Here is a 54,769-nt window from a genome sequence, read left to right as displayed (position 1 = left end):
GAAGCTGTTCTGTGCGTGTGGTGGGATGGGAGCCCCAGTAGTACCCGCTGGTCACGTCCATCGCCCTGAAAGGGCCTCAGGAGAGCACCCACTGGGGTGGGTGTCCGGGGTCGGCTGGGCAGGTGAAGACGTGCAGGTCCCGGTCCCGGCCGAAGCGGAGACGGGTGGGCTGGGTAACGGACCGGCCGCCCCGGATCGAGGCCTTGCCCCGGAGGGACGGGTCGCGGTCCTCCAGCGGCATCCAGCTGTGCGAGTCGGCGTCCATCTCGTCGCCGCCGGCGGTCAGCAGCAGCCGCATCGGGGTCGCGCAGGACGTGCAGCCGACGGTCAACGGGCCCGTCGACGCCCAACTGGGATAGCCGCCGACCCTCCAGCCGGGTGGGATCGACAGGTCGCTCTGGTAGCTGGTGGCGTCGCGGCCGTGCTCCGCCGCCTGGGCGTCGTCCCAGGCGTCGATGAGGGCGATCAGCGGGGCCGGCAGCGTGTCGTCCTCCGCCCAGGGATAGGTGTCCACCTGTTCCGGGTGCAGCACGCACGGCTCGGGGAGTTCGTCCTCCCACCGGAGCAGGGGCACTTCGGGCGGCGCGGCGAGGAAGCGTTCCGCGCGTTCGGTCTCCGCCGCCCGCCGCCACCGCAGGAGGTAGCGGCGCTCCAGGTACGGGCCGTGGGTGGACGGGCAGCGGAAGAGCTGTACCAGGTCCGCGCCGTTGGGCCCGGCCGCCAGGCCCGGGATGTCCCGGCGGAAGAACTGGGCCAGCCCCACGAACGGCACCGATCCGTTCTTACCGGGTGCGTCGGCACCGGGCCACGGGTGGCTCCGCGGCCGGACGCCCGCCGCACGGGCGCTGCGGATCTCGTCCGGCACGTACCCCTCGGTCTCGTGTGGGTGAGGCTCGTGGCAGACCGGCCACGGCTCGCTGTCCGGCCACAACATCGGCCCGCCGACATGGCTGTCGCGCACGCCGGGCTGTCCCGGCCGGGGGTGCAGGCGGGTCGTCCGGCCCCGGTAGGAGGCCAGTTCCGGGAACACGGCCTCCACCGATATCGGTCTGGGCGGCGTGGTCCTGGTCATGCGCAGACCGTATGCGGCCGGGAAGTCGTCGCGCGAACGGATTGCCGCATGCCGTCCGGCTTTGGCGGAGGGCGCCTAGCCGTCGTTGTTCTCGTTCTGTCGGGTGGCGGGTGGCGGGTGGCGGCTGGCGGCGAGGGCCTTGGCGGCGGTCCGCCGGATGCGTTTCGTCCGGCCCGACTCGGTCAGGAGATTGGGGGTTGCAGGGTCCTGTCACTGGTCAGAGTGGGTGACAGGGGGTGTGGCACGAAGCGTGTGACAGAGGGGTTGAGGGCCCGGCAGTACTCCGCACAGAGCGCTCGGGTGCCGGTCCGCCTCGCCCGCGCACGCCACTATCGGCGCGAGTTGTGAGCGACCCTAGCGACCCGCATCCGGACCCGCACCGCCGGTGCCGGTCCGGGGCCGGGTGAGGCAGGTGAGCGCGGAGGGCCGGCCCGTTGGGGGCAGGATGGCGGTCCAGTCGTACGCGGGTCGGCAGGGAGTTCGTCTTCGTTCACGGCCCTTCCGCCAACCCTTGGGGCGTCCTCCAGCGCGGGGCGTCGTCGTCAGGGACGTCCGGGGACGCGAAGTGGAAGGGCACGCGAAGGTGGTCGGCGAGCGCCCGGCCGGCCTCGGCGGCGGCAACACCAGGAGGACGGCCGTCGGATCGGTGGTAGACAGTCGCCAGGTGGGCCTCTGTATCTGGGGCGTCCAGAACCGCGACCAGGAGCACGAACCAGTCGTGCACGGTATCGCCGTCCCAGAGCGCCTCCACCGCCACCACACGGCCGGGGAGAGCCGCGGCGCGGGCTGCGAGCGAGGGGAGGTCCAGCGGATCAGGCGGCGTGCGCTGCACGCGGTCGCCCAGAGCCTCGTATCGCGCGTGGACCACCCGCTCGGCTTCGTGCAGGCCGACCCCCAGTGGGCGCAGCGCCTCCCAGACGGACCTGACCGCCGACAGCCGGCGGTCGCGCAGCACGTCGGCATCGACCTCTCGGCAGGTCCGCTCCTCCAGGTAGGCCCACCAGCCGCTCACTGGGTCACCAGCCGGGATCTCAGGGTGCGCGTCATAGGTTCGAACGTACGCCAGGGCTCGGTGCCTGCCCCGGCCGCCCTCCTCGTGTGCTGTTGAGAGTGGGGTTCTGACTCGACTTCCGTGTTCTGCAGTAGTCACGGAGTGTCTTGCGACTGCCCAGTGACGTCCCTTCGGCTGTACGCCTGAGCCTCCCTGGTAGAGCTTGTCCAGCACCGCTGTTGGTCCTTCTCCGGTTGCTCCACCGGTAGCGCGTTCCGTACGCCATAGTGGGAGCGACGGAGCCGGACGGGGGATCTTTCATGATCGAGCAGGCCTACCTTCTGCCAGCGGACGTGACCATCCCGGCGGTCGCGTCGTTGCGGACCCGGATCGGGGCCGCGATCGACAACAATCCCGCGCCAGGCGTGGGAAGCGTCCTCGACCGCGTCACGTTCTGGTTGCAGCTGCCGACCGCCACGACGTTCACCGGCATGCTGGACAAGCTCTGCGAGGCCCGCGGCAAGCGCGTAGGGACGGCCCTCAGCTCCCCCGGAGCAGGGGGGTTGTACGACCCTGCGGATCTGTCAGCGGCCGGGGACATCACGGCCAAGTGGACCGCGATCAGCGAGCGCCTGCACGCCGACCGCGCCGTGACCGTCAAGGGCCCGACCGACCACGTCGGCGGATCCAAGAGCCTGTTCATCCAATCGAACGGGGCCGGATTCCACGTGATCGTGCTCCTCGCCACGGGCAACGACGGCGGCCCCGGCGGGCGCCCCTTCTTCCTGGCCTTCGACCCCGACGTCAGTGCCGCGACAGAGGCCCGGCAGACGTGGACGACCAAGAGGACCGTTGGCGACACCGTCGCGAAGGTGTCCGCGCTCACGCACGCGGACGCCATCGCGCACATCAAGCTCATGCTCCTCGGCAACGACCCGAACGGCTTCGGCCCGCTGATCCGCAAGTACTACGTCGACACGGCCGCGGGCTTCCCCGCGATCTCCCGGGCCGGGACCGGTCAGTAGCCGTTGCGGCGGGTGGCCTCCCGGGCCCGGGGCATCCCTCGCGAGCGCGGTGGCGACGGCAGCGTCTGCGCGAGCCTGGGCGATCGTGGCGGTCTCCGGCGCATCCGCTCTGCCGTGGCAATCGTCCACTGACGCGCTGTCACCGTTGCCGCTGCCGCTGCCGCTGCCGTTGCCGTTGCCGTTGCCGGCTCTCCAGCCCACCCGGCGCCGTTCGTAGGAACCATCGAGGCTGTCGGTGGTGGGTCCCCAGCGCAGAACCCCGAACCGGCCGCGCAGGTGGTAGTCCGCCACGGGCTCGTCGTCGTACCCCGCGCGCTGCATGAGACCCCGGTGCGTGGCCTCGGCGGACACACCGGCGAACGGCAGGGGAGAACCCTCACCGGACCGCAGCCGCGGGGGCGGCGGACCGCCGGCGCCGGACGTTCGACGAGCCTTCGGGAGTACCCGCCGTGCTTGCCTACGCGGGTGAGGCGACAGGCCAGGTGTACTCGAGCTCGGGCAACTCGAATCCTTCCTCGAACCGGCAGACGCGTTCGTCAGTGCGCAGAGCGCCATGCCGCTCGTAGAAGGCGATGGCGCGTGTATTGGCGCGCAGCACTTCCAGGTAGACCGAGCTGTCCGGGTGTTCGTCGGCCGCCCATGCCAGGGCGTGCGCCAACAGTCGGCCGCCGATCCCGGACCCGGTGCGGCCCGGCCTGGCGTGCAGGTTGTCCAGCAAGAGCCGACCGCCGGATTGAGGGATCACGTACGCGAAACCCGCCACTTCGGCCGCCTCCTCAGCCACGAACAGCGCCGCCCCTGGGTGCGGCTCGTCAAGTCGGCGGGTCCAGAGCTCCAGACGATTCTCGAGGAGTGGGCCAGCCAGGAAGCTGCTGGGCATGATTTCCGCATACGCCTTGCGCCAGCTCTCGGCATGCAGCGCCGCAACGTCGGCCGCATCGCTCCTGCGGCCCGTTCTGATCTCCATGGGCTCCAGAGTCGCCCATGAGCAGGAGCGAAGCCACATCAGGGCAGGTGAAACGGCTAACAGTGCCTGGCGGTCATGGTGGTGGTGTCCATCGGCGGTCGCACAAGCTCCGCCGCCTTCAAGGCGAGAAGCAGGGGAGGCCGACGTGACCGTGACGGTAGGAGGTCGGCGAGCTGCCCGAACCGCCTTCACGCCGAGCGGCCCGCACCGGGCGGTGCGGGCCGCTCATCCGCCCAAGGACCCACCGGAAGGGTGGAGATGGGTCAGGCGTCGTCGTGGGGTCCGGCGCGGACGATGAGGGCGACCAGGACGAGCAGGACGGTGGCGAGCTTGATGACGTCGGCGGCGGGCCAGCCGTCGTTGAGGGCCAGGACAAGGATGACGACCACGGCGTAGGGCCAGCTTTTGCGGGTGGGCCCGGGCGGGGCGGGTGCAGGCATGGAGCAACCTCCTGACAACTCGGTCGGATGGGTGACTCCAAGGTGACGTGGCGTGAGATTGTTCGGTCGGGGCCGGAACCGTTGCCGCAGGTGACGGGCGAAGTCTGCGAACAAGGCCCGGAGGTTGTTCACAGGTTTCCAGCGCGGTGGGGGGCAAGGTGCCGGAGCAGCGACGTGCGGCAGGCCGAAGGCTGACGGAACTGAGGGGGCTGACCGAACAGGCCAACGAGCTGGCCAAGTGGGTGCGGGCGATCACCTTGAACATGACGGTGGCCGATCTTTCGAAGAGGTTCTCCTACGGCAAGTCGTCCTGGACGCCGTGGCGCAACGGCTCCCGGAACATCCCGGCCGATCTCATCGACGCTCTGCTCGGTGAACTGATCCCCGACCAGGACATGCGCGAGAGGCTGAGCCAGGAAGGGCACCAGCTCCTGCAGGATGCCGTGGAGGCAGAGAAGCTGCGCGTGGCCGGCGCGCCCCTGCCGGCGGTACGCCCCAGGAAGACCTCGTCCGAACTGGTCACCCGTCTGGACGATGCGCGCCTGCAGCAGCTCGAGGCATCGCAGAAGCTGTCCGCCTCCCAGGAGCACCGTGCCCGGCTGGAGGGGATGGTCTCCGCTCTGCAGGACAGCAGTGTGCAGTTGAAGGCGGAGTACACCCGGGCCCTGCGAGAAGCACGGTCCGAGACCGAGGAGATCCAGCAGGCTCTCGAACGGTCGCAGAAGCTCCTCGAGCGGGCCGAGGAGCAGCGGGAGCGTGCCTTCCGCTCGGCCAAGAACGCCTACAAACTGCTCCGCGCGTCCGAGGAGAAGGTGTCGCAGCTGCTGGCGGCCGCCCGCCATGTCGCGGAAGGCGGGCCACCAACGGTCCTGCCCGCACAGCGGGACGGCGTGGATCCGCTCCTGCTGTCCTTCGACCTGATGGACGACGCACTGGACCAGTCGGCCGACGAACTCGTCGAACGTGACCAGGGAATCGAGAACCTGGGAGACGACCTCGGCGTGACCTCTCTCGAACCCGATCCGGAACGGGGCAAGATCTTCATCCCGCCGGATGGTCACGGGACCATCCCCTCGCGGGAGGGCGGTGACAACCCCTCGCCGGCCTCACACGAGAACGCTGCCGTCCAGCAAGGCAGCAGTCCCTCGGGCCAGGGCGCCATCGGCCGTATCCTGCCGGTCCCGTTCCGGGACGCGGCCGCTGGGTCGGACACCCACCGGGACGGATACGAGCATCCCGCGGGCGAGTCGGAGGGCGAAGAAGACATCCTCGTTCCGACCGGACTGGGCGCATGGACCGCGCCCCCGCCCGCCAGGCCGCCCGCCCGGCCACCTGCCCGGCCATCGGCCTCCGATCCCGTGGACATCACCGACGCCGAGATCGTGGACGATGACGAGACCGGGGTCGTGGACGAGATCGTGGACGATGACGAGACCGAGATCGTGGACGAGATCGTGGACGATGACGAGACCGAGATCGTGGACGAGATCGTGGACGATGACGAGACCGGGGTCGTGGACGACCCCGAGGTCGTGGACGATGTCGCAGGCGTACCGGTAGGCAGTGACGTCGGCCGCGGGCGGGACACGGACAACGCGAACAATGCGAACAGCTCCGTGACCAGGCAGGACAGCGAAGCGAAAGCACCTCCCGGCGAACTGGTGCAGGCGTTGTCCCGTGTGTCGCGCGGCCATCAGCTGGGAGAAGGGATCCAGGCACTCAGGCTCCGGTCCGGCCGGAAGCGGTGGAGTTCTCCGGCGATGGCCCAGGCGGCGACCGGACAGGCCTCACACAGAAACGCCGCGCTCGTACGGGCCTGGATCGCCGGCCTCGCGATACCGGAGTGGGGAGACCTGGAGCGCCTGGTGACAGCCATGGGAGCCACTCCGGAGGAAGTCGAGGCCTTCCGCGCGGCCCACACCATCGTCAGCGACCCGCGGACCGCCCCACCACGCCGTACCCCCCGCCGCTCTCGTATCAGCGGCAACACTCTGCCACCCACGCCGTACCCCACACTGGCTTCCCTGGTCCCCCTGCTCGTCCTCGGGTTCGCCGCCTGGACCGGCATCACCGTCAGCGCCACCTTCGAGAGCAACCCCGTCCAGAGCATCTGGGTGCTCCTGTTGGGCATCCTCGCCAACCTCTGCCTCGCCGGCCTCGCGATACCCCTCGCCACCTATCTGGCCCGCTCCACCAAATGGACCGGGATTCTCCTCGCCGCCTGGTTGCCGGTCCTGTTCCTCGGCTTCTACCTGCCCGACCTCACCGGCCACGATCTCGGCGGGCACACCATCGCCCTCCGGCTCGGATTCATCTGACACCCGAAAGCAACCCCGGCCGCCTAAGCAGCACGGAACGTTGCCCACCACGCCCCCGGGGCGGCGGGGGGGGCGGCCCCGACCCGGACATGTCGGGGCGCGCCGTTGGCGCGCGCCGTCGTCCTGAGGGTCTGCGCGGTCCTGTGGCACGCCCGCCCCCGGCTCCGTGGATGCTCGGAGCTGCGCCCAGAGCATCCACCGGATGTCTGTGGCAGCCGTGCCGCTCCCGCAAACTCCGGGGTCATCCCCCACGGGGCGCCCTCATTCGGCGAGGTCCGGCCGGCTCGGCTGGGCCCCATCCGGGCGTCGTCGGTTCTAGTCCGCGCCGTCCCCTGCGCCGGCCCGCTTGCGGTAGCGCCGGACGGCCCGGACCGCGAGGGTGACCGCCACCGAGTCAGGCTGGAATCCTGACGGCATCGTAAGGGAAGGGGGCGGGGACGGGTCGGGCGGTGGCGGTCCTGGCTGATCGCGCAGATGGTGTCCAGCCCGGCAGGTGCTTCCGTCGGCTGGCTACCTGACCCGGCGACGTGGTGAGCCCATCCGTTCAGAGCCCCGAAGGATGGCTGGAAAGCCAGTCAGGATGCCGATCGCGCGCCCGATCCCGCTCCTCGGGCGTGGCGAGGAAGACATCGGCGCCACCGTCGTAGGGGTGATAGATGCGTCCCATCTCGGTGTCGGTGATGAGGACTCCCGCCACCTTGTCGTCCGCGATGTCACGGAGCAGCTCGTCGAGGCAGCCGTATTGCCAAGGTCGCCGGGCGGCGAAGAGGTGGCAGTAGGTACGGAACTCCGGGTCGGGATCGTCCACCACCGGCAGGGTCTGCCAGTAGCCAGCATCTGGCTGGAATGGCGGAACCTCGGCTTCGGTCGCCCAGACCGGGGTGATCACGTAGACGTGCCCACCGGCGAACAACTCATCGAGGACAGTGTTGTACCGCTCCAGGACGACGGCGTACTCGCTCTCGTCCTCTGGGTATCGCTTCGACTCCGGCAGGCTGTGGAAGCGCACCCAGCGATCCCGGTACGGATCGCGCAGCTTGTACCCGACCGGAGGGCATGTGGGCCAATGCTGCTGCCACAGCTCGGTCAAGGCCCTTTGTCCGCCTCCCGACACCGCACCCGTCCTCTCGCCATCGGCTCCGCGGACGACCATGATGCCCGGCACCCCGCCACCAACAGAAACGACTTCCTGGTCGGTATGAGTGCCCGCTCGTCATCGGATCGACAGCGACATCCCGAAGGCGCGGACCGTGGAGAGTTCGTCGCGGTCGCCGAGGTGGTGCAGCGGCACGTCCGGTACGCAGCCGCGGCTGATGCCGGCGGGGGCGTGTGGAGATGCTTCGGCCCGCCCCACGCCCACTACGGCCCACTCTGAGGCTGTCTGGGCCCAGGGGACTTGGGCGATCGAGGTTCCCCGTATCGGCGTCGGGGCGAGCGGGCCACGCTTTCACGAGTGGCTCCGCGCGGGGCGTTATGGCCGGTCGGCCTATGTCAATCCTCCTGATGTGGGAGTGCATGACCCGACTTAAGCATGAGGATTCGGAGCCACCGAGTGGCGACGATGTGTCATGGAGCGGAATCGCTCTGTCACCTCATGTCGAATGGGGGCCACAGTGCCAGATGAAGGACTCAAGCCCAAGACGTTGTCCGGATGGGTTGTCGGCTACTTCGGAATCATCGCCACGACTGTCGTCGCGACTCCCTTCGCGCTCGCTGCCGCCGGGGCGGCAGTCGTGACGGGCCGGGACCACGGTAAGGCGTACGACGCGGTCATGGAGCCCGCGTTCAAAGCTCTGGCCAAGGGCGTGGAGGTAGCCGACAAGCACAATGAGGCAATCATCAGGGCGGGGATCAACAGCGCCATCGCGAACATCGGTCATCGTTCCGGCTCCCAGAACTGACGGTCATTCACCACGGTCGGTAGTGGTGTAGACCGGCTTCCGTCGCTCCATGGAAGGGCGGCGCCTCCTGGGGGTGCCTCTCTTCCATGGAGCTCGTGGCCCGATCGCCCTCGGGCCCTTTCTCAGGCTCCTCCGGACGATGCGGTACGTGCGCGCATCATCGACGTGTGGCGCCGGGGGCGCCGAGTGGATAATGCGCCCATGCCTGCCCCCTGCGCCTTCTGTGGGTCCATGGAGCCACTGACCCGTGAGCACGTCTTCGGCCAGTGGGTCAGCAAGGTCGGCCTGGACCTCAGTCCGGTGCAGCATTGGGCTGGGCCCCTGAACGGTCTGCCCCGGAACATGGGACGGCAGCCTCCCTATCGGCAGACGGTGAAGAACTTCTGCGCCTCGTGCAACAACGGGTGGATGAGCCGACTCGAGGTGGTCGCCCAGCGCGTCCTGACTCCCCTGATCCTCGGCTCACGGGGGACGATCGCACCGGAGGATCAGGCCCTGATCGCCATGTGGGCCGAGAAGACGGCGCTCACGGCGATGCTCCTGTCGAGCGAGGAACAGCGGAAGTCGGGGTACGGCCTTCCTCCCTCTGTCTACAAGGCCTTTCACGAATGCCGAGACCAGATGCGGCCGCTCGACACGAGCCGTTTCTGGGTGGGTCGGTACGAAGGAGCGGAGAGGCAAGCGGCCTGCCAGGTCACGCCGCTCACGGTCCGGATTCCGGGCATTCCCGAGGCGCCGGTGCCACAGGGGTACGCGATCACCCTTGTCCTCGGCGCACTCCTCCTGCACGGGCTGTTCTTCACCATGTCCGCGTGGGAGGTCGACACGACGATGGAGCTGGAGATGCCGCGGCTGTGGCCGTCGGATGTGCCGATTCCATGGCCGGGGGGACAACCGTGCACGGAATCCTCCTATCCCCGCCTCGCGTCCGGGAAGATGCTGCGCTCCACGGTCGAACCTGTGGAGATCCGGGCTTGGGCTCGTGCGACCTCCGTGCCACAGAGCAGGTTCGTGGCGGGGAAGGTCAGAGTGCCCGCGCTATGCGGTAGGCATTTCTTCTCCTACCCGACCGCACTCCTGGAGGAGGCCCATCGAGGGAGGTTCTACGCGTTCGTCTCGGGGTGCGATTGCCCGCAGGCGTACTTCCTCCACACCGAATCCGAGAGCGTGCGCTTCAAAGCGGCGGGCGCGGCGGACGGGATCTCCCAGATGTACGAGGACCTGGCCGGGGAGGAGCTCTTCATCCCTGACCAGGCAGGGGCATTCCCTTGCAAGAGGTTGCCTTCGGGGTCCTGAATCGCATCAGGGCTCTCTGGTGTAGTTGTAGACGGTCGCGCGGGAGACGCCGAGCTGGTCGGCGATGAGTTGTGCGGAGCTGCGGGTCTCGAAGAAGCCCTCGCGGTGCAGCTGCCGTACCAGCTCGCGTTTCCGGTCGCGGTTGAGGGCTCGCGGAGTGGTGGAGTGCTGCGCCGCGAAGGAGTCGATGGCCGAGCGGAGTTCGCGTCCGGGGCGGTCGTGCCGGGTCTCCAGGGTCTCGCCCTGGTGTTCGGCATCGGTGGCGACGAGGCCGGCGAGGGCCATGGCCAGCGGGGACAGCGTGCTGACGTCCAGGTTCAGGCACAGGGCCGCGATGTAGCGTCCCTCGGCGTTCCTGATGCCGATCGAGGTGCTCTTGGCCGGGCGTCCGTCGGGGAACCGGTTGCTGTAGTTCTGGATGACGCCGGGGTAGTCGGGGTCCGCTATGCGGCGCAGGCCCAGTTCGGTGGCGGAGTCGCCGACCTGACGTCCGGACAGGTTGTTCTCGATAGCGCGGATGGCGCTGTCGGGTCGGCGCAGATCGTGCGCGACGACCTCGCACAGACCGGGGAACATGCGCCCGACGGCGACAGCGATGCGCTCCACCTCCCGTACGAGGTGCTCGTCATCCGGTAGGTGGCGCCCGGCCTCAGGTGCGGCGGGCTGGTCTGTGGGGCGGTCGTCCTGTCGGCCGGTGGGGTGTGTCATCGCGTCCTGCTCGATTCCTGAGTGCTGTCACCGGGCCCGGCGAACACCGCGGCCATCTTCTCGGCGGACTTCAGCCCCGCGCCGGTGAGCACGACCACGGTCGTCTCGTTCGGGGCGATCTCTCCGGTCGCGATGAAGTGGTCGAGGGTCGCCGCGGCGACGCTGCTGGTCGGTTCGGCGTACAGGCCCCGGGCGCTCAGTGCGCGGACCGCGGTGTGGATCTCCGCCTCGGGGACGGCGTAGGCGGCGCCGTCGGAGCGGCGGATGGCCTCCACCGCCTCGGGCAGCCGGACCGGGTGGGCGATGGACGCGCCCTCGGCGATCGTCGGCGTCCGCTCGCCGCGGCCGGCCGGGTCGACGCCGTTGAACGTGTCGGCGATGGTCGCCCAGTGCTCGGGCTGTCCGACGAACAGGCGGGGGCGTTTCTCGATCTGACCTGCTTCGAGCAGTTCGCCGAACGCGAGGTCGCATCCGATGATGTTGCTGCCCGCTCCGGCGACGAGGACCACGTTGTCGGGTGCGGTGAATCCGAGGGACTCCCACATCTCGTAGGCGACGGTCTTGGTGCCCTGGATGAACATGGGGTGCCAGTTGTGGCTGGCGTAGGGGATCTGCTCGGACTGCCGGATCGCCTCGTCGGAGACCTCTTCGCGGGTGCCGTCCACGAGCTCGATCTCGGCTCCGTAGGCGCGGGCCTGGAGGATCTTGGCCGCCGAGGTGGCGGCGGGAACGATGATCTTGGCGCGGATGCCGGCGGCGGCCGCGTAGGCGGCCACCGCGGAACCGCCGTTGCCCGAACTGTCCTCGAGTACGCGGTCGGCGCCGTGCGCCGCGAGGTGGGACATCATCACCGAGACGCCCCGGTCCTTGAAGCTGGAGGTCGGGTTGAACCACTCCAGCTTGAAGTGGACGCGCCCGCCGCCCCATTCCATCGGCACCATCGGCGTACACCCTTCGCCGAGGCTCACCCGCCGGGCGGCCGGGACGGGCAGGGCCGCGTGGTAGCGCCACAAGGACCGCTCGGCGGTGTCGATCCGCTCGGGACGCAGGCCCGGCAGTGCGCTGACGGCGAGGGGGCTGCCGTCCTCGCCTCGCCAGCGAGGGTCGTCCAGGCCGTAGCGCCTTCCGGACCGGTCGTAGAGGTAGGGGGCGGGGGCGGCTGAGTGCTGTTCGGCGTTCATGGGCGGTTCCGGCTGCTCCTCGCTCGGCGTGTTCGCGTGTCGCCGGGTCGCGCGGACCGACAGACACACCCCGACCCCTCCACCTTAGACGTACCATCCAGATTTACACAGTACGTCCAAGGGTCAGTGACCGGGCGGCACCGGGCTGCTGGAGTGGTCGCTGACGTTGCCGTTGGAGCAGTTGTTCTTGTGGTCACCGGTCCAGTCGCTGAGGGCGGGCACCACGGCGAGTTCCTGGATGCACACGTCAGCGGCGGTGAAGTTCCAGTTGTTCGCCGCGTTGACCCCGCTGCCGAAGTTGCTGTCGTTGTCGGCGAAGGCGGGCGTGGTGGCGGAGAGGGCAGCGGCGGCCAGCAGACCGCACGTGATGATCTTTCGCATGGCTGATGAACGCGTCCCGCACCCCACAGGTCACGTGAGGGAGGACCGAACGCGGAAGGGTCCACGGCGAACACCGGACGCCTGTGGGGTTCCTGGGCGCGGGGCGGCGGCGCGCCTGATCTGTGTCGGGTGTGGTCTCGTCGCCTTCCATCAGGTGGTGTCCCTATCGACTTGGCGACACGACCGGCGGGGGTAGGTCGAGAGCTCGTGCCAGGGCGGCTGCGACGGGGGCCGCGTGGTCGGGTAGGTGGTGGGAGGCCCAGTCGGTCGCGAGGGTGAGGAAGCCGGTCAGGTCTCGCTCGACCCCGTCCAGGAGGTGGCGGAGCGCGACGGGAGGCAGTTCGATCACGGGGCTGTCGTTGTGCTCGACGTCGACGGTCAGCCGGACGGTGTCGCCGAAAAGTTCGGCGACGGGGTCGGGGTCATGGCCGAAGGAGACCGGTCCGCCACCGCCGATGACTGTGTACCAGGCGCGCCACTCCTCCAGCCCGTTGCAGCAGCCGGCGAGGAGGGTGGCGCCTGTGGAGCTGTCCGCGACCCGCAGCCCGCCGGCCGCGAAGGGGCTGTCGAAGGTGAGCAGGCCGTGCAGGAACGATCCGAGCGGGTCGGTCGGCCTGGGAGGGCGGTCGTCTGCCGCGTGGGGGGCGGGGTCGATGTCGTTGCAGGCGGCGATGCGCATCACCGCCGTCCCGACCTCGGCGGAGGTGAGCCCACCGCTGAGTGTCAGGTACCCGAACGGCTCGGTCTCGGCGACGGGCCAGAGGGCGAAGCCGTCGGGGGCGTACGTCTCCAGGACGGGCTGCATCGTCACCACCTGGCCGAGTGTCCCGTATCCCCGCCCCCTCACCGGAGAGTTGCCGTGCCGCCCTCCGTCTCCTGGTGGCTCGGTCCGGCCGCGTACGCCAGCGGAGGGGCGATCGCCTGGGCGTCCGCTCCCTCGCCGACCCACAGCCCGATGAACAGCGCGGCGGTCGCTTCGAGGAGTCCCGCGCGTTCGAGACCGCCGCCGGCCACGGGTTCGCAGCCCACGTCCCGTACCAGTTCCCGCACACGCGCGAGGGCGGTCTCGTCGTCTCCGCAGACCGGAACGGCCAGTGGCCGCCCGCCGAAGACGGGCGGCCGCATGCGCCACACGTCCTCGTGGCAGAGGTTGAACGCCTTGATCACGTGGGCTCCCGGTGCCGCCGCCGCCAGTCGCCGCGCGGCTGACGGGCCTCCTTCCGTCAGCAGCCGGAAGCCCGGCCCGACCGGGTTGGAGCAGTCGAGCAGCGCCTTGCCCTCCAGGACCGCGCGCAGGTCCCGTACCACGTCCGCTCCCGCCCCGAAGGGCAGCGCGGCCAGCACCACCTGGCTGGACTCGGCCGCCTCGCGCAGACTCGCGGGCCTCGCGCCGCCTCCGATCCGGGTCGCGAGCCGCTCCGCCTTGTGCGGGTCCCGTCCCCCGACGGTCACGTCGTGCCCGGCCCGCACCCAGTGGGTGGCGAGCGCGTCGGCCATGTTGCCCGTGCCCAGTACGCCGATTCTCATCGCAATGGTCCCTCTCCGTGCCTGCTACGAACGTTCGTACCGACGCTAGAGAGTCGTTCGGGCACCATGTGGTACGTGACGACCGACGCCTTCCTCGCCGACTGCCGCGCCCGCCTCGCCTTCGACCTGCTCTCCAACACCTGGAACGCCGTGGTGCTCTGGGCACTGCGCGACGGTCCCAGGCGCCCGGTCGAGTTGCGGGAGCGGATCGGGGGCATCAGTTCCAAGGTGCTCACCGAGACTCTGCGCCGGCTGCAGTTCAACGGACTGGTCGAACGCCGGGCGGACTCCGACGCGCCCTCACGGGTCGAGTACCGACTCACCGCTCTGGGCCGGACCTTGCTGGCGCCCATCGACGCCGTCGGGGCATGGGCCTTCGAGTACGGCGATGAGGTCATGGCGGCCCAGGACGCAGCGTGCGTTCCTGACCCGCAGTCCCCGCCTTCCGCACCCTAGTGCCGGAGGCGGTGACACCACCGGCGCCCACGACACCCCCGCCCGGTGGACGGCGGCCGGGGAGAAACGCTGTGTGGTCCCACACCGTGGTGTGGGACCACACAGGACTCGGGGCCGGCGATCAGCCGCGGCGCGGGTGGGGCGGGTGGGGAGCCTGTGTCCTGTTGTCCGCCCCACGCTCTTGCCGCCAACGCCTCTCCCTGCCTACGCCGTTGCCTCCGGGAGCGGGAGGGCCAGACGGCAGTGGACCAACGTCCTGCGAGGGGCGGGACGGGCAGGCTGGGCCGCGCGCCTACGGCTGCGGCTGTGGCGGGGTTCGGAGGGTTCCCGCTGGACCAGGAGGACCGCCATGACCATGGGTACGCAGGTCAGGAGTATGAACATCATGACGTGGCCGTCGTCGACGGTGAGCCGGTCCGAGCCGTCTGCCGTCCCCTGGTGGCAGCGGCGTTCATGAGACCCGGAGCGGCGCAGGGTGCGACGGCTATGGCGCAGGGCGCGGTGTCCACGCCCGAGTCGTGCACGGCGGAAGGAGCGGGGGTGGCGAGAGGAGCGGGCTGTATCGGGGTGGTGCTTGAGGTACTCACATCCCCATCAACGCCTCAAGCCCGGGTCCAGGAAACGAGTCACGGGACTCCTTCACCCCATGTGAGCAGCACCGATCCCCGGTAAGAGGGAAAGATTCCACCAGGAAGAGGCAGGTCGGCATCCAGGCGGCCACCCGGAGCGGAAGCGAGGTCTGCGCCGCGCGGGCGAAGCAGATCGGGCCGCCCCCGAACCGTACGAACCGTACGAACAGGTGGAGCCGGAGCCCTACGAACAGGTGGAGCCGGAGCCGTACGAACAGGTGGAGCCGGGCGGTGTCGTGCTCCGATGTGTCGTTGCCGACGTGACTGCGTGAAGATGGCGCTCATGGCCAGCGAACCCGTGCAGATACCCATCGACCAGCTCCGTCAAGCGGTGGACGTGGCGCTTCGGCACATCGAAGCGTCAGCCGGACCCACCGTGACACTGAAGGAAGACCTCTTCTGGGCGGTCCCGGCCGACGAGCTCTACACCATCGGTGCCGAGCCCCGGACACTCACCGTCGGACAGCTCTCGGAGTCGTGGCAGCACCTTGAGGATCTCCTCGGTCAGCAGGACCGGGCCGTGGGTCACCACCTGGTGTGGCTGGCCGACGTGATCCGGGCGATCGGCCACGACGTCCCCTGACCGGACTCCCGGCCGAGTGTCCCGCGTCCCTTCTCGTCGGTGTCTCCTTTCCCTCTTCTCTGTCGCCCACGACTCGGGCAGGGCTGACTTCCGTTCCAGTCGCTCCTGCCGCTTCGTCAGCTACGCGTGTGCCTCGTCCGGTGTGCCGCCGGTGTCCGCGGCGGGTGCCGCGGCCGTCCGACGTGATCGGGTTCGTGTGCCCCAGCGTTCGAGCGGGGGGCCGGCGGCTCCCAGAGTGGCGAAGAACGCGCCGAGGAGCAGCCAGCCCGTCGTGCCCAGTCCGAGTACGACGGTGGTGAGAAGGGCGGGGGCGAGCGCCTGGCCTGCGCTGAAGCCCATTCCGAGGAGCCCTTGGTACTGGCCTTGGGCGTGGTCCGGTGCCAGGCCGAAGCCGAGGGCGAAGCCGGCCGAGGATTCCCAGATCTCGCCGAGGCTGTGGACGAGGATCGCCGCGACCACGAGGCCTGCGGCCGCCCACACGGGGGTGTGCGCGGACAGGGCCATCATCGGGCAGCTGACGAGGAAGAGCAGTCCTGCCGTGCGGAACGCCCTGCCGCCGTCCTGAGGCGTTTCGATGCGGGAGCCGATTCTGGCCTGCAACAGGACGCAGACCCCGGAGTTGATCGCGGACACCGCGGCCACGGTCCAGCGCGGTGCGTCGGTGTGTTCCGAGATCCAGATCGGGAGGAGGAGGGAGACCACCGGGTACTGGAGCCCCATCGCACCGTGGAGGGCCGTGAAGGTGACGAACGGGCGGTCGGTGAGGGCGATCCAGCGGCGCTCCTGCGACGGTGGCGCCGCCAGCGCGCGGTAGTGAGGGAGCAGGAACAGCAGGAGGGCGCAGAGCGCGAAGCTGGCCGCGTTGCCGAGGATCAGCACGGTGTAGGCGGTACGGGAGTTCGCCGCGACCGCGAATCCGGCCCCGACGGTTCCCAGGACGACGCCCAGGTTGACGTACGTGCGGAGCTTCGCCCTGAACATCGCTGGGCGGTCGGGGCCGACCCGGACGACGAGGGCGCCCCAGGCCGCGCCGCCGGCGGCCGCCGCCAGCTGGTCGACGGTGGCGATGACCGTGAGGGCGGTCCAGCTCTCGACCAGCACGAGCGCGGACATCGCCACGGCCTGGACCGCCAGGGCGAGCATCATGATCGTGCGCGGGCCGTGCCGGTCGGCCAGGTGGCCTCCCGGTATCCCCGCGATCAGCCTATGGGAGAGCGGCCAGGTCCCTGAGGACCTGGCCGCTCTCCCGCTCGTGCAGGGGCGACAGGATTTGAACCTGCGACATGCGGGTTTGGAGTCCGCTGCTCTGGCCGGGCTGAGCTACGCCCCTTCGGTGGAAGGAGCTTGGCACCTGGATCGATCTTGGCGCCACTGGATTTGGCGACCATACGATGAAGTGGTTTTCGGCGGCGTACGGCGGTCCGGCCGTGGGGAGGTTCCGGCCATGCCCTTCACCGCCCAGCACCCCGAACACGGAAGGCTGGACGCCACCCAGCCCGATCTGGGGTGCGGAGTGGGCTGGGAGGACATCCACCGGGCGCGGGCTCCGCTGTCCTGCGCGGCCTGTGAGGGCCGGATGGTCGCCCGTACGTCGGTTCTGGGGCTCCGGCACTTCGCCCACCGGCGGCGCACGCCCGACTGTCCCATGGCGGGCGAGAGCGTCGGACACCTGCTGCTCAAGTCGGACCTCGCCTCTGCAGGACGGGCCGCCGGCTGGGACGTACTCCTGGAGGCCGCCGCGCCCCACGGCGCCTGGCGGGCCGATGTACTCGCCGTATCTCCGGACGGCCTTCGGTACGCGCTGGAGGCCCAGCTCTCGCCGATCACCGAGGACGCCGTGCGCGAGCGCACCGAGCGGTACGCGGCCGACGGAGTGGACGTGTGCTGGTTCGACGACCGCGAGCGCACCCGGCCGTGGATGGCGGCTGTTCCGTCCTTGCACGTCACGAGCCCCGACGGGGGGCCGCGGACGGTGCGCGGTGTGATCGCCCGATACTCGGCCGGTGGCGGCTGGCAGGCGGTCGAGGCCGTCGCGCTGAACGAGGCGGTGGCCTGGGTCCTCGACGGACGCCTGGCCCAGCACGAGGAACGGATCGTCTACGGACCGGGCGAACCCTGGGAGGCCTATCGGGGCCGGTTCTGGACCGCGCCCCACTACGCGGCCGCCGCGCAGGAGGAGTCCGCGCGCCGGATTGCGGAGCGGGAGGCGGAGGACGTTCGCCGCCGTCAGGCCCAGGCCGCGAAGGAGGAGAGGGCGGCGGCGTACGAGCGATTCTGGACCCGGACGGGGATCGGATCCGCGTGGTGGCGGAGCTTCGAGGCGATCGTGCGGGGCGCGCTCGGGCACGACACGTTCTTCGGCACGCCCTCCGCCGCGTACGGGGACGGCCGACCGCTGTACGTGAAGCGGGACGGCGGGGTGCGCGTCGTCGCCGTGGCGCTGCCCGCCCGGCTCGGGGAGTGGGTGGAGACGGCCCCGGTCCTCGTCGACGACGTTCCGGCCCTGCACCGGGTGGCCGACCTGGCCTTCGGCGACGTGAAGGTGTTCGTGGCGTCCCCGGTATCGGAGTCGTTCGAGTGCTGGTGGGTTCGGCCGGGTGGGGTGTACTAGCGGGCTGGGTGGGTGGAGTGGGGATGCGTGGGGTGGGGGGTGTGTGTGGTGGGTGCCGGCGGGAGGGGTTGCGTGGTGTGTCTCGGTCGTCCGGCCGCGCTGTCGGTCGGCGTCCGGCCGCGCTGTCGGTCGGCGCCCCGGGTTCGACGCCTCGGCGTCGGACCCGGGGCCGGGGAGGGTGACGCGGGCTGCGTCAGCCCTGTGCCTTGCGGCGGCGCGTGACCAGCAGGATCGCTCCGCCGATCGCGCCCAGCACAGCGGCCCCGATCGCGTACGGCGCGAACTGGCCCGCGCCCGTCGTCGCGAGCGAGCCGTCGTCCTTGCCACCCGTCGGGGGTGTCGTGGGCTGCCCGGGCGTCGACTCGGAGGGGGCGGGCGTCGGAGTGGACGGTGCGGGGGTCTCGGTGGACGGGGCAGACGGGGTGGACGTGCCCGGCTCCGTCGGGGGTGTGGTCTCGGCGCCGGGCTGCGACGGGGTGGAGGTGGGCTGGGAGGGCCCGGGCTGCTCAGGCGTCTCGTCCGGGCTCTCCGGCGCGGTCGGCTTGGGCTTGCACGCGAACTTCGAGGAGCCGGTCCAGGGGTAGTTGTGGCTCTCGTTGCCCGTGCCGTGCGTGCGGATGTCGCCGCCGACGTAGACACGGCCGTTGGTGCTGGCGGTCAGGTCCGCGGTCGCCTTGGGCGCGAGGATCGAACCCATGAAGTTGCCCCCGCCGCCCAGGCTGATCGAGCCGGACTCCTCGAAGTTGTAGAGGATCCGCGAGGCCGCTTCGCCGAAGCGCGGGGAGTCGTACGTGTCCGCCCGGTCGCCGTTGAACCCGACCGACAGGGGTGCGATGCCGACCGCCTGGCCGCCCGTCACGTTGATCAGGACGGCGTCTCCTTCGGGGATCGACCGGAAGTCGAAGGCCGAAGCCCCGTCGATGTCCTTGGCGGAGATCTCGAAGACCTGCGGGCCGGCCGCGTCGCCGCCGCCCTCGAAGGTCACGGTGCCGCCCGAGCGGACGCTCCTGCCGGTGGGCTTCAGCGCTCCGAGCGCGACCGACTCTCCTCTGACCGTGTCGCCGAACGTGTCGTACGGGCTCAGGGCCTCCCGCACGCCCATGCCGGTGGTCAGGGCCCCGCCGTTCGTCACCAGCGAGCCCTTCTCGTCGACCTCCCCGCCGACCCGGACCGCGCCGCCGTAGCGCGGGCCCGCCGTGAGGCCGTGGCCCACGTCGACGGTGGTCCCCTTGGCGATCTTCAGGTTGCCGCCGACCGACAGCATCACCGAGCCCGACTCGGGCAGGATGCCCGAACCGGCACCGACCCGGCCCACGTTGAACACTCCTCCGGACTCCTTGGCGAAGGTGGCATCGCCCCGGACGACCAGCAGGCCCTCCGCCTCGGCCGTCGCGCCGTCGGCGGTGTAGTCGCCGCCCGCGTACAGAGCCACGTTGGCGTCGGTGAAGCGGGGGTTGTGGCCGATCCCGGGCTCCTTGCCGGGAGCCGGGCACGACGGGGACTGCCCGGTCGTGGGGGTGAGGGGCGCGGCGAGCGCGACTCCCGGGGCCGAGAGGCCGAGGAGGAGGCCGAGTGCCACTGCTCCACGCACCCGCGTGGCCGTGGTTCCGGTGATCGTTTTGGGCATGGCTGTGCCGTTCTCTGGTGGTGGGGAGGGTGAGGGGTGGAGACGGGTGGAGACGGGTGGGGGCTGGGGGGGGCTGGGGGGCTAGGGGTGAGGTTTGGGGGTGGTGAGGGGTGCGGGGTGGACGGTGGAGGGTGCGGCGCGGTGGGTGGTGGGTGGAGCGGCGTGGTGGGTCAGTCGTCCCAGTGCCAGTCGTCGCGGTCGCCCCAGTCGTCCCGGTCGTCGTGGTCCTCGCGGTCGTCCCGGTCGGTCTCCGCTCGGAGCGCCGCTCGGGTCAGTGGGCCGTAGACGCCCCACTTCTCCGGGATGTTGCGGGCGGCCTGGTAGCGGCTGAGGGCCACCTCCACCGCCTCGCCGAACATCCCGTCCGCCACCCCGAGGTACAGGTACAGCTGTTGGAGTCGGCGCTGGAGGTCCTCGACCTCCGGGCCGGTGCTGCCGAGCCGGAGGAGTCCCTCGTCCGGCTGCTCGGGCCGCTGGGAACCACGGGTCGGCGACCGCTTCGGCTCGTGCGTGGTCGGGGGCGTGGTTGTGGACGTGGGCGGCGGCTGCCGGGAGGGGCGGCCGGAGGGCGGAGCCGATGTCGTCGGGGCCGCGAGCGCCGTGGTCCGGGTGGAAGTCCGCCGGGTGGTCGTCGGCTTCGTGGCCGGGGGTGTCGTGGCCGGCGGCTCGGTCTCCGGGGTCGCGCTGGGCGACGGGAGGTCGGGCATCGTGAGGGTCACGCTGTCCGGGGACGTCCTGTGCAGGCCCGAGGTGAGACCGACCGTCAGCCCGATCCCGGCCGCGAGAGCGCCTGAGAGCAGGAGCGGGAGCGACATGCCGACCTGTCTCTCGCGGCTCGGTTTCCTCGGCGCCCTGCGCGACCGGGACGACTTGCGTACGTACCGGGGCTTCCCCGCCTTGTGACGCCCGTGAGAGCCGGTCTCCCCCGTGGCCTTCGGCACGCTCAGCGTGGAGTCGAAGAGCTCGACGTCCTGCTCTCGCGCGCCCGGGCCGTCGCCGCCGAGCCCCGCGACCTTTCCGAAGACACGGTTGCCCTGAGCGGGGGGCGGCGCCGTTTCACGGGCGCCGGAGGTGACTGCTGTGGTCAGGGCAGTCCTGTCGCGCATCAAGTGCTCCAGATGAGGTGAAACCGTGGTCGATACGGCGAGATCGCGAAGATGCGGGGTGGAACCGAGGAGAATTTGACCGACGTTCAAGGCGGGCGTCAACTGCGGTGAAATCGCTTGAAAAGGTGACACTCGCGACGTTGATTCTTAAACAACACTTAATAAGTGACGCGCGTCACGTTCGCGAGGCATTCGGAGCGCCTCCTCATGTCGCATTGAGCGCAAAGGAGTTGAATTTTCCTGCCGTTCCCTCAGCTTTTTGACCGTCCGAGCCCTCGTCTCCCCGCCGCACGGGGAACCGGCGTCGGAGCGTGACACACCCCGCTGTCGCCACACCTCCCGCCGCGTCACAGCTCCCGAGCCCAGCCACCCACCTCGGGTCGCCCGCCGCCCGCCGCCGGCGGTCCGGTACGCGGGCAAGGCTGTCCCGCCGGGGGCGCGTGCGTCATCATGGCGTTCGCGGAATTCCTAGGGGGAAGCTCTGTTGAGCGGTCGTAGCCGTGTCGTGCGTGCCGTGACGGGGACATTCGGCGGGTGCGCGCCGGGGCGGTCGGCGGCCGTCCTGTTCCTGCTCCTCATGCTGCTGCTCGCCGCCGCGCCACCGGCGACGTCCGCCCCGGTGGCTTCCGCCCCGGTGGACGACTGCCGGTCCACGAAGCTCGCCACGGCACGCGTCAGCACCTGGGTGCTGCTGGAGCACGGGAACCGTACGTCCACGAAGGTGCGGTCCGAGCTGCGCGTGGAGGTGCCCGCCGCCTGGCCCTTCGCCAGGAACCTGTTACTGAGTGAGGAAAGCCCCGAGTACATCCGGGCGATGGCCTGCATCACCCGTCCGCAGGTCGGTCAGCACCGGCTCTGGTCCGAGTGGCGCGACGGCCCGCCCGAGGTGACGGCGGAGAAGGACGGCGGTGTGACGGTCGTCGACCGGACACACACCTGGGTCAATGTGCAGGACACCGTCCACGCCGGCGTCTGGAGGGTGCGCGCGGCCGATGACCGGTGGACGATCGGGCTCGACGTGCCCCGCGCCCTCGCCGGCGCGCGCTGGACCGAGATCAAGGTGGACCCCGGCGGCCCGGGCGCCGAGACCGCGACGCCGATGCCCGACGGGGGCGAGGGCGCCACGGCACTGCTGTGGCATCCGGCGCCGGCGCCGACCAAGAAGCCGGCGGCCAAGAAGCCGACGAAGGGTACGGCCACCAAGAAGCCGGCGGTCGAGAAAGGGACCGCCGACACGGGGACCGCCGACAAAGGGACTGACGACAAGGAGCCCGCCGACAAGGAGACTGCGGAGAAGGGAAAGCAGAAGGCAGCGGCGAAGGCGCCCGCGACCAAGCCCGTCCCTGCGGTGTCCGTACGGCTCAAGCCTTCCTGGCAGCGCTCCTTGGGCGCCCGGGACAATCGCCCGCTCGTCGCGCTCCTCGACCGCAGCGGCTACATCGTCTCCGGCGTCGTCACCAGTGCCCTTCTGCTCTACGGGGTGGTCCTCTACCGTCGGCGGTCGACGGCTCCCACGGCCCGGCAGGACCGCACGCTGCGGAACCTCGCCCAGTGGGCTGTGGCGTCCTTCTTCCTCAGCCTGCTGATCGACGGCAGAGCGGTGCTCACGCAGTACGGGGAGGAGCTGCGCGACGGCGCCTTCTGGCAGAACGATCTGGCCCTCCGTGACCACGGCTTCGCCCTCGCCTTCGTGGCCGTGCTGCTCGCCTCGGCGCGACCGACCCGTCGGGTCTGGGCGGCGCTCGGCTGCCTCACGGTGCCGCCCTTGCTGGTGGCGGCGGTGCCCGGCACGTTCGAGCTGCGGAGCGAGGCGCTCCTCGGGGCGTCCGGTCTCGCGCTCGCGGCCGAGACGACCGCGTCCGTCTGCCTCTTCGCCCTGTGCTCGCTCGCGTGGGCCGCCGCCGCCTGGCGCCTGGCGACGGACGGAGGCCTGCTGCCCGGGAGTCGCCGCTTCCCCGGGAACGACCGGGTCCTGAGACTCCGCGTCGCCGGTCCGGCCGTCCTCGCCTGGACCATCCTCGTATCGGCCTTCTTCACCCTCACCGAGGAACGCGCCTGGCAACGGGCTTCCTGGCTGAGCGACCGCTCCGTCCCCCAGTACGGTCGCGACCACTGGAACAACTTCGTGTGGGAGTCCCTGTTCTCCGTACCCCGGGCCCAGGACTGGCTCTCCTCGTACCTGTGGCTGCTCACGGCCGTGGCGATGCTCGCCGTCCTGCGCGCCTGGCGCTCGGCGACCGCCGTGTCCCCGCTCGAAGAACCGGCCGACCGGCTGCTCTTCGTCACCTTCTTCGGAGTGGTGGTGACGCTTCCCGGCGGGTTCGTCGCCGGCTTCGGCACGATCTCCGTGCTGTGGCAGTTGCTCGGCATGCTGGCGCTGTACGGGTTCGTGGCGCCCTTCGTCGGGCGCTCCGCCCTCTCCCAGCCCCTCGAAGGCTCGGGGCGCCCACTGGCCACGGTGGCAGGCGCGGCCGGCCGGGCGACGCTCCTCGACAAGTCCCGCTCCTACCGTGAGATCCACGCGGAGCTGCGCCGCCTCGACCAGGGCATGTTCGGCGACGTGCCGCCGAAGCGCAGCAACCTCGAACGCCGCCTCAGCGACCTGCACGACCTGCCCCCGGCCCCGCCGGGGGTCGCGGACCGGCTCCCGGCGAAGATCTCCGTGGTGGACGCGGCCCTCGCACTGGGACCGAGGGACACCTGGTGGGCCAACGGCAGCCGCTGCGCCCGCCTGTCCCTGATCCCGGCGGCGCCCGCGTCCTTCCTCATGATCTGGGTCTGGCACATCCGTGGGGAGGGCTGGGCCGGGAACCTCTCCGACCAGTTCGGCGTCCCCAGCCTCCTCCTCGCGCTCGTCGGCTGGATGGCGACCTGGACCGGAGCCGCCTTCGTCCTCGGTGCCCTGTGGCGCCGGCTCCCCGGGCAGCGGGGGGCGGCGAAGGCCCTGCCGGTGACACTCGCGTTCGCGCTGCCCGCCGCGGCCGACGGGCTTGTCCTGCACTTCACGGACGAGAGCACCGCGGGCATAGCGCTCGCGGTGTCGACGATGCTCTTCGTCCTGACGGTCACCGCCATCGCAATGGACCTCGACACCTTCCGCACCGAGCGCCGCTACTGGCAGAGCCGCATGGGACTTCTGCTGTCGGTCTACCAGATGCGCTACTACTCGCTGCAGTTCGCCTATCTCATCGCGCAGATCGTCGCCATGATCAGCATCTGGCAGTTCCTCGCCGAACCCGACTCCGCTCCGCAGCCGCCGGAGCCGAAGGGGTAGGGCCCGCTCCCCGGTGCCGGGTCAGGCCGAGAAGCCGATGTTGGAGACGTACTCGTACTGACCCCACTGGGACCCGAGGTCCTGGACCACTTCGCTGACCCAGACGTCGTCCAGGCGGCTGTAATCGTGGTCCACCCAGGCCCCGACAATTCCGTCCCACCGACGCACGTTCAGATGCCGGTATTCCACGACCCTTTGGAATGGGCGAGCGACCTGGGACTGGCTCAGCGGATGGAACTCCACCCGCGTGCCACGGCCCCGCCGGTTCAATCGGCTCAAAAGGTACCGGGCCACATTATGGCGCCGCACCGTCCGATACGCGGTCTCGATGCGCTCCAGATTCTTGCGCGACGGAGAACGCTTCCCCTCGGTCCATGCCTTGAGGGTCCGGTCGGTGACGGTCAGGCCGGCCTCACGGGCCGCGTTGCGGGCGTGCTCGCTCCGGGTCAGGTAGTTGAGCCGGGCCATGAGTCCACGGCGCTGCTGGACGGGCGTCGCCACGAAACCCGCCAGATCGTCCAGCTGGCGGGCGACGAGCTCATGCCCCTTGATTCCACGCGCCCCGAACTTCCCGAACTCGTTAATCCGCTCCGGCACAACCCACCCCCTCCCCCATGCGCTGCACCATCGGCATCAGAACCTAAACGACATCACCAAAATACCAGATCAACCGGGGCCCATTCCCTGAAGGACGTGTCAGAACACCCGTACAGAAGGGGAATTCACCCGTTCCTGATCCCGGAATGTGTCGACCGCTTCAGTGAGTCATTTCCGACCGGCATCGGGCCGGGCGGATCTGCGGGAGGACCGGCGTCTGTGGGGTGGGCCGGGGCTGCGGGTGGGCCGGGGCTGCGGGAGGACCGGGGCTGCGGGAGGACCGGGGCTGCGGTCAGTGGCCGTCTAGGACAGGATTTGACCTAGTTCCTGCCTAGCGTCGGTGGTGGACGTCGACCTCAGCGAAAGGACCGCAACCATGCCTGAGCAGACCAGCGCCGCACCGGAGGGCTACACCAGCGTCGCACCCTGGGTCGTCACCGACGACACGGGGGCCTTTCTCGACTTCGTGGCCCAGGCGTTCGAAGGCGAGGAGCTCGCTCGGGTGGCGACCGAGGACGGCGCGATCGGTCACGGCGAGATCCGGGTCGGCGACACCGTCGTGCTGGCCTTCGACCGACAGGCGGACTGGCCCGCCCTGCCGAGCCTGCTGCGCGTGTTCGTCGCCGACGCCGACGAGGCGTTCTCGCGAGCCCTGGCCGCCGGCGGCCAGGTCGTCACCGCCCTGTCCGACAACGCCTTCGGACAGCGCGGCGGGCGCATCAAGGACCCCTTCGGCAACATCTGGTGGGTGACCTGCTGCGTCGAGCACCCCACCGAGGAGGAGATGTGGAAGCGGCTGCAGGAGCCCGCGTACGCCGAGGGCATGCGCGTGGCTCAGGAGACGCTCGACGCCGAGCTCAGCGGTCGAGCCCGCGGACGCAGCAGCGCACCCGTCAGGACGACCGGCTGACCCGGCACCGCGCGCCGCGCGTCGCTGCCTCACGGCCCTGGTGGGGACACGGGGATCGCGGCGGAGAGCACCGTGCCCTCACCGGGTGTCGATTCGACGGTGAGGGTGCCGCCGAGCTGCCGCGCCCGCGCACGCATCGCGGGCAGTCCGTGGCCCCGTACGCCGCCCGGCTTCTCGACCGGGTCGAAGCCCCGGCCGTCGTCGGCGATGTCGAGGACCACCTGGTCGTCGAGGTACGTGAGGGTCAGGGCGGCGGTGGTCGCATCGGCGTGTTCGCGGATGTTGGCGAGGGCGCCCTGCGCGATCCGCAGCAGCGCCGACTGGACCCGTTCGGGCAGCGCCGTGACGGGGGTGCCGTCCTGGTGGACGTGGACCCGGAGCGTGTCGGACGCCTCCCGTTCGGCGAGGGTACGCAGCGCGTCGTCGAGGGCGATGCCGTCGGCGAGGTCGGCGGGCGCCAGGTCGTGCACGAAACGGCGGGCCTCGGCGAGGTTGTGCTCGGCGATGGACTCGGCGGTACGGACATGGCGACGGGCCGCCGCCGGGTCGCTGTCCCAGAGCCGGTCGGCGGCCTGCAGCAGCATCTGCTGGCTGGACAGGCCCTGCGCCAGGGTGTCGTGGCTCTCCATGGAGAGCCGCTGGCGCTCGGCCAGGGTGCCCTCGCGGCGCTCGATCGCGGCCAGCTCCCGCCGGGTACGGATCAGGTCGGTGATGACGGCCTGCAGCCGTGCGGCTTGGCGCTGGGCGTGGAGGAACACCGCTGTGGCGAGCGCGGCGACGGTCGGCGGCCCGAGCATCAGGCTCGGGTCGAAGCCGAAACGCAGCCGCAGTTTCACCTGCGCGACCACGACGAAGGCCGTGATCAGGGTGACGAGGATGATCGCCGACCGGGTACGCAGCGAACGCATCGCGGTGTAGAAGAGCGGCACCGCGCACATGGCGAAGCTCGGCGCGAGGATCACCAGGGTGAGCCAGACCCCGATGACGGCCGCCAGCCAGAAGCCGGCGGCCGTCGTGACGGGTGGGGGTGGAAGTGGGGGTGGGGGTCGATGAGACCCGGGTGGCCTGGGTGCCCCGGGTGGCCTCGGTGTGGGTGCGGTGAGTGCGGGGGCGTTTCCTGGGCCGAGGACCGGGCCCAGTACGTACAACAGGGCCAGCGTTACGGCGAGGGCGATCACCCAGGGAGTGGCACGGGCACCGGGGTGGACGATCAGGTACCGGGTCAGTGACGAGCAGAGGAGGACGAAGAACGCCACGTGCATGACGGTCGCGAGCCAGCCGGCGTCGGGGTCGGGGTCGGCCGCCTCCCTCTCCAGCTGCGTGTCGATGGGCGACCGCTCGTTCATCCGCACCGCTCGCTCCTCCGCACCGCTCGCTCCTCGCCGCCGGCCTGATTCCGGGATCAGGCTATCCGGAATGATCTCCTCCATATCAACCGATCGGTTGACCCCCGTGTCCTCCGTCGAGGGCGCCGGGCGGAGCCTCCAGGTCGACCGTTCACGGCCCTGACCAGCACCAGGATGGAGTGCGGAGCGGGAACGCAGAGCTTCCCGGCCCCCCAGGGGGCGAGACCCAAGGAGCCGATGACCATGAAGAAGCTGTCCCTGCGCACCCGCGTCCTGACCGGAACCGTCGCTGCCGCCGCCCTCGCCGCCGGTACCTTCGGAGCCGTCTCCGCCAACGCGGCCACTCCGGCCGCGGCGCCCGCCGCCGCGGTCCGTGCCGACGCCGGGAACGGCAACCTCCAGCAGTCGACGCACCTGACGATCGAGGCCGCGACGAAGGCCGCGCGGGCCACGCTGGACGCCGCCGAGAAGGAGAACCAGCGCGTCTCCGTCGCCGTCGTCGACCGCAACGGCAACACCCTCGTCACCCTCCGCGGCGACGGCGCCGGCCCCCAGTCCTACGAGTCCGCCGAGAAGAAGGCCTACACGGCCGTCTCCTGGAACGCCCCCACCTCCGAACTCGCCAAGCGCCTCACCAACGCCCCCACCCTCAAGGACATCCCCGGCACCCTCTTCCTCGCCGGCGGAGCCCCCGTCACCGCCAAGGGCGCCCCCATCGCCGGCATCGGCGTCGCCGGCGCCCCCTCCGGCGACCTCGACGAGAAGTTCGCCCAGGCCGGCGTCGCCACCCTCACCAAGTAGGAGCCCCTCAGACACCGGCGGCACCCGTCCCCCCGTACGGGTGCCGCCGGCTCGTACCGGTGCCGCCGGATGCCTCGTACGGACAGACATGGAGGACCCAGATGCGTGACCACAACCGCCTGCTGCTGACGGCCGCCCGCCGGGGCGACGCCCACGACGTCCGTGCCGCCCTCGACGCGGGAGCCTCCGTGGAGGCCCGCGACGAGGAACTGCGCTCCCCGCTGCTGCTCGCCTCGCTCGGCGGTCACGTGGAGGCCGCCCGGGTCCTGGTCGCGGCCGGAGCCGACCCCGACGCCCAGGACCGCCGCCACGACAGCGCCTGGCTCGTCACCGGCGTGACCGGCAACGTCGAGATGATGCGTACCCTGCTGGCCGCGGGCCCCGACCTGACCCTGCGCAACCGCTTCGGTGGCATCTCGATCATCCCCGCGAGTGAGCGTGGCCATGTCGCGTACGTACGGGCGGTGCTTCGGGAGACCGACATCGACGTCGACCACGTCAACGACCTCGGCTGGACCGCCCTGTTGGAGGCCGTCATCCTCGGCGACGGAGGCCGGGCGCACCAAGAGGTCGTGGAACTGCTCCTCGCCGCCGGAGCCGACCCCCACCTCGCGGACACCGACGGTGCCACTCCCCTGCTGCACGCGGAGCGCCGCGGCTTCGACGCGATCGCGGCACTGCTCAGGGCCGTATGAGGAGCGGTGGGGGGTGAAGGGCGGGGAGTTCGGATCGTGCCCGGGGCGCCGGGCTCGGCGATACCGTGGTGGCACACGCCAGCGACACCCCCAGGGAGCCCCGGATGAGCCAGCAGCCGGCCACCGCGCCCGTGCCCGACCGTCAGCCCCTCGACGAGCACGGTGCCGCCTCCGTCCGCGCGTACGCCGCCGACCAGCGCGCGAAGGTCGACGTCCTCGCCTCGGTCCTGGAGGACATCGCCGCGCGCGGTTACCCGGCCGCGGAGTCCGGTGTGCTGTGGGAGGACGCCCGCGACGCCCATCTGGAGCGCCTCGCCGGAGAGCAGTCCCGTGTCGCCTGAGCACGGACCGCGGCGGTCCCAGGTCGTCCTGGTGGAGCCCGCCCTGAGCCAGCTCGCCAAGCTGACGGCCTCCGAGACGCACCGCCTGGACCGTGTCGTCGTCGCGATCAGCGTCAACCCGGAGCTCGGCACTCCGGTGCCGGACAGCCTGCTGCGCGACTACGTGGACGACGTCGACGGCGTACGGGTGATCTACTTCGTGACCGCCCTTCGCCAGATCACGATCGTGGCGTACGTCGAGGCCTGAGCAGCGTGTGGAGGCGCCCCGGATCCCGGTTGGGGTCCGGGGCGCGGTGCTGTCTTGGGCTGTCTCTTGGGCTGTGTGCGGCTGTGCGGCTGTGCGGCCGTCTGGCGTGCTGTGTTGCTGTGTGCGTGCCGCTATTGGGGTTGGGTGCGCGGGCCGGTGGGCGCGGGCTGGTGAGTGCTGTGGTGTCCGGTCAGGCGGACATGGCTGCGGGGCCGCGCTGCGAGCGGGTGGTCTTGGCGCCGGGGTGTCTGGGGGCGACCGTACGGGGGTCCACGGCTTCGCCGGGGGCGCCTTCCTGGTAGACGCCGTCGGGGTCGCTGTCCCGGTCGTGCGGCAGGAGGAAGAAGACCCTGCGCTTGTACAGGCCGCTGTCGGGGTCGGATTCGGCCGTGCTGCCGAGGAGGGCGTAGCCGACCATGCGGCCGTCGCGGAGGTAGGGCGGGCGGGTGTTGCGCCGCCTGGTCTTGTCGAGGGCCTGACGGACGTAGTCGAGACCGTCCGTGTTCTCCAGCCACACGATGTCCGCCTCGTGGATGAGATCGCTTTCGGTCAACAGCGAGCTCATGGCTGCAGCCCTTCCTTGGTCGTGTCCGCCTGGCCGGCTGAGGCCTGGCGCGGGGGGCGGGGGGTGCCCGCAGACGGTACCGGGCCCCGTGCCGGATTTTCATCGTACGGCCGCCCGTGGTGTAGCGCGCCGTCGCCGTGAGGTGTGGGGGGTGGGGCTGAGGGGGCCGGGTCGGGGGTGTCCGTGAGCAGCGCGAGGCCCGGGTAGTACTTGCGGCCGTTGGACTTGATCATGTCTGCGGGTGAGGCGAGGCCCGCCTCCTGCCGGACGCGCGTGGCGAAGGCGCGGGGAGTGGCGGGCCGGATTCCCTCGCCCGCGAGACACCAGGAGCTGTACTCGGCGTAGAGCAGGCCCTGTTCGACGCGGAGTTCGCCGGGGTCGTCGGCCCGGGTGCAGCATTCGGTGAGGAAGCGGCCGATGTGGTCCTCGGTGGTGGCGTACGCGCTGGTGGCGAGGCGTACGCGGCCGGGTCCTTCGAGGGAGTCGCGGGTGGCGAGGTAGCGGCCGGCTCCTTCGATGAGCCAGTGCAGGATGCCGGGGCCCTCGTCGCGGACGAGTTCGGAGGCGAGGTTGTCGATGCGCCGTCCCTCGGAGACGGTGCGGGTGAAGGGGATCAGGCGGATGCGGCGCCAGAAGGCGAAGCCTCCGGTGGTGACCTCGGGCCGGTGGTTGCCGAGGAGCCAGAGGTGGTGGGTGGGCGTGAAGGAGAAGTAGTCCTGCCTCATGCGACGGGCCTTGATCTTGTCCCCGCCGGTGAGCAGGCGGACGCGTGCCTCGTCGAACTTGTCGTTGGGCTTGAGTTCGGAGCAGACGATCAGGCGGCGGCCGTGGAGTTCCGTGAGCTCGGTGGAGTGCTCGCTGAAGGCTCCCCGGTCCATGAGGAAGCCGGGCGGGGCGGCGTCGGCGTAGTCCCCGAGGATCTGGATCATGGTGTCGAGCAGGACGCTCTTGCCGTTCTTGCCCTCTCCGTGGAGGAAGGGCAGCACCTGGGCCCCGACGTCTCCGGTGATGGAGTAGCCGAGGAGCAGGTGCAGGAAGTCGATCATCTCCTTGCCCTCGGCGTCGTCTCCGAAGGTGTCGGTGAGGAAGAGCTGCCAGCGGGGCGCGGGCATGGGCTGGGGGGCGACGCTGGTGGCCCGGGAGTGGAAGTCGCGCGCGGGGTCGGCCTTGTGCATCTGGCCGGTACGCAGGTCGACGACCCCGGCGGGGGTGCACAGGGCGTAGGGGTCGCCGTCGAGGGTGTCGGGGTCCACGGACATGTCGGGCGAGGCCTTCGCCTGGACGAGGAGGGCCTTCATGCCGGTGGTCGACAGGGTGCGCTTCTTGTGGTGGGCGATTTCCCTGTTGCTGTGGATGCCGCGCGGGTCGGTGTCGGCCATGTCCTCGGCCATCTCGCCCGCAGCCCAGAGGGCCGCCTTCTCTCCCCCGACCCGCTTCCAGCGGTAGCCGTCCCAGGAGTGCCAGCCCAGGCCCTCCACGTGCCGGAACTGGTCACGGTAGAGCTGGACGAACAGGCGTGCGTTGCCCCGGTCCGTGAGGGAGGGGGGCAGGAGGGTGGGGGTGTTCCAGGGGGCGGGGGTGTTGGGGGGTGGGGGCGTGGGGTGGGTTCCGTTGGGGGGTGGGGGCAGGGCTGAGCCGTGGCCTTGGGCTGGGGCCACGGCCGGGGCTTGGGCTTGGGCTTGGGCTGGGCCTTGGGTAATGGCTGGGGCTGGGCCTTGGGTCACCGCCGGGCTCTGGGCCGGCAGCGTCACCGCGGGGTCGTCCTGGGTGAACGCCAGCATCTGCTGAGCAGCGGCATCCGCGTCGAAGCGAGGCATGTCTTCGGCCCTGCTCATGATCGTCCTTCGGGGTGGAGCGGCCGCCTGGCACCAGCGGTCAGGCCGTCGTCGATGATCTGCGTGCTGCGGCGGGAGTTCCCGGGGCGGGCCTGGTCGGCTATCTCCTGGAGTTCGCTCCGTACCGTGTCGTTGTCGAGGTGGCCGGCTGCCACCAGGCCGCCTGCGGTGTAGGCGGCGCGGTTGAGCTTCTCGGTGAAGGACATCCCCTCCTGAGCGGCCGCGCAGTGGGCGACCTCGCTCAGCAGGGGGTCGAGGAGGCGGCGGGCGCCTGCGGCTCTCCGGCGGCGGCGTACCGGGGGCGCGGGCACGGTTCGGGTTGCGGCGGTGGGGTGGATCAGGTGTCCGGTCCGGATCAGCTCGGCCTTCAGCCAGTCCGGCAGCGGGGCCGGTAGACGGGTCGGTCCCTGGGCCTCGTAACGCCCTTCGGGGGTCCGGGTGGTGGGGACGACGATGTAGCCGCCCTCCGCTCGTACGTCGACCTGCCAGGCGAGGGCGACCTTGGGGCTTGAGCCCGTCGAGCAACGGTACTTCGCCGTCGGCTCGGGATTGCGGTACCAGACGTGGAGTCCGCCCGAGGGGGTCCGTACCCGCAGTGTGGTCGTGTCGTCGGCGGGGTTCGGCTGTCCCCGGTAGGCGGCGAGGAGCGCCAGGGTGTCGAAGCCCGAGGCCAGGCCGGCCAGGTCGACCGAGTCGTGGATGGGGATGCCCGGGAGCAGCCGGCTTCTGTCCGGTACTTCGGCGGTGTGCGCGTCGATGTCGATGACCACCAGGTCGGCCGGACCACAGGCGACGCCGATGCCCGCGGCCGGAGCGGCGGTCCACCAGGCGTCAATGAGGCGGGGTTCCGTGGTCGCCGCGTGGAAACCGTGGCAGGGCCTGCCCTCCGCCGGGCAGCGGCAGGTCTTCGGGTCGTGGCTCCGGGTACGGCACGCCTCGCAGTTGGCGGTCGGTGTCTTGCGTCCCGGAGTCAACGGATGGACCGGCCAGCCCTGCTCGGCGCACCAGCGCGCGACGGCGTGCGGAGTGCCACGCCTGGCCTGGGCAGGCCGAGGGGCTTCCGGGCTCCGCACGTGAACTGTCCTCATCCCTCAGGGTCGACGCCGGTCCCTGCGGGGCCCGCCAAGGGACCGAAGGGACTCTGATTCGGAAGTGTAGAACGGATCTCCCTCCGATCCCGCAGGAGCCACGCGCGCGGTGGCGCTGCATCAGCTTCTCGGTCCCTTGAGTCCCTTGCCGCTTTGAGAAGGCCTGGGCCTTTTCTCTTCTTTGGGACAGATGTCCTTCGCGGCCGGAGTGGGCGCTGGAGGGTGCCGGACTTCGGTCCCTGCCCGGGGGGGGCGTGGAGGGACCCAAACGGGAGGGACCGGCGGGAGGGTCCGGCCGAGGGTCTCAGGGACTGTCGGTCCCTGAGGTGTTTTGCCTGGTCACAGGCTTGTGAGCCCTGAATCAGGGACTGAAGGGACTCAACTCTCTAATTATGAGCTATCTAGACAGTATTTGTATGCGCGCGCGTACAAGAACACGTGAGTACAGCTCATAACTAGAGAGTTGAGTCCCTTCAGTCCCTCCACAGAGAGCAGAAACCGCTCTGACCAGGCAAAACACCCAGGGACTGAACGGAGGGACCGTTCAGGGACTTGAGGCCCTCGGACCCTGAGACCCTGCGTCCGCCCGGCTGGGGCTCAGGGACCGGACCCTCTGAGCCCCGGGGAGGGACCAGGGCGGAGGGACCGGGCACGGGCCAGGGCGTGGGTGGGGAGTCCGGGAAGTGCCCTAGGTTGGCTCGTGTGAGCGGGTGGGGGCGGCGATACCGGTACGTCGGGCCAGTTGAGCTGAGGGCCCTGGTCCGGCCGGGCAGTGGGGGCTTTCGGGTCGGCTCGGCGGCCGACTTCGAGGTCTGGGTTGCTGGGCGGTCCTCGCAGGAGTTGGCCGAGCCGTTCACCTTCGTCGTCTGCGCGGAGGGTGAGCTGTTGCTGGCTCCACGGAGGAGCGAGCACGTGGTGTGTGCCGGCGGCGGGCATGTGCTGAGCGCCGGGGAGATCGGCTTCAGTCGCGAAGGGGGCCGATGGACCGTGAGCGACGTCAGCAACCACTCCACCGGGTACTGCCCGGACGCCGGGTCCTGGGAGGCCGTGGACCTCGCCCTGGACCGTGCGGGACTCGGGCATCCGTCCGGCTTCACCCATGAGGTGGTCTTCCGGCGTTGCCCTGTCTGCCAGGAGCACAACGTCGTGCGCGAGGAGTGCTTCGTCTGCGTCTTCTGTGACAGTGATCTGCCCGAAGCGTGGAACGTGGATCCGGCGGTGTAACCGGAACCGCTGCCCTCGGTCATGGATCCGATCTCGGGGACCTGGGGTCGCCGGTCTGTGCCTTGTGGTCTGTGTTCTGAGGTCGGCAGAGGTAGAACAGTTCGGGGTCTCCCTCGTCGAGGCCGTGGAGAAGGCCGACCGGGCTCCATCCTGCTCGATGCAGCAGTCGCTGCATCGGCTGGTTGGAGACGTTGGTCGAGGTGAACAGTTTCGGGGTCGTGCACGAGGCGGCGACGTCGCCCAGCAACCGATGGCCGACGCCTCTGCCCCGGGCCGAGGGAGCAACCATCAGCATCGTGACGAATCCCTGCTCGAAGAAGGTGTACTCGACCACGCAGTAGCCGAGCAGGCCGGTCTCGTCCTCGGCCACGACCAGCAGGCCCTGCTCGCACCACCTGCGGATGCTCGCTCGTCGCCCGACGTCACCTGCGGCCGCGACGGAGTCGATGACGACCACCGCGTCGCACTCCGCCTCGCTCGCGCGGCGCACGACGAACTCGCACTCTCCTCCTGCGGCATCCATGAGCCCATGCTGTCAGTCCGCACCGGAACCCCGTCCCGCACCCGCTCCCCCACCGCGGACCCGGAGGTTAGAGTGCGCTGCCATGGACGCCGCTGATCTTGACCACCGAGCCCGGACCCTCTCGGGCTGCATCCCTCCGCTGGTGGTCTCCCGCCTCCTCGAACTGGGCCACGAACAGGTGGTGCGGCTTCAGGCCGATGGCGGGGAGTGGTTCTGCGCGCTGCAGTGGGCGCGGTTGCTCGGTGACCGGGGCCGGCAGGAGGAGTCCTTGGAGGTCCTCGCTCCGTACGTCGCCACGGGTTGGTGGACGGCTGTCCGCGCCGAGGTGGAGCTCCTGGAGGGCTGGGGGCGGGCGGAGGAGGCGATCGCGCTGGCCCGGCCGTATGCCAGGAGCGGAGGTTCCAGGCTGGAGTTGCTCGCGCGTCTGCTCGCCCGGCACGGACGCCGGGACGAGGCGGTCACGCGGCTGATCGCCGGAATCGAGGACCCGAGCCTGGCCTCCGCCCTGGTCGAGTTGGCCGAGGGGGCGGGCCGGGACGAGGAGATCGCCGTGCTGCTGGCCGTACGGATCCCCGCCGGGCACCGGTGTGAGGACCCGTGGTGCTGTCGGGGGCTCGACCCCGACACGGCCATCGGTCTGCTCGCCACGATCCGGGAGCGTCAGAGCCGTATCGACGAGGCGGTCGCTCTGCTGCGCTCCCGGCAGATCACCTCCGTCAACAACCGTGACGCGCTGGCGGATCTGCTGGCACGGCACGAGCGGATCGAGGAGCTGCGCGCCTACGCGACGACCGAGCCCAACGGGCTGGCCGCGCAGCGCCTCTCCGAGTTGCTGGAGGAGCGTGGTGACGTGGACGGTGCGATCGCCGCCTATCGGCCGCCGGACGACTCCCCCGCGTGCCGCGTCCACCTGGCGTCAGAACTGGCCCGTCTTCTGGCCCGGCACGGCCGGGGCGACGAGGCGATCGAGGTGATGCGGGCGCTCGCGGACTCGACCCGAGGCCCCGACGACTGGATCGTCGGCACGCTGTGCACCTTGTACGCCGACCACGGCCGCGCTGTTGACGGCTTGGCCTACCTCGACGCCCTCGGGACAAGCCGCCGAGGCACGGAGGAGTGGGAGTTCTTCAGGCTGCGGCTGCCGCTCATGGCTGTCCTGGGAAGGTTGGACGAAGCCGTTCGGCTGGCGCGCCGGCACCCTGAGGGCGACAGCTGGTACGCGGCCTGGGCTCTCTCCGATGTGCTCGCCGAGGCCGGCCGGACGGAGGAGGCCGTCGCCGTCCTCGAACCCCATGGGGCCGACCACCCCACCCTCCTGGCCGACCACCTCATCACCCTCGGCCGGATCGAGGAAGCCGTGGAGCTTCTCCAGCGGCGCGCAGGTGAGCCGTCCGTTCCGGTCTGGCCGTACGCCTCCCCCACGGTCGAAACCTCGATCTGACATCCTCAGCTCCGACCGACAGCAGAAATGGTCAAATTATAGCTAGATCGATCAAAAGTTGATTGCCTATACGATTTCAGGCCATGGCTGGCGCATTTCAACAGAACGGCAGAAATAGTGGCCGCCAGAATGGGGCCCTGGAGCGCCGTTCCGGAGCACCCTGGTGTGATCCGATGCGGGACGTCACGATCGGCCGCCAGTGGGCCGTACAGCGCTTTTCGAGCTGGCCGGGGTCGCTGTCAGTGGCTTCACGTACGGTCTGGGCATGGTTGATCAGCAGTGGGGAGGGGTCCGTCAGCGTGTGGTCGCGTTGGGCGCCCTGCCGTCGAGCGGCATGGTGTTCGGCTCGCTCGGGCACGGGTGGGTCCTGGAAGACCCTCTGACGGACGACGGGCTTGCCGAACTCGAAGCGCAGGTCGGCGTGGTGTTGCCGGAGGACTACCGCAGCTTCCTCACCTCCGTGGGGGCCGGTGGGGCGGGCCCCGCGTACGGCCTCTTCCCCGTTCGCCGCGTGCAAGGGCGCTGGCGTTGGGAGGGAGACGGCGCGGACCTGGCCGATCTGTCCATGCTCGCTCGGCCCTTTCCCGACCACGGCCCGGACCCCGATGACCTCGACGCGCTTCTCGCTGTTCGTCCTGAGGAAGAGGACTTCGACGAGGTCGAGGACTTCGACGAGGTCGAGGACTTCGACGAGGTCGAGGACTTCGACGACGCCTTCGAGGCATGGGACGAACGTTGGGGAGCCCTGATGTTCGCCCCCGAGCGCACCGCCGGAGCCATCGTGATCTCCCACCTCGGATGCGCACAGAGGGAGTGGCTGATCATCAGCGGTACCTACCGCGGCACCGTCTGGTCCGACTGTCGGGCGGACGACGCCGACCTCCGTCCGCTCCTCGATCCGGCTGGGAAGCCGGTCACGTTCACTCGCTGGTACATCGACTGGCTGCAGGAGGCGGAACTCGCTGCACACCCGCCCGCCTGATGCCGAGCACCGGCCCGGCTGACGCTGACCACCGGTCCGCCTGATGCTGAGAGCACCGGCCCGCCTGACGCTGACCACCGGCGTGGCACGGCGGTGGGTCGTCGACACGATGAGCGTGTGGTTGGGCGCAGGGGCCGACTATCCGGTCGCTCGGGCCGAGCGGGGTTGCGCGTGCAAGGCAGGCAGCCGGGCGGCGTCTTCGGCTCCGGCCAGGCTTTCGCCCAGGCTCAGCAGCGAGAGGAGCCGCACCGGCCGGCCCGCTGTGGCGGCGGCTTCCAGTTTGTGGTGGCCGTCGAGGAGGAAGTGGGTCAGACCCCAGTGCGCGAAGTAGTCGTCTCCACGGTCGATGGCAGGCCGGCACACGTCCAGCGTGGAGATCGCCACAGCCGTGGGGACGGATTCCCGCTCCATGAGCGCGACGTACTCTTCGACGCGCTCCCGCTCGTTCCACGTCGGGGGCACCATGGGCACGACGAACTCGTAGAGGTGGGCGTCCTTGTCGACCGCGGTCTCGAAGGTCCGGTAGTACGGGGTGTGCGGGTATTCGGGAAGGCCCCAGAACTGATCGATTCCCCACGTCGTCACCTGTTCGCCGCTGAAGTAGTCGCCCTCCTTGCCGGGGATGACCAGCCGGGGTTCCACCTCCAGGAGCAGCGGAAGGTACGCGCCTTCCGGCAGCAACGCACCGAACGCATCGATCACGCCGCCGTCGTCCGGTTCGGCCAGCGCTCCGGTGAGCCGTTCCTGCATGCGCTCCAGCGACAGCTTCTCGCGGGCGGTCTCCAGCCGGCGGAACAGGAGCGGGCACGTTCCGCAGGAGAAGCTGAGCTCGAAGGCAGGCTCGTCGTCGACCATGAGCAAGCGGCGCCGCGGCCCGCCGCCGAGCTTCTGCAGTTCCGTATCGAAGCGCAACCGTGCCTCGGCGGAAGGGACACCGAGACTGCGGGGGCCGCCCGTTTTGATCATCATGAACCGACCGTATGGGACGGCGTGGCTCAGCTCCACCGACTACTGAGCGCGCTTGTCTGGCCGGACAGGCCGACCAGAACGCCAAGGCCGCCCAGCACGCCTCCTACCGGGCGCTCCTAGCCCCAGTCCTGCAGTTGCTGGAGCAGGTCGGCGTTGCCCTCGATCCGCAGTGAGTCGGCCGGGATGCGCATGTACATGAGCAGGGCCATCTCGCTCGCCGTTCCGTAGATGGCGGCGGTGGGCTTGCTGCCGGTGGCCTCCGCCGCGGTGAGGCGGGTGAAGCGGGAACCGGCGGCGTCCACCGTCTGGCGCCAGGAGCCGGCCTCGGCTGCGTGGTAGTCCATGGTGGCGGGCTCACCCGGCCACGGGACCGTGCCGGTGCAGACGGTGGCGAGGAACTCCTCGATGGCGTCGCCCGCCTCGGTCGCCGGCAGCTCCTGCGGTGTACCGGAGGCCAGCTGGGCGTCGTAGGTGTGGATCAGCGATTCCGGGACGCGGCGGCGGGCCACGGCGGCCACCGTGTGCGACGAGGCCAGCGGCTCCCACCAGGCCCAGCAGCCCCGGTCCGGGCCGGCCTCGCGCAGAGCGGCGAGCAGCTGCTCCGTAGAGTCGGCCAGCCAGGTTATGAGCTCCTCGCGCTCCCTGGGCGCCGCCAGGCCGTCCTTGCTCGGCCGTTCGTCGCCCGGCGCGGTGTTCAGCACGATGGAGGCCCAGAAGCGGTCCCCCTCACTGAGGTGGTTCGCCAGGTCGTACAGCGTCCAGCCCGGGCAGGACGGGACGGCGGCGTCGAGGCTGGGGGCCGCGGCGACGGCGGCGCGGAACGCGGCGGAACGCTCGTCAATCATCCGCAGCAGGGTGGGGAAGGAGAGATGATCAGTCACGCAGACCTTGTACCACCCGGGCCGCGGCTGTCGCACTCGATTAAGACCGTCCAGCACGTCTACCGATGGGCGCTCCAAGTCACGGTGAACCGGGTCTGGGAGACTGCGCGTCCGTAAGAAGCCGAACTGTCAGATGTACGGTCGCGGCGGCCTCGACCCGCTACGGAAACGGGGCCCACTCCCCCGCCGGGCCTTCGGCGCCCGGCGGTGACCGTCGCCGCCCAGCCAGACCTCTCTGACCCTGCAGGGACGGCGGGTGGTGGGCCGAGGCCGACACGTCGGTGTCCGCCGACGCGCGTCAGGGACACCGATCCGTGGGTGTACGGCCCGGTGGGGTTCAGGATGCTGCGGCGGCCTTCTGGATGCGGAGGACGAAGACCTGCGCCAGGGAGTGGGCCGTGGCGGGGTCCAGGGAGCTGCCGTCCCCTTCCAACGTCACCTCGGCGACGACCGTGCCCGGGCACAGGGTGAGGAAGAGCCCGTCCGCTCCCCCGACGTTGCGGTAGTAGGCGTGGCTCTCGGCGCCGGGCACCGGGGGGGTACCTGCGCCTTGGTGTACTTGGCCGACCAGTCCTTCTCCTTGCGGCAGGCATCCTGGGCGGCCTTCCTGTCCGCGAAGGCCGTGATGGCGAAGTGCGCCTCCTCGCCGGCTGCCTCGAAGTTCGCAGCACCGCGCGCGATTCTGGCGCACTCCCAGTCGGTGTCCGGACCGCACCGCTCCGCGGACCCGGGCTCCTCCTCGATGCGTGCGCTGGCGTCCTGCGGGGTCCACCCAGCCATCGATGCCGGGTCGGGAAGCGCCTGCTTGAACCTCTCCTCGGTCTTGAAGACGGTGTCGAAGTCCGCCAGCGTCACCAGCGCACCACTGCACGCGAACCGTTTCGAGACCTCAAAACCGCACTCCCCGTTGTCCATTGCTCGCCAGACCACTGGTGCGGAGGTCTGGGCGCTCCAAAAGATGATCTTGGCCGTCGTGTCCGTGGGGATCAAACACACGTACTCCCCCACCGCTGCTGCCCACATCCGGTGAACGAGCGACGCCCCGCCATCTACGCTCGCCGCCATGACGTCACACGATGCGACCGCAGGCTCCCGGATCACTCCTAGTTGTGCCGGGGTGGTGATCCGGCAGGAGACCACTGACGATCACCGGGACGTGCGCGAGGTTCATACGCGCGCCTTCGGCGACGGCGACCGGGTTCCCGGTCTCGTGGAGGCACTGCGCGTGGCGGAGGCCGCTTGGGCGCCGATGTCCTTCGTCGCCGTCGTGGACGACCGGGTCGTCGGGCATGTCCTGCTGAGCGCGACGCGGTTGGACGCTCCGCGCCGGATCGTGGACGTCCTGTCCCTGTCACCTCTGGGCGTGGTCCCGGAGTTCCAGGGTCAGGGCATCGGTACGCGGCTCCTCGCCCACGCCCTGGAGGCGGCCGACCGCCAGGGCGTGCCGTTGGTGTTCCTGGAGGGTTCGCCGCACTACTACGGCACGCGCGGATTCGAGGCCGCAGGCGCGGTGGGCTTCCGTTCGCCGTCGCTGCGTATCCCCGAAGCCGCTTTTCAGGTCGCCCGGTTGTCCGCTCACGAGCCGTGGATGACGGGCACCTTCGTCTACTCCGAGGCCTTCTGGGCCTTTGACTGCGTCGGCCTGCGCGACCCCGAGGACTGAGGGGCTACGGGAGTCGATCGGGCCCTCCGGCGAATCGGGCCCTCCGGCGAAGCCGAAGGCGCGCGCCTCGCCTCGCGTCACCGTTGCCTTGTTCCAGTCCGGTCGGCGGTCTTCCCCTCCGGCTCTTCCGCGCGGTTCGGTCCTTGTCGCCTTCGGGGTACGCGTAAGGGCCGGCCTCCTTCTCGGAGGCCGGCCCTTACGACGGCGCTGCTACGGCTTGTTGAGCACGTCCGAGATCGTTCGGACGATCAGGGCGAGGTCGTGGCGGTCCTTCGGCCGAAGGCCGCGGCCCAGGTCCTCGGCCACTTCGTCGACGCCCGAGGCGAGCTGGAAGTAGCGCTGCAGCATGGCGCTCCGCTGGTCGGCGTCCAGGTTCTCGCGCGCGAAGTCCATGAGCGCCCTGCCGTCGCTGCGCAGCGCGGGCAGGGCTTCGTCGGAGGCCTGCGCCGACCGCGGATCGGGCACGGCCACCACGCCGGGGTTCATAACCGGGTTATGAACCCCGGAGGGCGACGAGGGCTGCCCTGCGTCCTGATCGTCGGAGGACGTCTTCATAACCGGGTTATGAAGACCGCCGCTCCGGCCGGTGGAAGACGGGTCCGTGTCCGGTCGGATCTTCCTGGCCTGCTTCTGCGCCTCCTTGGCCACCGATTCCTGCGCCTTGATCTCGGCGAGGCGGGACTCCTGGTCCTCGGGCTTCTTGTTCCCGACCCGGCGCAGGTGCTTGGCCTGCTCCGTTCCCTCCTTCAGCCGCTGTTGGAGTTCGGGCGTGAGGTTCAGGAGCGCGAGGCGCTGGGAGACCCAGGCCTGCGTCCGGTGGAGCCGCTCGGCCAGCTTCTCCTGTGTGCCGTGCAGCTTGAGAAGCTTCTGGAGTGCCTTGGCCTCGTCCAGGGGGTCCAGGTCCCTGCGGTGGATGTTGGCGACGAGTGCGGATTCGAGGACGCCGTCGGGGTCGGCTCCGAGCTCGTCGTCGACCATGACCTTGAGGGTGCCGAGGCCTGCTTCACGGGACGCCGCGAGACGGGAGTTGCCGTCGATGACGACGTACTGCGTGTCGGGCTCCAGATCCGCTTCGCGGCCGGGGTTGGCCTGGAGGTAGGCGAAGCGGGTCATGATGCTGATGGCCGTCTTCTGCCCGTGGTCCCGGAGGCTGTTGGCCAGGTCGGCCAGGTCGCCGAGTTCGCTCCGGGGGTTGTCCGGGTTCAGGCTGACGACGTGGACGGGCAGCTCGGTCGGCGCGGCGACACCATCGGTGGGCGCGCTGGTCGCCTGGTCGATGGCGGCGCGACGGGCGCTGACGGGCCGGGCGCGTTGGAAGGAGCTGCTCGCGCCGAGGAGGTCGGCCTTGCTCATGAGATCTCCCTGGCGAGTGCGCGCATGCCGACGGCCTGGTCGCAGCGCGGGGCGTAGGCGAGGAGCGGCCTCTTCATGCGTACGGCCTCCTTCTGTTCCTTCAGGTCGCCGATGACTCCGACCACGCGGGGATCCTTTATGTCGATCCAGCCCTGCAGCGACGACGTGGCGATGAAGCCGCGGCGGGCGTCGTACTGGTTGACGACGATGCCGAGGTAGTCGAGGTCGAGGGCCATGTCGGTGCGGAGGTCCTCCAGCTGGGAGGTGAGGAGGTCGTAGGCGTCGGCGGAGCTGTCCTCGGCCTGGACGATGACGAGGATGCCGGAGCTGCCGGGCTCCTCGCCGTCCCGCCGGCGCCCGTAGTGGGCGGCGGCGTCCATGCTCAGGCCGAGGCTCGGCGGGCAGTCCACGACGATCACGTCGTAGTCGCCCTCGACGGCGTTGAGGGCGCGCTCCAGAGCTGCCTCCCTGGCTCGTACGCCGGACAGCTTCACGTCAAGGAGGAACGCGTCCGTACAGGCCGGAAGCAGGTGCAGCCGGTCGCCGAACCGCTCGTCGTCGACCTGCACGATGAGGTCCCGGAGCTGGCCCTTGGCCTCGCCGGACATGTGCTTGGTCAGGCTGTCGCCCTCGATCGGCAGCGACGTGTGACCGAGCTGGCTGGTCATGTGCCCCTGCGGGTCGAAGTCGACCAGCAGCACGCGCAGTCCGAGGCCGGGGAGCTCCTCGTGGTCGAAGGCGTCCGTCGTCTCCTCGATGAGGGCGGCCAGGTGCTTGGAGATGCGGACCATGTGCAGCTGGTCGGAGTCCTCCGCCATCGCCTCGCCGAGACCGGCGGCCACGGCGGTCTTGCCGACGCCGCCCTTCTGGTTGCAGACGATGATGCGTCGGACGTACCGGGGCCGGAGCACGGCGGGTGCCGGGTTCTTCTCCAGCCAGAGCGCGACCGACTGCGAGAGGCCTTGGACGATGGAGACGCCCCGGGCGCCGCAGTCGGCGCGGAAGCCGTCCCACTGGCCTTCCGGAAGGAAGGTGGAGAAGGACTTCGCTCCTGCCGTGTCGATCGGGGGGAGATTGGATCCCAGCCCCCGCCAGGCGGTGATGCCGGCTTCGACGGCGTGCTGGATGCCGATGCCGTACTGAGCGCTTCGAACCTTCAGGTCGCGTTGCAGCTCGGCCGGGAGCTTCGAGACGACCTTCTCGCGGTCGCCAGGTGAGGGCTGAGTCATGGACGACACCTTACTAACCTTGAAGATCGATTCAAGCATCGACACGGTAGGTTCACAGCCGAATGTCACCTGCGCTCTTCATAACCCGGTTATGAAGCCGTAGTTGAGCCCTGGCCCGGGACGGGCTCCCTTCAGGGGCGCGATGCGTCGCGAGGGCCTGAACTTGCGCGTGGGGTGTGGGCTTCATAACCCGGTTATGAAGCTGAGCCGGGTGCCCCGCCCCGAGCGGCGGTCATAACCCGGTTATGGAGGCGGGCCGGTCGACCGTCCGGGGCGCTGGTCATAACCCGGTTATGGAGGCGGGCCTGGCGGCGGCTCGGGGTAGCCGTCATAACCCGGTTATGGAGCTGAGCCACGCCCCCGCCCCGAGCGGCGGTCATAACCGGGTTATGGAGTCGGGCCGGTCGACCGTCCGGCGGCCTCGGTCATAACCCGGTTATGAAGCCGGAGCTGACGAGGGGTTGGGGGTGGGGTGCCGGTCACAACCGGGTTGTGGAGCCGGGCCGGGCCTCCGCCCCGAGCGGCGGTCATAACCGGGTTATGAAGCCGGACCTCACGACGGCCCGGGTGCGCCCGTCATAACCCGGTTATGAAGCCGGACCTCACGACGGCCCGGGTGCGCTCCTCATAACCCGGTTATGAGGCCGGACCTGATGGGGCCGTCCCGGGCGGGCCGCAATCGGCACGCTGCCGCTCCTGCCGCTTGAGGCGGGGGAGTGGGCTCAGTCCTTTCCTGTCGGCTCCAGGCGCTCGGTCGGTCCGGCGAAGGCCAGGTGGAGGGAGCGGGAGTCGAGAAGCCAGTGGCCTTCGACCTTGAGGAAGGTGTCCTCGTAGTGACCGACCTGCGTCGGAGCCCGTGGGGGTGCGAAGCCGCCGACGTGTCCGTCGACACGGTAGGTCGTGAAGTAGGTGGTCGCGGTGGCTGTCGCCTCGGAGGTGACAGTGACCAGGATATTCGTGCATATCCGGCGCGAGAGCCGGTCCTCGGGCCGGCCTGCGAAGTACGACCGGAGGGCGTCACGGCCTTCGATCCGGCGGTCGCCTTCGGTCCACTCCCAGACCCCGTCATCCGTGAACAGCTCGGCCACGGAGCCGGGGTCACCGAGGTCGAGCCTGTGGACGAACTCGGTGACGAGACGCTCACAAGCCCGCTCGGCGAGCAGGCGCTCCATGGGATCCAGCGCTTCGGTAGTCATCCGCATGTCCTATCAGGACCTCGTGGAGTCACCGCGGTTCCTGGTCCCGGAGATCATCGAGGCGCTCGATGTCGTCGTGGAGCGACTCCCGCTCCTCGGGGGTGAGGGGGAGTGCGGCGGCCGTGTCGAGAGCGGTCGCCGCCGTCGTGCTGTCCCCGAGGCGACCGGAGACGTCCGCTCGCAGGACCAGGAGGCGGAACAGCTGCACGGGCGTGGGCCGTTCGTCGTCCAGGCGGAGCACGCGGTCGATGATCTTCGCGGCCCCCGCCGGGTCGTCCTTGGAGTCCGCGAAGAGGGATGCCATGTGGAGGGCCCGGGCGAAGGTCTCCTGGGGAGCGGGCCGGTGGCGCTGGTCCTCGCTCGTCGGCTGTCCGACACGGATGCAGTTGCCGCCCGGGTCGGTCATGAGGAACTGCCGCACGCCGTACGACATGTTCTTCAGCGGCCCGATGCGCGGGAGGCCCCGGGTCGGGATCCTCCCGTAGGCCGCCTTGAGACCGGCCCGGAAGGCCTCGTGGAGCCCGTCGACGTCGTCGGTCAGGACGTAGCAGGTACTGACGGACGAGGTCGGCTCGTACTGCTTCATCCCGAAGAACTGGAGCTGGATGCCGCCTCGTTCCACGACGGCGTACGGGTTGGGACTCTGTTGGCGAAAGGTCACCTCGAACCCGAGAGCGATGTAGAAGTCGAGCACGGGCGGGATGGTCCGGCACGGCAGGATCGGAATGGTCTTCTCACTCATCCCGTCAGTCTAGTCAAACTTGATTAGTGTGGGGGAGAGGTGAGGGGAGGGGAGAGGGCGGGTGGGGGAGGGGCAGGGTGGAGGGAGAAGTGTGGCTTGAGGTGCGGGGCGATCCGACCGCCGCCCCGCCATCCGCCGGACGGCCTCCATCCGCCGTACGGCCGTCGGCCGATGGAGGCCAGGAGGCGCCCCGTCGGGGCGCGGCTGCTCCGGGAGCGATGCGCGCTTCGCTACCGTCGGCCGCAGCAGGGGGGGCGACCGCAGCGACAGCGAGGCTCCCATGCCGGACGAGAGAGAGCCGGACCCCTTCGGGGGCGGTCACCTGGACATCCCCCACTTCGACGCCGACCACATCGACGCCGGTCACGCGACCTGCTCGGCCACCACGACATCGCGCATTTCGACCTCCACGACGACGTCCACGCGGACGAGCACGACGACGAGCCCCACAGCGACGAACCGGCCCACGACGACCACGCGGACTCGCCTCCGCACGACGACGCCCACTACGACGACTACCCCGACACCGGGTACGCCGACCACAACCACGACGACACCGACGTCGGCTTCGACCTCCTGGACCGCTTCGAAGCGGTGATCAACCGCTTCGAGCAGGTCATGCGCCTGCGCGAGCAGGGGATCCTGAGGCTGATCGACGAGCGTACGCGCGCCATCTCCACCGAGTCCTCCCGGCTCTTCGGCGAGATCACCGAACGTCTCTCCGCCATCGACGGCGAGGTCTCGGTGCTGCGCCGGCAGAGCGGTGAGCAGCCCGGTCGGGAGGGCAAGGGATGACCGTCGAACTCCGGCCCTTCGGTGTCCGCTGCAACCTGCAGTGCCAGTACTGCTACCAGAACCCCCAGCGCGATGTGGACAACATCGCGCAGAAGTACGACATGGAGGCCATGAGCAGAGGGTCGCCGGGGCGCGCGGTCTGGGTGCGTTCGCTGGTACGGGGACCTCGCCGCCGAACCCGTACCCGGCCCGGCATGAGCGCTCGGGCCGGGTCCCGTTCCCGGTGGGTGTTCCCTACTCCGGCCCGATCGGGGGCAGCGGTTCGCGGGCCGCGTGCCAGGTGGGCGGGAGGGCGGTGACGCCCGTGCGAGCGCCGATCACCCCGCCCACGACGGCGCAGGTGGTGTCGATGTCGCCGCGCCCGGCGACGGTGACCCACAGGCCCTCCTCCAGGTCGTCGAGGTGCCCCGCCGCGCACCACAGCGCGTAGGGGACGGTGTCGGGCCCGGACATCCGGTACCCCGAGCCCAGGACCTCCGCGGCGTGCCGTACCGAGGTGTGCGCCGGCATCCGGGCCGCGATCCGCACTCCGGACCGGACGTCGCCGTCGGGGAGGAGCTCGGCGACCGCCCGGAGGAAGTCCGGACGCGTCGGCGCGGGCCCGCCCCGGCTGCGCGTCGCCAGCGCCGCGGCGAGGGCCACGGCGACCGCCCCGGCTATCGCCTCAGGGTGGTGGTGCGAGACCGCGCCCTGGAGGGCGGCCTGCTCGGCGACCGCGTCGAGGTCGGCGGCGAGCCAGGCACCGAGCGGGGCCGCGCGCATGGCTGCGCCGTTGCCCCACGAGCCCTGGCCCTCGAACTGTCCGGCGACCACGTCCCGCCAGGGCTCGCCCGCGCCGATCCGACGGAGCACGTCGTGCATCGAGGCTCCGTAACCGCGGTGCGTGTCCTCGGCGTAGGCCTCAGCGAAGCGCCGGGCGAGACGGTCCTGGTCGACGGTGCCGCCGCCTTCGGCGAGTTCCCGGACGAGCACCAGCGCCTGGGCGGTGTCGTCGCTCCACTGCCACAGCGGCTCCGGAGGCGGGGTCCGTGCCTCCAGGGCCGCCGAACCGTTCCGGCGCAGGATGCCGAACCAACGGTCGCCGAAGGCGTCACCGAAGGACAGCCCGTACAACGAATCCAGTGCGGTGGCGGGGACGTCGATCATGGGAGCAGTGTGCCAAGGCGACGGTGCGCCCCGCACTCCCCTTTCGGCGGGGGCCTGTGACGAACCTTCAGGTCGGCCAGCCGACCCGGCCGCCCTCCACCCTGAGCACGTCCGGAACCTCGGCTTCGTGGAACCTCAGGAATCCGATCCCGACCGCGCCGTCCCCGGCCGCATGCGTGTCATGAGCCCTCGCCGCGAGCCAGCTGAGCAGCTCGCCGATCCGGTCGAACTCGTCCGGGTGGACCTCCTGTCGGGACGTCAGTGACCAGCCCCCGCGCGGCAGGTCCGCGCGGTCGGCCAGGGCCGAGCAGAGCGCACCGCCCACCCGCGCCGCCGCGCCCCGTCCGGCCAGCAGGGGACGGGGATCGTCCTCGATCACCGGAGTCCCGTCGTCGTCCACCACCACGACCGGGAACTGGGTGACGAGGGACAGGGGGTGCTCCGGTGGGGGGCCGATCCCCAGGTGCCAGCTCAGCTCGACCAGCTCCGTCTCGGAGATCTCGTCCCGCAGGTCGACAGCGATCGTCAGCTCATGGAGGTCACTCATCCGGTGAACCCTATGGCCCGGCACCGACCGGTCGACCGCCGAGGGATCGGCCACCGGCCGATCCGCTCTCAGGACGGCGCTCCGTAGCGGGTGGCCAGTGTGGCCGCGCGCCGGTGCAGGGAGTCGCGCAACCACTGCGGGGACAGGGCTTCCGCGTGCGGGCCGAGGTGCCACAGCGCCCACTCGGCGTGTCGCGCGTCCTGGAAGGTCACCTGCAGTCGCAGCCGGCCGCCCCCGTTGGTCACGTAGGACCTGTTCGACCCCCCGTGGGACCCGTCGGACCCGTCGGACCCGTAGGTCTCGTTGGCTCCGCCGGTCCCGCCGGTCCCGTCTGTCTCCTCTGTCTCCTCTGCCTCCTCGGTCAGGACGGCCAGTGCGGTGCCCACCAGGTCCGCCCTTCGTGCCGGGTCCATCCGTACCAGCACGGTGACTTGGTCGCCGCCGGTCCGGAACTGCCTGCTGCGTTCCTGCCAGGCCCGGTCCAGATCGACGCGCTCCGGGCGCTGTGCCGGTTCGGGGAGTTCCTCCGCGGCCAGGACACGGGACAGCCGGTACGTACGGTCCGCGCCCGACCTCGTGGCCAGCAGGTAGCCCTGGTCCCGCACGGTGACGAGCCCGATCGGGTCCACCGTGCGCCACTTCGGGGCCTGGTCCACGGCCTCGTAGTGGATGCGCAGCTGGTGTCCGGCGAACACCGCGCGCCGGATCTCCGTCATCACGGCGTCCGGCACCTCCTCGGTGACCAGCCGGCGCGCGAGGACGTCGGTCTCCGGGTCGATGAGCAGGCGCTGCGTCGCGCCGGCCGCGGTGGCCCGGTAGCTCTCGGGCAGCGCGTCGACCACCTTGCGCATGGCCGAGGCGAGTGCCGGGCCGAGGCCGAACGTCTGGGCGCCGCGCCGCGATCCGGCGATCAGAAGAGCGAGCGCCTCGTCGTGGTTGAGTCCGGTGAGCTCGGTCCGGAAGCCGGGCAACAGCTCGAAACCGCCGTGCCGACCGCGCTCGGCGTAGACCGGGACACCGGCCGCGGAGAGCGCGTCGATGTCCCGCAGCACGGTGCGGGTGGACACCTCCAGCTCACTGGCCAGCGTCGTCGCGGACAGTCGGCCGTGCTGCCGCAGCAGCAGGACCAGCGAGACCAACCGATCGGCGCGCACCCGAAAACGCTACCTGAATACGTGACACTCGATGTCGTGATTCGTTGGGAGGCTTCATTTCAGCACGAGACAGACCGAACGCTCACGAGAGGTGCTCCACATGGCACACGCCCTGGTCAATCCGGACGGTCTGCACGACCCGGTCCCGTTCGGCTACAGCCACACCGCCGCCGTTCCCGCGGGGACGGAACTGGTGTTTGTCGCGGGGCAGTACGGATCGGGCCCGGACGGCGCGGTCGTCTCGGCCGACTTCGCCGAGCAGGTGAGGCAGGCGTTCCGCAACGTGGGCACCGCCCTCGCCGCCCATGGCCTCGACCTCAGCCACGTCGTCCAGCTCAGGACGTACGTGGTGAACCACGACGTCAGCAAGCTGGGGCCGATCGCCGGGGCCGTGGGGGAGGCGTGGGGTTCGAAGCCGCCCACGCAGACCCTCATCGGTGTCGCGAGCCTGGCCGCGCCCGACGTGCTGTTCGAGGTCGAGGCGGTCGCTGCTCGGGCCTGAGCCGTCGGCGGCCTCAGAGCGTGGGGCCCTCGGTGGCGGCCAGCATGTTCTCGATGAGGGCGGCGGCGCGCGGGGTGCCGCCCTCGGCCCGGGCGGCGGCCCGCAACTGCTGGGACCGGTCGACGCGTTCCGGATCAGTGACCAGGTCGTTCAGCGCCGCGCGAAGGGTCTCCGCGGTGGCGTCAGCGGTGTCCACACGGCGGGCGACGCCCAGTTCCACGAGCCGGTCGGCGTTCATGAACTGCTCGGCTCCCTGCGGCACGACGATCATGGGGACGCCGGCGAGAAGCCCTTCGCCGCAGCCGCCCATGCCGGCGTGGGTGACGAAGGCGGCGGCCTGTTCCAGGATCGCCCGCTGCGGGACCCAGGGATGCACATCGACGTTGGGCGGGATGCTGCCGAGCTCCCCGGGGTCGGTGTGCTTGCCGATCTGGAGTACGACGTGCCAGCCGGGCAGGTCGCCGAAGGCCGCGACGCACTGGCGGTAGAACGCGGGCCGGCGCGTGTACGCAGAGCCGAGCGAGACCAGCAGCACCTGGTCCGCGGACGCCGGGCGGGTCCAGCCGTCCGTGTCCGCTCGGGTGTCGAAGCAGGGGCCGACGAAGGTCACCGTGTCGGTGTCGACTCGGTCGGCGTGCGGCTGCATCGCTCGCGGGATCAGGGCGAGCGCCCGGGCGGGCGGTCCGGAGAACGCGTCCACGTCCGTGGTGGTCGCACCGCAGTCGGCGAGCCACCGTGCGAACCTGTCCCGGTACGCGTCGGCGCCCGGCAGCTTCCGCAGAGGCGCCGCGACCTCCTCCTGGTAGCCGTCCCAGCCGACGAACGTCGGGGACAGCTGCACGAGGGGACGGCCCTGCCCTTCGGCGAGGGCGCGCGCGGCATAGGCGCCGATGTCGTAGAGGTACAGGTCGGCCGGATCGTCGTCGTAGGCGGCGCGCAGTTGCGGGAGCGCCTGGACGGCGTCGTCGAGGAAGAGGCTCGCCGCGGCGATGGGATCGGCTGGCCAGTCGTTGTCCGCGACGGGCAGCGTGGAGGTGCAGGGCACCAGCTCCGCGCCGGCGGACTCGATCAGGTCGGCAACGAACGGGTCGTTGGCGTAGGTGACCCGGTGCCCGCGGGCCACCAGCTCGCGGATGAGCGCGAGGCTGGGCAGGACATGGCTGACGATGGGGACGCCGACCATGGCGACATGGGCGCGGCGGCGGGCCATGGGCGATCACTCGTTTCTGGCGCGGGGCGGGTGCGGGCGGTGTGGTGAGGGCGCGGTGTCAGGGCTGGTCGATCCGCGCGGCGGCCTCCTCCAGATCGGCGACGGTCCCCGACATGATCGTCCGTACGTGCCGGGTGATGTGCTGCACGGGCCAGTCCCACCACGCCACGGCGAGGAGCCGGGCGATGTCCGCGGCGTCGTAGCGGGTGCGGATGAGGCGGGCGGGGTTGCCGCCGACGATGCCGTAGTCGGGGACGTCGCCCGTGACCACGGCGCCGGCGGCGACGATCGCGCCGTGACCGATGCGTACACCGGGCATGACCGTGGCGCCGTGGCCGAACCACACGTCGTTGCCGACGACCGTGTCGCCCCGGCCGGGCAGGTCGGTGATCAGGTCGAAGTGCTCCGCCCAGGAGCCCCCCATGGTGGGGAACGGGAAGGTGGAAGGACCGTCCATGCGGTGGTTGGCGCCGTTCATGAGGAACCGGGTGCCCGTCCCCAGCGCGCAGTACCTGCCGATGACGAGCCGCTCGGGACCGTAGTGGTACAGGACGTTGCGCGTCTCGAACGCGGTCGGGTCGTCCGGATCGTCGTAGTAGGTGAAGTCACCGACCTCGATCAGCGGCGACTTCACCAGCTGCTTGAGCAGAACCACGCGCGGGTGCTCGGGCATCGGGTGGAGCACGGTGGGGTCAGCGGGAACGGGCGTCATCGTGGAGGCGGTTCCTCTCCGGTGGACTTCGGCGACAACTGTCGCGTTAAGATGCTGGCACAGCCCCGCCGCCCTGATCAACCGGATACCGAGTGCCGATGACAGACCCACTGGACACGACGTCGGACCGCCGTCCGGGCGGTCGCACCGCCCGCGTCCGCGCCCAGGTCCTCGACGCGGTGCGCGCCGAGCTCGCTGAAGGCGGTCACGAAGGACTCACGATGGAGGGGGTCGCGACGCGGGCCGGAGTGCACCGCGCCACGGTCTACCGGCGCTGGCGGGATGTCGGCGGCCTGCTCGTCGACGTCATCGACGCCGCCGGCGAGACCGACTGGCAGCCGCCGGACACCGGCTCGCTGCGCGGCGATCTGACGGCCCTCAACGAGGAGATCCAGGAATCCCTGGTCGTACAGCCGTCGTTCGCCGTCGCCCTGATGGCCGCCTCGTTCCACTCCGAACAGGCCGCGCGGGCCCAGACGCGGTTGTGGGCGGACCGGTACGGCCAGTGCGAGATCCTCGTCGAGCGCGCCATCGAGCGCGGCGGTGAGCTCCCCGCACGGCACACCGACGCGCGGAGCCTGCTGATCGCCGCCACGGCGCCGCTCTACCACCAGCTGGTGCTCCTGCGCGGCGACCCGGACCCGCGACTCCCGGAACGGGCCGCGGAGGCGGCAGTCCTGGCGGCCGCCGCGGGTGCCTTCTCCGTCCGTCGGTAGGGGAGCGGGGCCCGGCCGGTCTCCGGGCACACGTCCGCCTTCTCCGTCCGTCGGTAGGGGAGCGGGGCCCGGCCGGTCTCCGGGCAACGTCCAGGGTCGCCGGCCCTCGCGCGGGTCGGGCCCCGCGCACCGCACGGCGCTCCCGTGCGGTCGTGGGGCGGGCGGGCTGGAGTACGGGGGTGTTCCGGCCGATCTCCCAGATATGGCTTCCGACGACACCGCCCCCTTCGCCCGGCCCCCCGGTCCTCCTGCCGATCCTCCCGGCGGACCTCCCGCCGACCCTCCCGGGGAGCCTGCTCCCGGTCCTGCCGCCGCGTCCGAACGGCATGCCTCCTGGCTGGAGTTGTTCTTCGACCTGATCGCCGTCGCCGGAGTCGCCCAGCTGGCGCATCTGCTGCACGGCACCCCGGGCGCGGCCGACCTCGGTTTCTACTGCCTCCTGTACCTGGCGTTCTGGACCGCGTGGATGTGCTTCACGACGTACGGCAACGTCGCCGCCGACAAGGTGCACACCCGCACCGTGCTGATCGGCATGTTCGGGCTCGCCGTCATGGCCGCGGCCGTTCCCGAGATCCGCTCGGACCACGCGCGGGCCTTCGCCCTCGCCTACGTGCTCGTACGGCTCCTGGCCTCGCGCGTCTGGCAGCGGCGCGGGGAGGTCGTCGCGGACTGGCCGGTCGCGCAGCTGACGGTCGGGGTCGTCCCGTGGATCGTGTCCGTGTGGGCCGAGGCGCCGACGCGCTACTGGCTGTGGGCGGCCGGCCTCGCCCTCGACCTGGGGCTCACGTTCGCCCTGTCCCGCAACCGCGTCCTGGCCCACGCCCGGGAGGAGTGGGAGGGGCACGCCGCCCACCGCGAACGTGCCGCCCGCCCCGCGCCGGTGGCCGCCCGCTTCGACGCCCGGCACCTCGACGAGCGGCTCGGGCTGTTCACCCTGATCGTGATCGGCGAGAGCGTCGCGCTGGGGGTGGAGGCCTCTTCCGAAGCCGAGTGGACCTCCCGACTCGGCACCTTGGCGGTGGGCTCCTTCGTCCTTCTGCTCGCGCTGTGGGCGCTCGCGGTGCGCCGCTCGTGCGGGGTGCCGTTGCTCGGCTTCGGCGTGCTCGCCCCGCGTTTCGCGCTGCCGCTGCACTGTGTCGCGACGGGTGCGCTCGCCGCCCTCGCGGCCTCCCTCGGTGGGGCGGTGGAGCACGTCGACGGGCATCTGCCGCTCGGGATGCGCTGGCTCATGTGCGGCAGCATCGCCGTGTTCCTCTCCGTCGGCCTTCTGGCGGGAGTGGTCTCGGGCCGGGACGCCCGCTGGGTCCTGGTGGTCGGCGTGCCCGTGGTCGTCGCGCCCCTTCTGCTGGGCGCCTTCGCCGGTCGCGGATTCCCGGCCGCACTGGTGTGGGCCCTGGTGCTCGTGGCCCGCTGGCCCTGGCTGTACGAGAAGCTGGCGGGGCGCCGCGGCACCGCGGGTGTCCGGGGGTAGGCCCTCGGTGGGCGGTGCAGGCGTGAGCTGCGAGCGGTGGGGGTGTGGGCCGCTGGTCGGGGCGGGCGGGCGATGTGTCCGGGGGCGGATGGATCATCATGGAGGGATGCCTGAGAACCCATTCTCCGCAGCACCGACCGTAGTTCGTCTGCCTCGGTACACGAGGGCCGAGCAGGACGAGATCCTCGGCGCCGGCGACGACCCCTTCGGTGTCGCCTCGACCGGCCTGACCTGGCTGCCCAAGGAAGAACACTTCGGTGTCAGAGACGGCGACCGGCTCGTGGCCCACGCCGGCCTCCTGCGGCTGCCCGTGGCGATCGGCGGTGCCGAGACGGAGGTGGTGGGTGTCGGCGGAGTGGCCGTCGCACCCGACATGCAGGGTCGGGGGCTGGCGCGGCTCGTCGTCGCGGCGGCGCTCGACCACGCGCGCACGCTGGGTCCTCGGCACGCGCTCCTGTTCTGCCGGCCTCCCCTCGTGCCGCTCTACCAGCGCCTGGGATGGCACCCGCTCGACCAGGACGTCCTCGTCGAACAACCCGGGGCCCGCTGGGTGACCATGCCCCTGCGGACCATGGTGACGCCCCTGCGCGACGACGCGCACTGGCCTGAGGAGCCCGTACGGCTCCTCTCACTCCCCATGTGAGTCGACTTCGCGCACCGCGGCGGCGACGGCCCGGAAGTCCTTGCGCAGGATCTTGGAGTGGTTGCTCGGGACCTTCGCGCTGACCCGGATGTTCGGGTTGCGGGCGAGCACCGGGTCGAGGCCGGCGCGGATCCTCTCCATCAGGACCGGGTCGCCGCCCAGGTTGCCGCCGGTGGCGAGCACGTACCGGGTCGGCACGGTCAGGCGGTCGAAGACCGGATTGAGGGCGGCGGGTGCGCAGAGTTCGTTGATCTCGATGTTGATCTCGGCGTGCTGCGCGGCGCTCATGCGCGCGGCCATGCCGAGCGGGCGGGCGAGGGGGAACAAGGGGCTCAGCCGGCGGAACAGCTTGCGGACCTGTTCCCGGCCGGCGTCGTCGAGCCACTCGTGCGCCATGGCACCGTCGACGGAGACCACCCCCAGGGCGCGCTCCGGGTTCCGGGCGGCCCAGTGGACGGCGAGCATGGCGCCGTACGACCAGCCCACCAGGATCGGCCGGTCCACGCCCCTGGCGGTCAGGACGGCATCGAGGTCGCGCAGGCACGCCTCGAACGAGTAGTCCGTGGAGCGCTCGGACCTGCCGCGGGCGCGCTCGTCGTAGGTGATGTGCCGGTAGTCGCCGCCGAGTTCGGCTATCGCGTGCCGCCAGTGGGACTGGTCGGCGTAGGAGCCGTTGAGGTAGACGACGGGGCGGCCGGCCCCGCCGGTGTCGGTCACCGCCAGCGCGGTGTCCTCGATGGGCACCATGCCGGTCCAGGCGGCGGACCGCTTGCTGGTCGCGGCGGACTGGTTGCTGGTCATGGTGGTTGCTCCTCGGTGCGGGTCGGGTTCTGCGGGGTCGGTGGGGGTGGGGGTGGGGTGGGGTGGGTCAGAGGCTGCGGGCGGTGATGTCGCCGTAGGCGGTGGTGGCGTGGATGGTGAGGGGGGCGTCGGCGCCTTCGGTGTTGTTGAGGGAGTTGTGGACGCGGCCGTGGGTGGTGCCGGCGTCGAGGGTGGCGGAGACTCCGCGGGCGGCGCCGATGGTGATGGTTCCGGCGAGGGTGTGGAGGGTGACGGGGCCGGTGTGGGCCTGGGTGACGTGGAGGTCGCCCTTCTGGGTGGTGAGGGTGGCGGGGCCGCCGAGGCGGCCGATGTGGATGTCGCCGGCCTGGA

54 protein-coding genes, 1 tRNA gene and 1 pseudogene are annotated in these 54,769 nt (G+C 70.7%); 22 read left to right on the top strand and 34 right to left on the bottom strand.

Features of this window, described 5'->3' with window-relative positions; translation table 11 throughout:
- Window positions 1-76: 76 nt before the first annotated feature.
- Both ABT129_RS29955 and ABT129_RS29950 read right to left on the bottom strand, forming a co-directional pair.
- Window positions 77-1,072, bottom strand: a complete 996-nt coding sequence (locus ABT129_RS29955) for a hypothetical protein (protein ID WP_351907831.1) — start codon at window positions 1,070-1,072, stop codon at window positions 77-79.
- Window positions 1,073-1,562: 490 nt separating this feature from the next.
- Window positions 1,563-2,084 carry a hypothetical protein gene (locus ABT129_RS29950; RefSeq protein ID WP_351907829.1) on the bottom strand — a complete coding sequence of 174 codons (522 nt, stop codon included), beginning with the start codon at window positions 2,082-2,084 and terminating at the stop codon, window positions 1,563-1,565.
- Window positions 2,085-2,383: 299 nt separating this feature from the next.
- On the opposite strand from ABT129_RS29950, the gene ABT129_RS29945 reads away from it, so the two are divergent.
- Window positions 2,384-3,088: a hypothetical protein gene (locus tag ABT129_RS29945; protein ID WP_351907827.1), complete on the top strand. Its 705-nt coding sequence runs from the start codon at window positions 2,384-2,386 to the stop codon at window positions 3,086-3,088.
- Between the two features lie 457 nt (window positions 3,089-3,545).
- Here ABT129_RS29945 and ABT129_RS29940 read toward each other — a convergent pair whose 3' ends face one another.
- Window positions 3,546-4,055: a GNAT family N-acetyltransferase gene (locus ABT129_RS29940; RefSeq protein ID WP_351907825.1), complete on the bottom strand. Its 510-nt coding sequence runs from the start codon at window positions 4,053-4,055 to the stop codon at window positions 3,546-3,548.
- 263 nt (window positions 4,056-4,318) lie between these two features.
- Window positions 4,319-4,495, bottom strand: coding sequence for a hypothetical protein (locus ABT129_RS29935; protein WP_351907823.1), 177 nt, complete (start codon window positions 4,493-4,495; stop codon window positions 4,319-4,321).
- 158 nt (window positions 4,496-4,653) lie between these two features.
- On the opposite strand from ABT129_RS29935, the gene ABT129_RS29930 reads away from it, so the two are divergent.
- On the top strand, window positions 4,654-6,813 hold the full coding sequence (locus ABT129_RS29930) for a hypothetical protein (RefSeq protein ID WP_351907821.1): 2,160 nt from the start codon (window positions 4,654-4,656) through the stop codon (window positions 6,811-6,813).
- Between the two features lie 544 nt (window positions 6,814-7,357).
- Here the strand turns inward: ABT129_RS29930 and ABT129_RS29925 are convergent.
- Window positions 7,358-7,903, bottom strand: a complete 546-nt coding sequence (locus tag ABT129_RS29925) for a DUF3885 domain-containing protein (RefSeq protein ID WP_351907819.1) — start codon at window positions 7,901-7,903, stop codon at window positions 7,358-7,360.
- 511 nt (window positions 7,904-8,414) lie between these two features.
- On the opposite strand from ABT129_RS29925, the gene ABT129_RS29920 reads away from it, so the two are divergent.
- A complete protein-coding gene (locus ABT129_RS29920; RefSeq protein WP_351907817.1) occupies window positions 8,415-8,714 on the top strand; it encodes a hypothetical protein in 300 nt (99 codons plus the stop codon).
- Window positions 8,715-8,945: 231 nt separating this feature from the next.
- Entirely contained in the window at window positions 8,946-10,010 is a 1,065-nt protein-coding gene (locus ABT129_RS29915) for a hypothetical protein (RefSeq protein ID WP_351907815.1), read from the top strand.
- Window positions 10,011-10,016: 6 nt separating this feature from the next.
- Here the strand turns inward: ABT129_RS29915 and ABT129_RS29910 are convergent, their stop codons facing one another.
- The 5 genes from ABT129_RS29910 to ABT129_RS29890 all read right to left on the bottom strand — a co-directional run bounded on the left by ABT129_RS29910 (window position 10,017) and on the right by ABT129_RS29890 (window position 13,807).
- Window positions 10,017-10,718 carry a helix-turn-helix transcriptional regulator gene (locus tag ABT129_RS29910; RefSeq protein ID WP_351907813.1) on the bottom strand — a complete coding sequence of 234 codons (702 nt, stop codon included), beginning with the start codon at window positions 10,716-10,718 and terminating at the stop codon, window positions 10,017-10,019.
- Complete coding sequence (locus ABT129_RS29905; RefSeq protein WP_351907811.1) at window positions 10,715-11,899, bottom strand: threonine synthase; 1,185 nt, start codon at window positions 11,897-11,899, stop codon at window positions 10,715-10,717. Before ABT129_RS29905 ends, ABT129_RS29910 begins: the two co-directional genes overlap by 4 nt.
- Before the next feature lie 123 nt (window positions 11,900-12,022).
- Window positions 12,023-12,280, bottom strand: coding sequence for a hypothetical protein (locus tag ABT129_RS29900; RefSeq protein ID WP_351907809.1), 258 nt, complete (start codon window positions 12,278-12,280; stop codon window positions 12,023-12,025).
- 163 nt (window positions 12,281-12,443) lie between these two features.
- A complete protein-coding gene (locus ABT129_RS29895; protein ID WP_351907860.1) occupies window positions 12,444-13,085 on the bottom strand; it encodes a hypothetical protein in 642 nt (213 codons plus the stop codon).
- A gap of 38 nt (window positions 13,086-13,123) precedes the next feature.
- A complete protein-coding gene (locus tag ABT129_RS29890; RefSeq protein ID WP_351907807.1) occupies window positions 13,124-13,807 on the bottom strand; it encodes an NADPH-dependent F420 reductase in 684 nt (227 codons plus the stop codon).
- Between the two features lie 75 nt (window positions 13,808-13,882).
- Here ABT129_RS29890 and ABT129_RS29885 point away from each other — a divergent pair, with 75 nt between their 5' ends.
- Together ABT129_RS29885 and ABT129_RS29880 are read left to right on the top strand one after the other, a co-directional pair.
- Complete coding sequence (locus ABT129_RS29885; protein ID WP_351907805.1) at window positions 13,883-14,263, top strand: winged helix-turn-helix transcriptional regulator; 381 nt, start codon at window positions 13,883-13,885, stop codon at window positions 14,261-14,263.
- 912 nt (window positions 14,264-15,175) lie between these two features.
- On the top strand, window positions 15,176-15,475 hold the full coding sequence (locus ABT129_RS29880; RefSeq protein ID WP_351907803.1) for a hypothetical protein: 300 nt from the start codon (window positions 15,176-15,178) through the stop codon (window positions 15,473-15,475).
- Between the two features lie 120 nt (window positions 15,476-15,595).
- On the opposite strand, the gene ABT129_RS29875 is transcribed toward ABT129_RS29880, so the two are convergent.
- Window positions 15,596-16,666 carry an MFS transporter gene (locus ABT129_RS29875; protein ID WP_351907858.1) on the bottom strand — a complete coding sequence of 357 codons (1,071 nt, stop codon included), beginning with the start codon at window positions 16,664-16,666 and terminating at the stop codon, window positions 15,596-15,598.
- Window positions 16,667-16,730: 64 nt separating this feature from the next.
- Window positions 16,731-16,805 (bottom strand) — tRNA-Trp (locus ABT129_RS29870).
- A 114-nt stretch (window positions 16,806-16,919) separates the two neighbouring features.
- Here ABT129_RS29870 and ABT129_RS29865 point away from each other — a divergent pair.
- Window positions 16,920-18,086 carry a competence protein CoiA family protein gene (locus tag ABT129_RS29865; RefSeq protein WP_351907801.1) on the top strand — a complete coding sequence of 389 codons (1,167 nt, stop codon included), beginning with the start codon at window positions 16,920-16,922 and terminating at the stop codon, window positions 18,084-18,086.
- A gap of 193 nt (window positions 18,087-18,279) precedes the next feature.
- Here ABT129_RS29865 and ABT129_RS29860 read toward each other — a convergent pair whose 3' ends face one another.
- Window positions 18,280-19,713, bottom strand: coding sequence for a choice-of-anchor A family protein (locus ABT129_RS29860; RefSeq protein WP_351907799.1), 1,434 nt, complete (start codon window positions 19,711-19,713; stop codon window positions 18,280-18,282).
- 170 nt (window positions 19,714-19,883) lie between these two features.
- Window positions 19,884-20,819 (bottom strand): peptidoglycan-binding domain-containing protein, encoded by a 936-nt coding sequence (locus ABT129_RS29855; RefSeq protein ID WP_351907797.1) that lies wholly within the window; start codon window positions 20,817-20,819, stop codon window positions 19,884-19,886.
- 514 nt (window positions 20,820-21,333) lie between these two features.
- Here ABT129_RS29855 and ABT129_RS29850 point away from each other — a divergent pair.
- The gene (locus ABT129_RS29850) at window positions 21,334-24,093 is read left to right on the top strand and encodes a DUF6185 family protein (RefSeq protein ID WP_351907795.1); all 2,760 of its coding nucleotides are present in this window, start codon (window positions 21,334-21,336) and stop codon (window positions 24,091-24,093) included.
- A gap of 21 nt (window positions 24,094-24,114) precedes the next feature.
- Here ABT129_RS29850 and ABT129_RS29845 read toward each other — a convergent pair whose 3' ends face one another.
- A complete protein-coding gene (locus ABT129_RS29845) occupies window positions 24,115-24,690 on the bottom strand; it encodes a transcriptional regulator (protein WP_351907793.1) in 576 nt (191 codons plus the stop codon).
- A 376-nt stretch (window positions 24,691-25,066) separates the two neighbouring features.
- On the opposite strand from ABT129_RS29845, the gene ABT129_RS29840 reads away from it, so the two are divergent.
- Complete coding sequence (locus ABT129_RS29840) at window positions 25,067-25,600, top strand: VOC family protein (RefSeq protein WP_351907791.1); 534 nt, start codon at window positions 25,067-25,069, stop codon at window positions 25,598-25,600.
- Window positions 25,601-25,629: 29 nt separating this feature from the next.
- Here the strand turns inward: ABT129_RS29840 and ABT129_RS29835 are convergent, their stop codons facing one another.
- On the bottom strand, window positions 25,630-26,946 hold the full coding sequence (locus tag ABT129_RS29835; RefSeq protein WP_351907789.1) for a sensor histidine kinase: 1,317 nt from the start codon (window positions 26,944-26,946) through the stop codon (window positions 25,630-25,632).
- A 243-nt stretch (window positions 26,947-27,189) separates the two neighbouring features.
- Between ABT129_RS29835 and ABT129_RS29830 the strand changes: the two genes are divergently transcribed.
- The 4 genes from ABT129_RS29830 to ABT129_RS29815 all read left to right on the top strand — a co-directional run bounded on the left by ABT129_RS29830 (window position 27,190) and on the right by ABT129_RS29815 (window position 29,030).
- Window positions 27,190-27,747 carry a GlcG/HbpS family heme-binding protein gene (locus tag ABT129_RS29830; RefSeq protein ID WP_351907787.1) on the top strand — a complete coding sequence of 186 codons (558 nt, stop codon included), beginning with the start codon at window positions 27,190-27,192 and terminating at the stop codon, window positions 27,745-27,747.
- Between the two features lie 101 nt (window positions 27,748-27,848).
- A complete protein-coding gene (locus ABT129_RS29825; protein WP_351907785.1) occupies window positions 27,849-28,442 on the top strand; it encodes an ankyrin repeat domain-containing protein in 594 nt (197 codons plus the stop codon).
- 104 nt (window positions 28,443-28,546) lie between these two features.
- On the top strand, window positions 28,547-28,783 hold the full coding sequence (locus ABT129_RS29820) for a hypothetical protein (RefSeq protein WP_351907784.1): 237 nt from the start codon (window positions 28,547-28,549) through the stop codon (window positions 28,781-28,783).
- Complete coding sequence (locus ABT129_RS29815; RefSeq protein WP_351907782.1) at window positions 28,773-29,030, top strand: hypothetical protein; 258 nt, start codon at window positions 28,773-28,775, stop codon at window positions 29,028-29,030. The genes ABT129_RS29820 and ABT129_RS29815 overlap by 11 nt, the downstream gene beginning before the upstream one ends.
- 190 nt (window positions 29,031-29,220) lie before the next feature.
- Here the strand turns inward: ABT129_RS29815 and ABT129_RS29810 are convergent, their stop codons facing one another.
- Genes ABT129_RS29810 through ABT129_RS29800 form a run of 3 tightly spaced genes read right to left on the bottom strand, consistent with a single transcriptional unit; the run spans window position 29,221 to window position 32,404 of the window.
- Window positions 29,221-29,595: a DUF6009 family protein gene (locus ABT129_RS29810; protein ID WP_351907780.1), complete on the bottom strand. Its 375-nt coding sequence runs from the start codon at window positions 29,593-29,595 to the stop codon at window positions 29,221-29,223.
- Entirely contained in the window at window positions 29,592-31,430 is a 1,839-nt protein-coding gene (locus tag ABT129_RS29805; protein ID WP_351907778.1) for a DNA primase family protein, read from the bottom strand. The genes ABT129_RS29810 and ABT129_RS29805 overlap by 4 nt, the downstream gene beginning before the upstream one ends.
- The gene (locus ABT129_RS29800; RefSeq protein WP_351907776.1) at window positions 31,427-32,404 is read right to left on the bottom strand and encodes a bifunctional DNA primase/polymerase; all 978 of its coding nucleotides are present in this window, start codon (window positions 32,402-32,404) and stop codon (window positions 31,427-31,429) included. Before ABT129_RS29800 ends, ABT129_RS29805 begins: the two co-directional genes overlap by 4 nt.
- An 861-nt stretch (window positions 32,405-33,265) precedes the next feature.
- Between ABT129_RS29800 and ABT129_RS29795 the strand changes: the two genes are divergently transcribed.
- On the top strand, window positions 33,266-33,742 hold the full coding sequence (locus ABT129_RS29795) for a hypothetical protein (RefSeq protein ID WP_502981958.1): 477 nt from the start codon (window positions 33,266-33,268) through the stop codon (window positions 33,740-33,742).
- A 19-nt stretch (window positions 33,743-33,761) separates the two neighbouring features.
- Here the strand turns inward: ABT129_RS29795 and ABT129_RS29790 are convergent, their stop codons facing one another.
- Window positions 33,762-34,265 (bottom strand): GNAT family N-acetyltransferase, encoded by a 504-nt coding sequence (locus tag ABT129_RS29790; protein ID WP_351907772.1) that lies wholly within the window; start codon window positions 34,263-34,265, stop codon window positions 33,762-33,764.
- An 82-nt stretch (window positions 34,266-34,347) separates the two neighbouring features.
- Between ABT129_RS29790 and ABT129_RS29785 the strand changes: the two genes are divergently transcribed.
- Together ABT129_RS29785 and ABT129_RS29780 are read left to right on the top strand one after the other, a co-directional pair.
- Entirely contained in the window at window positions 34,348-35,706 is a 1,359-nt protein-coding gene (locus tag ABT129_RS29785) for a tetratricopeptide repeat protein (RefSeq protein ID WP_351907770.1), read from the top strand.
- A gap of 265 nt (window positions 35,707-35,971) precedes the next feature.
- Window positions 35,972-36,688 carry an SMI1/KNR4 family protein gene (locus ABT129_RS29780; RefSeq protein WP_351907856.1) on the top strand — a complete coding sequence of 239 codons (717 nt, stop codon included), beginning with the start codon at window positions 35,972-35,974 and terminating at the stop codon, window positions 36,686-36,688.
- Window positions 36,689-36,826: 138 nt separating this feature from the next.
- On the opposite strand, the gene ABT129_RS29775 is transcribed toward ABT129_RS29780, so the two are convergent.
- The 3 genes from ABT129_RS29775 to ABT129_RS29765 form a co-directional block, all read right to left on the bottom strand.
- Window positions 36,827-37,657 carry a hypothetical protein gene (locus ABT129_RS29775; protein ID WP_351907769.1) on the bottom strand — a complete coding sequence of 277 codons (831 nt, stop codon included), beginning with the start codon at window positions 37,655-37,657 and terminating at the stop codon, window positions 36,827-36,829.
- A 116-nt stretch (window positions 37,658-37,773) separates the two neighbouring features.
- Window positions 37,774-38,538, bottom strand: a complete 765-nt coding sequence (locus ABT129_RS29770) for a maleylpyruvate isomerase family mycothiol-dependent enzyme (protein ID WP_351907767.1) — start codon at window positions 38,536-38,538, stop codon at window positions 37,774-37,776.
- A gap of 435 nt (window positions 38,539-38,973) precedes the next feature.
- The gene (locus ABT129_RS29765) at window positions 38,974-39,603 is read right to left on the bottom strand and encodes a hypothetical protein (RefSeq protein ID WP_351907765.1); all 630 of its coding nucleotides are present in this window, start codon (window positions 39,601-39,603) and stop codon (window positions 38,974-38,976) included.
- Here ABT129_RS29765 and ABT129_RS29760 point away from each other — a divergent pair.
- Complete coding sequence (locus ABT129_RS29760) at window positions 39,602-40,201, top strand: GNAT family N-acetyltransferase (RefSeq protein ID WP_502981956.1); 600 nt, start codon at window positions 39,602-39,604, stop codon at window positions 40,199-40,201. The genes ABT129_RS29765 and ABT129_RS29760 overlap by 2 nt on opposite strands.
- 210 nt (window positions 40,202-40,411) lie before the next feature.
- Here the strand turns inward: ABT129_RS29760 and ABT129_RS29755 are convergent, their stop codons facing one another.
- The 4 genes from ABT129_RS29755 to ABT129_RS29740 form a co-directional block, all read right to left on the bottom strand.
- Window positions 40,412-41,554 (bottom strand): ParB/RepB/Spo0J family partition protein, encoded by a 1,143-nt coding sequence (locus tag ABT129_RS29755; protein WP_351907763.1) that lies wholly within the window; start codon window positions 41,552-41,554, stop codon window positions 40,412-40,414.
- Window positions 41,551-42,783, bottom strand: a complete 1,233-nt coding sequence (locus ABT129_RS29750) for a ParA family protein (protein ID WP_351907761.1) — start codon at window positions 42,781-42,783, stop codon at window positions 41,551-41,553. The genes ABT129_RS29755 and ABT129_RS29750 overlap by 4 nt, the downstream gene beginning before the upstream one ends.
- Window positions 42,784-43,505: 722 nt before the next feature.
- Window positions 43,506-43,979, bottom strand: coding sequence for a nuclear transport factor 2 family protein (locus ABT129_RS29745; RefSeq protein ID WP_351907760.1), 474 nt, complete (start codon window positions 43,977-43,979; stop codon window positions 43,506-43,508).
- Window positions 43,980-44,007: 28 nt separating this feature from the next.
- Window positions 44,008-44,721, bottom strand: coding sequence for a bleomycin resistance protein (locus ABT129_RS29740; protein ID WP_351907758.1), 714 nt, complete (start codon window positions 44,719-44,721; stop codon window positions 44,008-44,010).
- Window positions 44,722-44,892: 171 nt separating this feature from the next.
- Here ABT129_RS29740 and ABT129_RS29735 point away from each other — a divergent pair, with 171 nt between their 5' ends.
- The gene (locus tag ABT129_RS29735) at window positions 44,893-45,516 is read left to right on the top strand and encodes a hypothetical protein (RefSeq protein WP_351907756.1); all 624 of its coding nucleotides are present in this window, start codon (window positions 44,893-44,895) and stop codon (window positions 45,514-45,516) included.
- Between the two features lie 234 nt (window positions 45,517-45,750).
- On the opposite strand, the gene ABT129_RS29730 is transcribed toward ABT129_RS29735, so the two are convergent.
- The 3 genes from ABT129_RS29730 to ABT129_RS29720 all read right to left on the bottom strand — a co-directional run bounded on the left by ABT129_RS29730 (window position 45,751) and on the right by ABT129_RS29720 (window position 48,363).
- Complete coding sequence (locus ABT129_RS29730; protein WP_351907754.1) at window positions 45,751-46,662, bottom strand: ADP-ribosylglycohydrolase family protein; 912 nt, start codon at window positions 46,660-46,662, stop codon at window positions 45,751-45,753.
- A gap of 67 nt (window positions 46,663-46,729) precedes the next feature.
- Window positions 46,730-47,209 (bottom strand): hypothetical protein, encoded by a 480-nt coding sequence (locus ABT129_RS29725; RefSeq protein ID WP_351907752.1) that lies wholly within the window; start codon window positions 47,207-47,209, stop codon window positions 46,730-46,732.
- Window positions 47,210-47,277: 68 nt separating this feature from the next.
- A complete protein-coding gene (locus ABT129_RS29720; protein ID WP_351907750.1) occupies window positions 47,278-48,363 on the bottom strand; it encodes a helix-turn-helix transcriptional regulator in 1,086 nt (361 codons plus the stop codon).
- Window positions 48,364-48,463: 100 nt separating this feature from the next.
- Here ABT129_RS29720 and ABT129_RS29715 point away from each other — a divergent pair, with 100 nt between their 5' ends.
- On the top strand, window positions 48,464-48,865 hold the full coding sequence (locus ABT129_RS29715) for a RidA family protein (RefSeq protein WP_351907748.1): 402 nt from the start codon (window positions 48,464-48,466) through the stop codon (window positions 48,863-48,865).
- A 13-nt stretch (window positions 48,866-48,878) separates the two neighbouring features.
- Here ABT129_RS29715 and ABT129_RS29710 read toward each other — a convergent pair whose 3' ends face one another.
- Window positions 48,879-50,075, bottom strand: a complete 1,197-nt coding sequence (locus tag ABT129_RS29710) for a macrolide family glycosyltransferase (protein WP_351907746.1) — start codon at window positions 50,073-50,075, stop codon at window positions 48,879-48,881.
- Window positions 50,076-50,133: 58 nt separating this feature from the next.
- Window positions 50,134-50,787, bottom strand: a complete 654-nt coding sequence (locus tag ABT129_RS29705; protein ID WP_351907744.1) for a CatB-related O-acetyltransferase — start codon at window positions 50,785-50,787, stop codon at window positions 50,134-50,136.
- 98 nt (window positions 50,788-50,885) lie between these two features.
- On the opposite strand from ABT129_RS29705, the gene ABT129_RS29700 reads away from it, so the two are divergent.
- From ABT129_RS29700 to ABT129_RS29690, 3 genes are all read left to right on the top strand, one after another.
- On the top strand, window positions 50,886-51,503 hold the full coding sequence (locus ABT129_RS29700; RefSeq protein WP_351907742.1) for a TetR/AcrR family transcriptional regulator: 618 nt from the start codon (window positions 50,886-50,888) through the stop codon (window positions 51,501-51,503).
- 202 nt (window positions 51,504-51,705) lie between these two features.
- Complete coding sequence (locus tag ABT129_RS29695) at window positions 51,706-52,974, top strand: low temperature requirement protein A (protein WP_351907740.1); 1,269 nt, start codon at window positions 51,706-51,708, stop codon at window positions 52,972-52,974.
- 106 nt (window positions 52,975-53,080) lie between these two features.
- On the top strand, window positions 53,081-53,617 hold the full coding sequence (locus ABT129_RS29690) for a GNAT family N-acetyltransferase (RefSeq protein WP_351907738.1): 537 nt from the start codon (window positions 53,081-53,083) through the stop codon (window positions 53,615-53,617).
- On the opposite strand, the gene ABT129_RS29685 is transcribed toward ABT129_RS29690, so the two are convergent.
- The gene (locus tag ABT129_RS29685; protein WP_351907736.1) at window positions 53,603-54,418 is read right to left on the bottom strand and encodes an alpha/beta fold hydrolase; all 816 of its coding nucleotides are present in this window, start codon (window positions 54,416-54,418) and stop codon (window positions 53,603-53,605) included. The genes ABT129_RS29690 and ABT129_RS29685 overlap by 15 nt on opposite strands.
- A gap of 67 nt (window positions 54,419-54,485) precedes the next feature.
- A pseudogene (locus ABT129_RS29680) lies at window positions 54,486-54,769 on the bottom strand (DUF4097 family beta strand repeat-containing protein); the annotation flags it as partial.

Origin of the sequence: Streptomyces sp. NPDC002057, assembly GCF_040296665.1 — a bacterium.
GTDB lineage: Bacteria > Actinomycetota > Actinomycetes > Streptomycetales > Streptomycetaceae > Streptomyces.
This window is presented reverse-complemented; position numbering and strand designations above follow the sequence as displayed.

Bases quoted from the DNA above. Each gene is read 5' to 3' on its own strand.
- ABT129_RS29955 (WP_351907831.1), bottom strand. From the start codon at position 1,072: ATGACCAGGACCACGCCGCCCAGACCGATATCGGTGGAGGCCGTGTTC.
- ABT129_RS29945 (WP_351907827.1), top strand. From the start codon at position 2,384: ATGATCGAGCAGGCCTACCTTCTGCCAGCGGACGTGACCATCCCGGCG.
- ABT129_RS29940 (WP_351907825.1), bottom strand. From the start codon at position 4,055: ATGGAGATCAGAACGGGCCGCAGGAGCGATGCGGCCGACGTTGCGGCG.
- ABT129_RS29935 (WP_351907823.1), bottom strand. From the start codon at position 4,495: ATGCCTGCACCCGCCCCGCCCGGGCCCACCCGCAAAAGCTGGCCCTAC.
- ABT129_RS29920 (WP_351907817.1), top strand. From the start codon at position 8,415: ATGGGGGCCACAGTGCCAGATGAAGGACTCAAGCCCAAGACGTTGTCC.
- ABT129_RS29915 (WP_351907815.1), top strand. From the start codon at position 8,946: ATGGAGCCACTGACCCGTGAGCACGTCTTCGGCCAGTGGGTCAGCAAG.
- ABT129_RS29910 (WP_351907813.1), bottom strand. From the start codon at position 10,718: ATGACACACCCCACCGGCCGACAGGACGACCGCCCCACAGACCAGCCC.
- ABT129_RS29905 (WP_351907811.1), bottom strand. From the start codon at position 11,899: ATGAACGCCGAACAGCACTCAGCCGCCCCCGCCCCCTACCTCTACGAC.
- ABT129_RS29900 (WP_351907809.1), bottom strand. From the start codon at position 12,280: ATGCGAAAGATCATCACGTGCGGTCTGCTGGCCGCCGCTGCCCTCTCC.
- ABT129_RS29895 (WP_351907860.1), bottom strand. From the start codon at position 13,085: ATGCAGCCCGTCCTGGAGACGTACGCCCCCGACGGCTTCGCCCTCTGG.
- ABT129_RS29890 (WP_351907807.1), bottom strand. From the start codon at position 13,807: ATGAGAATCGGCGTACTGGGCACGGGCAACATGGCCGACGCGCTCGCC.
- ABT129_RS29880 (WP_351907803.1), top strand. From the start codon at position 15,176: ATGGCCAGCGAACCCGTGCAGATACCCATCGACCAGCTCCGTCAAGCG.
- ABT129_RS29865 (WP_351907801.1), top strand. From the start codon at position 16,920: ATGCCCTTCACCGCCCAGCACCCCGAACACGGAAGGCTGGACGCCACC.
- ABT129_RS29860 (WP_351907799.1), bottom strand. From the start codon at position 19,713: ATGCCCAAAACGATCACCGGAACCACGGCCACGCGGGTGCGTGGAGCA.
- ABT129_RS29855 (WP_351907797.1), bottom strand. From the start codon at position 20,819: ATGCGCGACAGGACTGCCCTGACCACAGCAGTCACCTCCGGCGCCCGT.
- ABT129_RS29840 (WP_351907791.1), top strand. From the start codon at position 25,067: ATGCCTGAGCAGACCAGCGCCGCACCGGAGGGCTACACCAGCGTCGCA.
- ABT129_RS29835 (WP_351907789.1), bottom strand. From the start codon at position 26,946: ATGAACGAGCGGTCGCCCATCGACACGCAGCTGGAGAGGGAGGCGGCC.
- ABT129_RS29830 (WP_351907787.1), top strand. From the start codon at position 27,190: ATGAAGAAGCTGTCCCTGCGCACCCGCGTCCTGACCGGAACCGTCGCT.
- ABT129_RS29825 (WP_351907785.1), top strand. From the start codon at position 27,849: ATGCGTGACCACAACCGCCTGCTGCTGACGGCCGCCCGCCGGGGCGAC.
- ABT129_RS29820 (WP_351907784.1), top strand. From the start codon at position 28,547: ATGAGCCAGCAGCCGGCCACCGCGCCCGTGCCCGACCGTCAGCCCCTC.
- ABT129_RS29810 (WP_351907780.1), bottom strand. From the start codon at position 29,595: ATGAGCTCGCTGTTGACCGAAAGCGATCTCATCCACGAGGCGGACATC.
- ABT129_RS29805 (WP_351907778.1), bottom strand. From the start codon at position 31,430: ATGAGCAGGGCCGAAGACATGCCTCGCTTCGACGCGGATGCCGCTGCT.
- ABT129_RS29790 (WP_351907772.1), bottom strand. From the start codon at position 34,265: ATGGATGCCGCAGGAGGAGAGTGCGAGTTCGTCGTGCGCCGCGCGAGC.
- ABT129_RS29785 (WP_351907770.1), top strand. From the start codon at position 34,348: ATGGACGCCGCTGATCTTGACCACCGAGCCCGGACCCTCTCGGGCTGC.
- ABT129_RS29780 (WP_351907856.1), top strand. From the start codon at position 35,972: ATGGTTGATCAGCAGTGGGGAGGGGTCCGTCAGCGTGTGGTCGCGTTG.
- ABT129_RS29775 (WP_351907769.1), bottom strand. From the start codon at position 37,657: ATGATGATCAAAACGGGCGGCCCCCGCAGTCTCGGTGTCCCTTCCGCC.
- ABT129_RS29760 (WP_502981956.1), top strand. From the start codon at position 39,602: ATGACGTCACACGATGCGACCGCAGGCTCCCGGATCACTCCTAGTTGT.
- ABT129_RS29765 (WP_351907765.1), bottom strand. From the start codon at position 39,603: ATGGCGGCGAGCGTAGATGGCGGGGCGTCGCTCGTTCACCGGATGTGG.
- ABT129_RS29755 (WP_351907763.1), bottom strand. From the start codon at position 41,554: ATGAGCAAGGCCGACCTCCTCGGCGCGAGCAGCTCCTTCCAACGCGCC.
- ABT129_RS29750 (WP_351907761.1), bottom strand. From the start codon at position 42,783: ATGACTCAGCCCTCACCTGGCGACCGCGAGAAGGTCGTCTCGAAGCTC.
- ABT129_RS29745 (WP_351907760.1), bottom strand. From the start codon at position 43,979: ATGACTACCGAAGCGCTGGATCCCATGGAGCGCCTGCTCGCCGAGCGG.
- ABT129_RS29740 (WP_351907758.1), bottom strand. From the start codon at position 44,721: ATGAGTGAGAAGACCATTCCGATCCTGCCGTGCCGGACCATCCCGCCC.
- ABT129_RS29735 (WP_351907756.1), top strand. From the start codon at position 44,893: ATGGAGGCCAGGAGGCGCCCCGTCGGGGCGCGGCTGCTCCGGGAGCGA.
- ABT129_RS29730 (WP_351907754.1), bottom strand. From the start codon at position 46,662: ATGATCGACGTCCCCGCCACCGCACTGGATTCGTTGTACGGGCTGTCC.
- ABT129_RS29725 (WP_351907752.1), bottom strand. From the start codon at position 47,209: ATGAGTGACCTCCATGAGCTGACGATCGCTGTCGACCTGCGGGACGAG.
- ABT129_RS29715 (WP_351907748.1), top strand. From the start codon at position 48,464: ATGGCACACGCCCTGGTCAATCCGGACGGTCTGCACGACCCGGTCCCG.
- ABT129_RS29710 (WP_351907746.1), bottom strand. From the start codon at position 50,075: ATGGCCCGCCGCCGCGCCCATGTCGCCATGGTCGGCGTCCCCATCGTC.
- ABT129_RS29705 (WP_351907744.1), bottom strand. From the start codon at position 50,787: ATGACGCCCGTTCCCGCTGACCCCACCGTGCTCCACCCGATGCCCGAG.
- ABT129_RS29700 (WP_351907742.1), top strand. From the start codon at position 50,886: ATGACAGACCCACTGGACACGACGTCGGACCGCCGTCCGGGCGGTCGC.
- ABT129_RS29695 (WP_351907740.1), top strand. From the start codon at position 51,706: ATGGCTTCCGACGACACCGCCCCCTTCGCCCGGCCCCCCGGTCCTCCT.
- ABT129_RS29690 (WP_351907738.1), top strand. From the start codon at position 53,081: ATGCCTGAGAACCCATTCTCCGCAGCACCGACCGTAGTTCGTCTGCCT.
- ABT129_RS29685 (WP_351907736.1), bottom strand. From the start codon at position 54,418: ATGACCAGCAACCAGTCCGCCGCGACCAGCAAGCGGTCCGCCGCCTGG.